Below are 55,237 nucleotides of genomic sequence, written 5' to 3'. Positions count from 1 at the left end.
CGCGCGTCACGGGCCGCATACACAAAGTCCGCATGCAGCAGTAAGGTCACGCCAATACCGACTGCATGGCCTTCTACCGCCACGATCAAGGGGATGTCGGCTTTGACCAGACTGCGCAGGAACTTGATCGGCGGGGGCATGTCGTTGTTGCGCACATTGGACAGCTCGGAGATATCGTTGCCGGCACAGAAATGCTCGCCCGCGCCGGTCAGAATCAGGGCACGATATTTCTGGTTCTGATCGGCCTGGTCGATGATGTCGGCCAGCTCTTCGTACATGGGGCTGGTCAAGGCATTGCGTCGTTCCGGCCGATCCAGAATGACTTCCAGCCAATGACCTGCGTCATGAGTCCGTATCATGGGAGGCTCCTCGTTCAGGCAAAAGGGGAGGCCAGCAGCGCTGCTTTGGCTTCCTGGTATTCGCGATGCAATCGAGCAACGATGTCGGCAGTTGGCTCTATGGAATCAATGCCACCAATGCCTTGGCCAGCGCCCCAGATATCGCGCCAAGCCTTGCTCAGACCAGAGCCAAAGGCGGTGTCGGCCGCTTTCTCGCTATCGAGCTTGTCCGGGTCCAGACCAGCAGCGCGGATACTGTCCTTCAGATAATTGCCGGGGATACCGGTAAACAATGGGGTGTAGACAATATCGGCAGCACGGCCCTTGACGATCATGTTCTTGTAATCGTCCGAGGCATTGGCTTCGGTACTGGCAATGAAGCGCGTGCCAATGTAGGCCATGTCGGCCCCCATGGCCTGGGCGGCCAGAATGTCGCGGCCACGGCTCATGGCACCCGACAGGGCAATTGGACCATCAAAAATCTGACGGATTTCGTTGACCAGCACAAAGGGGCTCAAGGTACCGGCATGGCCGCCGGCACCCGCAGCCACCACGATCAGGCCGTCGACACCGGCTTCCAGGGCTTTTTCGGCGTGACGCAAGGTGGTGACATCGTGGAAAACCTTGCCGCCCCAGGCGTGCACATGCGGCACAATATCCTGTGGGGCGCGCAGGCTGGTAATCACCAGCGGCACCTTGTGGTCAGCGCACACCCGCAGGTCCTGTTCCAGGCGGTCGTTGGACTGATGAATGATGTGATTGATGGCGTAGGGGGCAATACGGCGCTCGGGATGGCGTTCGCGCAGTTCGGCCAGGGTGTCGTCGATCTGGTCCAGCCAGTCCTTGAGCTTTTCCTGGGGGCGGGCGTTCAAGGCGGGGACAGAACCGATAATGCCGCTGGCGCATTGCGCAATCACCAGGGCCGGGTTCGAGACAATGAACATGGGTGCTGCCATCACAGGCAGGGTCATAGATTGATAAAGCTGCTGCGTTAATGCCGATGGCATAAGGTCGGTCTCCTATTATCGAAAGATGTGCCCCGCCTCTTGAAGGGGTGGGGTCCTGCAAGGAAGATCTGCCGCTGATAATCTATCGTCACCTATTCTAGGACGGTTTATCGTCGCCCGGCCTGGTGCGTTGCACAAATTCCTCCGGGCCCGAAAATGACCATGGTTTGAGCACTTTTTCTGTCCATAGGCCGGACTAAGAAGACGTAGTGCACAATACGCGACTTGAAGGATTTTTGTTTGCTATGACCACGACTGAACGAAAAGCACCCTTGGCGGGATTACGTGTTCTGGACTTGACGCGCGTGCTGGCAGGACCCTGGTGTACCCAAAACCTGGCTGATTTGGGGGCGGAGGTCATCAAGGTGGAACGCCCCGGGGCCGGAGACGATACCCGTGGTTGGGGGCCACCGTATCTACAGGATGGTCACAGAGCGGACACGGAAGATGCGGCCTATTTTGGGGCTGCCAACCGTAATAAAGAGTCCATCACCCTGGATATAGGCACTGCACAAGGCGCAGAAGTGGTGCGGCAACTGGTCAGGCGCTGCGATATTCTGGTGGAAAATTTCAAGGTCGGTGGCTTGAAAAAGTACGGGCTGGACTATGAAAGTCTGCAAGCCATCAACCCAGCCCTGATTTACTGTTCGATTACCGGATTTGGCCAGACGGGCCCCTATGCAAGTCGGCCAGGATATGACTTCATGATCCAGGGGCTTGGGGGCTTGATGTCCCTGACAGGTGAGCCCGGTGGCGAACCGCAAAAAGCGGGTGTGGCCGTGGCCGATGTCATGACAGGCATGTACGCCACGGTGGCTGTACTGGCCGCGGTGGTGGAGCGCCATCGCAGTGGTCTGGGGCAGCATCTGGATATTGCTCTGCTGGATTGTCAGGTGGCCATGATGGCTAACCAGAACATGAATTATTTGTGCACCGGGCAGGCTCCGCAGCGGCCCGGTAATGCGCATCAAAATCTGGTGCCCTATCAGGTCTTTGAGGCCAGTGACGGGCATTTGATTGTGGCGGTGGGCAACGATGCCCAGTTTCGCAGTTTTGCGCAGGAGCTGGGCCATCCCGAGTGGGCGGATGACCCCCGTTTTGCGCGCAATGCCGGACGTGTCATGCACCGGGACGAGCTGGTGCCCATGCTGGCGCAGGTCATGCAGAGCCGGACCCGCGATAGCTGGTTGCAGGCGCTGGAAGCCGTGGGTATACCCGCCGGCCCCATCAATACGATGGAACAGGTTTATCAGGACCCACAGGTGCTGGCGCGCGGCTTGCGACTGCACTTGCCGACCGGGCAGGGGGGGAGCGTACCTTCGGTAGCCAGTCCTTTACGTTTGTCGGCCACGCCGGTGCAGTATCGCAGTGCGCCCCCGCGTCTGGGAGAGCACACCCGCGAGGTCCTGGCGCGAGTGCTGGAGCTGTCGCCCGACAAGGTAGAGGCCCTGGTGTCCGGCTCCGTGGAACAGGCTTAATTTTTATTGCTTTTCGATCAGGTTGTGAATCATGAAACAGATACAAACCATCGCTATTGTTGGCGCAGGCGCTATGGGGCGGGGCATTGCCCAGATTGCCGCCCAGGCTGGCAAGCAGGTCTTGCTCTATGACCTGAATGCAGACTCGGTCAAGGCGGCCTTGACGGATGTACACGCCGTCTGGAGCCGTTTGCAGGAAAAAGGCCGCATGACGGCTGAACAGGTGGATGCGGCCAAAGCATGCTTGCAGACCGCCAGCGATCTGCAAGCCTTGGCCCCTGCTGATCTGGTCGTGGAAGCCATTGTGGAACGTCTGGACGTCAAGCAAGGCTTGCTGCAGCAGTTGGAAGAGATCGTGTCGGCCGATTGCGTGTTGGCCTCCAATACGTCCTCGCTGTCCATTACCGCCATTGCCCAAGCCTGCCGCCACCCTGAACGCGTGGCTGGCTATCACTTCTTCAACCCCGTGCCCCTGATGAAAGTGGTTGAGGTTATTGATGGCTTGCGCACATCGCCCGAAGTGGGGGATGCCCTGATGCAAGTGTCGCGTGATATGGGCCACACGCCTGTGCGCGCCAAGGACATGCCCGGTTTTATCGTGAATCACGCCGGTCGTGGCATGAATATCGAGGGTCTGAAAATCGCACAGGAATGTGTGGCACCTTTCTACCAGATCGACGCCATCATGCGCGAACAAGCTGGTTTCCGCATGGGCCCCTTTGAGCTGCTGGATCTGACCGCGCTGGATGTGTCTCACCCGGTGATGGAGTCCATTTACCGCCAGTTCTATGATGAGCCTCGCTTCCGTCCTTCGCCCATCACGGCAGTGCGTCACGCGGGCAAGCTGTTTGGTCGCAAGAATGGTGAAGGCTTTTATAAGTATGAAGATGGTAAGAAGCAGGTTCCTCAAGAGCCTGTCGTTCCTGCTGTGGTCTCCTTTGCGCCCGTGTGGGTCTCGCCTTACCACGAGCAAGGCCAGGCTCGCGCTTTGCAATTGCTAAGTGAGCTGGGTGTGAACGTGGTGGAAGGCGATCAGCCACCTGCTGATGCTCTGATTCTATTGACGCCTTACGGTGAAGACGTGGCAACTTTGGTGTCCCTGCACGGCCTGGACCCTGCACGCACCGTGGCGCTGGATACCTTGTTTGGTCTGGAAAAAGGCCGTCGCCGTGTGCTGATGTGCTCGGCGGCGACCACACCAGAATGGCGCGATCAAGCCTGGGCCATGTTGGCCAGCGATGGTACGGCTGTCAGCGTGATCGAGGACTCCGCCGGTTTTGTGGCCCAGCGTTTGGTGGCCACCATCGTGAACATCGCCAGCGATATCGCTCAGCAGCAGATTGCGACACCGTCGGATATCGACGCTGCCGTGCGCCTGGGTCTGGGTTACCCGCACAATGGTCCGCTGTCCATGGGCGATGCCGTTGGTTCGCGTGATTTGCTGGATGTGCTCAATACCTTGCAGGCCGTGACAGGCGACATGCGCTACCGCGCCAGTCCTTGGCTGCAACGCCGTGTCCAACTGGGTATGTCCTTGACAGCCTTGGCGCAGTGCAAGGCGCAGTAAGGCGTCTCAGATTGCTTTTCTGGACGCTTTATGGGGCTTTATAAAGCGTTCTAGAGGCAGAGCCGTCAACAAGGCGATGAGTAAGCCTGAGTTCGGGATGACACCGGACCCAGGCTTTTTTATTGGCGGAAGGGGCTGTTTCTGTATCGCTTCTTTGTCGACAGGTTCAGGCAAAGAAAAAGCCCGATGAGTATTCATCGGGCTTTTTGTATTTGCAGGCCCTGTGCCAGGACAGAGCCTTGATGCAATGCTTACTTGGCGGCGTTAACCATGTGTTGGATAGCAGCGCGAAGTTCGTCGTCAGAGGCTTGCGAACCGCCGCGTGGAGGCATGGCGCCGACACCGTGGATCGCTTTCTGAAGCATGGTATCCATACCGGATTCGATATAGGGCTTCCAGGCAGCTTGATCACCAAACTTGGGTGCACCGGCGACACCGGCAGCATGACAGGCAAAGCAAATGGTGTCGTACAGTTTGATACCTGCCGGGTCGACTTTGCTGTCGTCAGCGGCAGCCGTTTGTGTTGCGGCAGGGGCATCCGTGGCAGGGGCCTCGGCGGGTTGGGTATCTGCAGCAGCAGCGGCTTCAGGTTTGGCGTCGGCTTGCTCACCTTCCGGGGCAGGCGCTTCGGGCTCTTTGAAGTCAGCGCCAGCTGCGTTGGCCATGTAAACAACGGCACGGGCCACTTCGATATCGTCCAGTGACGGGTTGCCGCCCTTGGCTGGCATGCCTCGAATGCCGTGAATGGCGTTCTTGATCAGCTCGTCCTGGCCCAGTTTGAGTAGCTCGCCCCAGGCTGCTTGATCGCCAAACTTGGGCGCACCGGCCACACCGGTGCCGTGACAGGCGGTACAGGTGGTTTCGTATACTTGCTGACCCGTCTTCAGCTCTTTGACGGCATTGGCGTCAACCAGTTTGAAACCGGCAACAGGCTGAATGCGGGCTGCAATAGCTTCAGGGGAAAGGGCGGCGGAGCCAGCACCTGCACCCATGGTGGAGGTAACCAGGCTGACCAGCATGACAATAATCGCGATGGGCACCAAGAAAGCCAGAGCCACGGTCACAAGCAATTGTTTAGGGGTTTTGATCATGGCTGAGTGACCCTCGTTGTGTTCTTCGGGTTTTTGTTCCGTGTTGCTCATTATCGGATCCTGCGAGTTCGTACAAGAAATGACGGGAGGGCCTTTGACGGCCACCAATAAAGGCTTGCGCCTACCTAATGGGTGTGCGCAAGGACGTGTCTACCAAGCCACCGACCCGGATCGCGCAACCATGGATTATAGCGGAGTGTATCGCTCTTGTATCTGACTCTTGATTTGGCACACTCATAATTGCCCAATAGATGCTGAAAAAAACTCCAAACTCGCGCTACAATAGTGAGCTTGGCGTCCGTAGTTCAATGGATAGAATTAGGGTTTCCGAAGCCCTCGATACAGGTTCGATTCCTGTCGGACGCGCCAGATTTCCTTGTTTATACGGCCCTTTAAGGCCGTTCTTCAAGGTCTGGTGTGAATTTCCAGTTATAACGCGTCGTAATGCAAGCAGCTGTGGCTGCTTTTTTTGTGTCTGCTGTTTGCCAAAATACGGTTCCAAGAAAGATCCGGATGAAGTCGGCTAACTATTGATCTCGATCATTTGACCTAGGGCAAAACGGGTAATATTCATTTGTATGTTTGTGTTCAGCCTTTGCCTGGAGGCGGGGCAAGGTGTTCTCAGGTCAACCAGCTAGGGATGATGTCTGAAACAAGCAGGGCAGTGCCTGATAAAAATACGGAACCAGGCGGTGCTTCGGGGGCCTTGCTGCGACACGGTGTGGAGCAGTGGTGTATTGAAAAAGATAAAGGGGCCTTGTCAGCCCCTTTATCTTTTTCCTGTGTCGCTTTCTGGTTTTAAATAGCTTCGGCACAAATCACATAGTCATGACCATGACGCAGACCTCCCAAGGTCTGGTTTAAGGCCAGAGCTTGCTTGCGCAAGGCTTGAACATGCTCGGACAAAGCCATGGCCAAGTTGCGGTCTTTCAGACGGCGCAAACGCCCGTCACACATATCCAGTTGACCGTGGATAAAGCTGTCGCCGTAACGAATGCCAAAGCGTTGTGCATCCACACAACGGTAGCCGGATTGCCGCAAATGACGCAGTACCCAGTCCATCGGGTACTCGCGATACGGGCGCTCGCCGGCCAGCAGCAAGCAGGCATCGCGCAAGCGGCCTATTTCCACAATCAGTTTGCCCGCCGGGTCCGCGCTGCTATAGGGCACGTAGGGCTCCAGACCAATAATGTAGAGACGCTGGCCGGTCAGCGGTCGCAAGCGGCTGAATAACTGGTCCTGGGTGTAAGGCGCAAAACCATCGATAGCACCCAGCAAGTAGTCGGCCAGGACCGTATCAAAACGCTCACCTTGCAGAAATTCCGGGTCGCTCCAATTGCCCACCAGCAGGCGGTCTTCGGGGCGCTTTTGCTCCCCCAGCTCGCGGGTGACTTGTTCGGCCATGCCGGGGGAGGCCGTAATGGCCGTCCAGCGTTCTGTCTCCAGCGTTAGTAACCAGCGCAGTGACCCTTTGCCGGTGCCTGCATCCAGAAAGTTGCCCCAGGGACGGTCGCCCTGCATGTCGGCCACGATCTGGTAGAGACGGCTACCGGTGTGTAGGGCGGTCTTGCTCAAAATTCCACCTGTATCCCAGCCAGAATGTTGCGTCCCATCAAGGGGGCCTGACGGGCAATAAAGGAGGTATGGCGGTAGGCCAACTTGTTCAGCAAGTTATTTCCTCTCAGGTACAGGGTGTAGGTGTTCTGATCCATATGCAGGCGGTAGCTTAAACCCATGCTGAGCAAACCGTAGGAGGGCGAGCCTTCTTCATGTTCAGCGACGCGGTTTTGGGCGAAGGTATGGGTGTAACCCACAAAACCGGACCAGTTCTGCCAGTTCACATCTGTACGAATACCCAGGCGGGCGGCAGGCATACGTGGCAGGTTGCGGCCGGGATCTTGAAGTTTACCGCGTACCAGATCGCCATACACGCTGACCGAGGCCCAGGAAGTGACAGGGTAGGAGGCTTCTGCTTCCAGGCCCCAGAACTGGGCCTTGTCCTGGCTGTATTGAATGAGCTGGAAGTCTTCGTGACGGTCCAGGCTGCGGCCATAAATGTAGTTTGAGCTGCGGGTGTAGAAGGTACGCAGATCAAAGCGCAGATCGCCCAGGTGTTTTTGCAGGCCCAGATCAACCGTATGGCTGGTCTCACGATCCAGGTTCGGATCACCGCGCTCATAGCTGAGCGTGGCAAAGTGTACGCCTTTGGCGAACAGTTCCTGAGCAGTGGGCAGACGTTGCGAGCGGGAGATGGACAGGCTGGCGGCGTATTCAGGGGCAAAGTCCCAGACGGTACCTAGGGAGAAGGAGGTAGCCGTGCCTTTGCGGCGTTCCAGCTTTTGCGAGTCAGGAGAGACGGTTTGCCACTCCTGGCGCGCGCCCAGCTCCAGGCGCCAATCGTCCCAGTTCACGCTTTCCAGGAGGAACAAGCCCTGGCTGCGAGTCCGGGTGGGCGGGATGAAGTTTTCCGTGCCGTCGCGGGAAGCAAAATCAGACTGGCTGGTTTGCAGGCCGATAACGCCTTCAAAGGGGCCCCAAGGATTGTGTTCCAGCTCCAGGCGGGTGTCGTAGCCGCGATTGGTAAAGCGGGTGCCCGCTATATCCCCATCTTTTTCGACGTGCTGATAGTCGGTGGCCCCGGCGCGCAGGCGAGCACGCTTGAAGCCGGGTAAAGGATCACGCAGTTCGCCGCGTATATCAAAACGCTCGGTGCGCAGGTGAGCCGTGGCTGAATGATCATGGTCATGATCGTGTCCGTGTCCGTGTCCCTGTCCGTGTCCGTGATCGTGATCATGGCCGTGGTCATGACCATGGCCGCCACAATGCAGGGTGGCACCGTGTGGGTGGCAGTCCTCATATTCATGGCTGTGACCGGGCAAGCCGTAGCTGCCCTCGCGGTAAGAGTACGCCGCGCCTATGTAGCCACGGTCGCCAATAAAGGACAGGCCGATGCTGCCAGTATCTGTGCTGGAGTCCGAGTCCTTGACACGGCTGTCGGTCCAGTTGGGGACACGATAGTCGCGGCTGCGGTGTGAGGCACCTTCGACGTGCAAGGCGATATTGCCTTCGCCTGCTGTCATTTCCACTGCGCCGATCCTGCCACGGTCAGCGGTGGAACCCTGAGCGCGCACCGAACCTTCAAACCCCTTTTCGGGGATGGCCGTGGGGATTTTGCGGTCCAATACGTTGACGACACCGCCAATGGCACCACCGCCGTACAGCAGGGCTGATGGGCCGCGTAGCACCTCAATGCGGTCTGCCTGCCAGGTGTCGACCGTGATGGTGTGGTCGGGCGAGATGGCCGATGCGTCCATGACCTCTGCGCCATCGCTCAGGACTTTGACGCGGGGCGCGGTCTGACCACGAATGACGGGGCGGCTGGCACCGCTACCGAAGCTGTCTACATGAATGCCGACCTCACCGTCCAGCAGTTCACCCAAGGTGCTGCTGCGGCGCAAATCCAGTTTGGGGCCTTGCAGGACCGTGCTGGCGGTGGCCAGCTCGGTTTGTCGCAAGGCCAGGGGGCTGGCGGAAATTCGGATAGGGGCCAGCTCAGGGACAGGTTCTTCAAGTTCATTGGCTTGGGCAGAGGCACACAAAAGCAGCGCCAGAGCAAGTGGCAAGGGACGGGGTTGGAAACGCATCTCATCTTCCGGTTTGTTAATTTTCGGATGTTATAACATAACAATAGTTTTTCAAAATAGAGGGAAAAACTTTTTGAGGGAAGGGGAAAAGAGAGCTTGCCGGGTGTGTGGCTCAATGTGGACCCGGTCTCCCATTCGTGTGCAGGAGACGGTCAAGAAAAGCCCCCACGCGGCGCCTTCGGCTTGTTGCCGACCGAGGGGGGGTGCCGCCGAGCCGTGGGGCGGCCCGGCGGCAAAAAAAAACCGCCCTTGCGGGCGGCATTGCATCACGATGGGGTTTAACTGTTTTCCACTGCAGGAGGAATCAGGTTGCGTTCGTAGCGATGGACGTAGTCCTCAAAAGACTCCTGATCTTGCGCTTCGATATCAATCTGGGCTTGCACAGACTCTTTAGCCTGTTGCTCGAAGGCGGCTTGCTTGGCGGCAGACAAAGGGTGGGCCAGCAAGGTTTCGTGATGCTCGCGGCTGCGTCGTAATGCGTAGTCGTGAAAGCTCAGGCCTGTGTCACGCAAACGGCTCAGTACCTGGGCCGAAGGCGTTAGTGTTGGGTCTTCCAGTTTGCGAATTTGGGCTTGTACCGCTTCGGTGTGACCTTGGGTATTCAGGGCCTGATCCAGCATTTGTGCGTAGGGCAGCAGAGATTCCAGAATCTCGTGGCCCCAGTCTTGCAGGCTGACGCTTTCCTTTTGCTGATTGGTCAGCATCAGGCCGGGGCGACGGCCTTCGCGCACGACAGTTGCAAAGTTGTTCTTGCTGTCCTGGCAGTAACCGCCGTCCGGGAAGAAGGGACTGTCTTGTACGGTACAGAACAGCAGGAAGGTATCCAGGAAGCGGCAGGTTTGCTCGGAAATACCGGTAGGCGATTCCGGGTCGATATCCAGGCAGCGTACTTCAATATATTCCACACCGCGTTGGGCCAGGGCGGTCGCCGGGCGCTCGCTGCGCTGGGTCGTGCGCTTGGGGCGAATGCTGGAGTAGTACTCGTTTTCAATCTGCAGAATATGGGTGTTGAGCTGAATCCACTCGCCATCGCGGTGGATGCCCAGCTTTTCGTAATCCGGCCAAGGGGTGACGGCAGCGTGATACATGCGCATCACAAAGGTGTCCAGGTCGTTATAGCAAAGCTGGAGTTCGGCCTGGGCTTCCTTGTTGTGATAGCCCAGATCGCTCATGCGCAGGCTGGTCGCCCAGGGCATGGTCAGTGTGTCGTCGTCGATCTTGTCCAGATTGTTGCTGCGTCCTTGCAGGAAGTTCGCATCCAGTACGGGTGAGGCGCCAAACAAGTACATCAGTAGCCAGGAGTAGCGCGTGAAGTTGCGGATCAGCGCCAGATACCCATTGGAGCGTTGATCTTGCAAATTGTCGCCACAGACATTTAACAAGGGCCAGATGTCATCAGGCAGGGAGAAGTTGTAATGCACCCCGGCGATACATTGCATGGGCTTGCCGTAGCGCTCGGCCAGACCACGGCGGTACACATGCTTGAGCATGCCCGTGTTGGACGTGCCGTACCAGGCAATGGCAATATCCTTTTCGGCGGGCAGCAGCGCAGGCATGGACTGGTTCCAGATCATTTCCTGATCCAGCTTGCCAGCCACAAACGTGTGAATGTCAGTCAGTTCCTGGAGCACGTCCTCGACTCGGGCTTGCGGCTCGGTAATCAGCTCCAGCAGGGCCTCGGCGTAGTCGGTTGTGATGTGACCGTTGGTCAGGGCAGACCCAATGGCTTTGGGGTGGGGGGTCGCTGCCAATTGGCCCAGCGCATCGACGCGCAGTCCTTCTTTTTCGATGCCGCGCAAGATTCCCTGCAAAATCTCGGGATTCTGTTGCAAGGCAAGGCGGCGTTCGTGGCTGGTGTTCATGGTGGTGTTTCCCACTTTCGAAATCGGGTGCAAGATACGGGACTGTTCAAAGGGGCCTGGCCCCGTCTATAAATAGTAGTCCGACCACACTTGCTTTGTTAAGTTGCGCCAAAAGGCGTATCGGGCAGGGCGAGTATAAGGCGGCTGTTCAGCCAGCCGATGAAAAGCATGAAACGGGATACGGGATTAGCACCATGATGATCAGGCGCATTATTGCGATACTGGCGGCCTTCTTGACTTTGGCCGCCTGCAGTCCGGAGTTTAACTGGCGCAAGGTTCAGCTTGAACACACTGGCCTGTCGGCCATGTTGCCCGGTAAGCCCACCACCAGCCACCGATTGCTGGATTTCGAGCAGTATCAACTGGATTTTTACCTGACTACCGCCACGGCGGGTGGACAAAGCTACACAGTGGGTCATGTGATTTTGCCCAAGGAGCTGCAACAGGACGATACCGCCCGCCAACGCTTGTACGAGGCGCTGCATGACTCTTTGCGCGGAAAATTCATACCGGATGGGCAGGTCAGCGAGAAAAGCCAGATACAACTGCCACCACCAGGCCAGGTGTTTTTCATGACGCGCGATGTGGGGGGCGTCGCCTTGCGGCTGGAGGCCATGATCCGTATGGAGCCAGGCTGGATAGTGCAGGGCTTTGTTATGACGGATTCCGGTAAGGCTCCGGATGCGGCTCAGGCAAAGGTTTTCTTTGACGGCTTAGCTCGCTAGCTGGATCGCCGCTGATCAGGCGCTGTTGCAAGGCCAGGGTAATGGCCGCTTGGCGGCTGTAGACCCCAAGCTTGGCGTAGGCGTTCTGGAAGTGAAAGTTGATCGTGCGCTCAGTAATGCCCAAGATGATGCTGATTTCCCAGCTGGTCTTGCCATGGGCAGCCCAGTTCAGGCAGGACTGTTCGCGTGAAGTTAAATGCGTCACGGTAAAGCCATTCCTCATGCATTCGTGGTAAACGTCGGGCCAATGTACTCAAATTTAGCTTAGCTGGCAGACAAATGTGCATGAAAATAATGATGTAAATCAAAGCATTGTCTTTTCTCTGACGCTACCGTTGCCCAGAGTTCTGAATCGATCCCGGCTGGTCGATTTGGACGCCGCGCCGCAGCGATGCTAGAATTTTATCTTATACGTTTTGCGCCGATTTGCCTGATCCGCTTGCGGGCGCTCCATAAATCCAGCTAAAGAGGTCCTGATGGCCACTGATTCCGTCCCTAGCGCCGACACTGGCGCCCTTAGCCCATCCTGCGGTTTGATCCCCGAAGGTTCGGTGGGCCCCGTACAAGCCGAACTCATCGCCTTTGATGAACCCCTGCATCTGCGCAGCGGGCAAGTGCTGCCCAGCTACGAGCTGGCAGTCGAAACCTACGGCACCCTTAACGATGAACGCAGCAATGCGGTATTGGTGTGCCATGCACTCAATGCCTCGCACCACGTGGCCGGGTATTACGACGACGATCCCAAAAGCATAGGCTGGTGGGACAATATGGTCGGCCCCGGCAAAGCAGTGGATACCGATCGTTTCTTTGTCATCGGCGTCAACAATATCGGCTCCTGCTTTGGCTCGACCGGCCCGTCCAGCATCAATCCTGCTACTGGCAAACCTTGGGGCTCTGAGTTTCCCGTTCTGACGGTAGAAGACTGGGTTCGTGCCCAGGCCCGCTTGGCCGACTACTTTGGCATCCGCAAGTTTGCTGCCGTCATGGGGGGCTCATTGGGTGGCATGCAGGCCCTGAGCTGGGCCATCAGTTGTCCCGAGCGTGTGGAGAACTGTGTGGTTATTGCCAGCACCTCGCGCCTGTCGGCCCAGAACATTGCCTTTAACGAAGTGGCCCGCAGCGCCATTTTGTCCGACCCGCAGTTTCACGGTGGTAATTACTACGAGCATGGTGTGGTGCCTAAAGCGGGTCTGGGTGTTGCCCGCATGGTGGGTCATATCACCTATTTGTCTGACACCGTGATGGCCGAAAAATTTGGCCGCAATCAGCGTGCGCCGGCCCAAGGCGGCGAATACCACTACAACTACGGCGTGGAATTCGAGGTCGAATCCTATTTGCGCTATCAAGGCGAGAAGTTCTCGCGTTACTTTGACGCCAATACCTACCTGATTATCACCCGTGCGCTGGATTACTTTGATCCTTCGCGCCAGTCTCAGGGGGACCTGGTCAAGGCACTGGAACATGTGTTGGCCAAGTTCTTGCTGGTGTCCTTCACCACGGACTGGCGTTTCTCGCCCGAGTGCTCGCGCGAAATCGTGCAGGCCCTGCTGCGCAATCAGCGCCAGGTAACGTATGCTGAAATCGATGCCCCGCACGGGCACGACGCTTTTTTGCTGGAAGACCCTCGTTATCATGCCGTTGTGCAGGGATACTATGACCAGATCGCCGCTAATTTGGGCTTGCCTGCGCGCACGCGCACGACAGGGGTGCTGGCAGAATGACTAAGCCGCAAACACAGGTGGATGATGTCATGTTAAGACCGGATTTGCTGCGCATTGCGCAGTGGATTGAGCCAGGCTCGCGTGTGCTGGATCTGGGCTGTAACGATGGCACTTTGCTGGCGCATCTGCGCGATACGCGCCAGGTCGTTGGCACAGGCGTAGAGCTGAACGACCAGTTCGTGATCGCTTCGGTGCGTCGTGGCGTCAATGTCATTCAGCAGGACTTGGAAGAGGGTCTGGCGCTATTTAGCGATCAGCAGTTTGACACCGTTGTGCTGTCCAAAACCTTACAGTCCATGCACCATACCGAGCACATCCTGCGCGAGATGGCGCGGGTGGCGCGGTATGGTATCGTCTCGTTTCCTAACTTCGGTTATTGGCCGCATGGCTGGAGCATTTTGCGCGGACGCATGCCGGTCACCGGCGAAATGCCTTACCAGTGGTACAACACGCCCAACATCCATTTGTGCACCATGAAAGACTTTCAAGATCTGGCCCAGGCGGTGGGGGTACGTATTCTTGATCGTGCCGCATTCAATGGTCGCGACACGGTGCGCTTTTTGCCGGGCTGGCGCAGTACTTTGGCCATGTATCGTTTCGAGTCTCCCCACTTTCTTGCTGCTTAGCGCTAATAAGGCCTGACGTGTCACGTGTCTATACCAGTCCCCGAGTCTTGCCTTTGCTGATTCTGGGGTTTGCCAGCGGCCTGCCTCTGGCCCTGGTTTCAGGCACCTTGCAGGCCTGGGCGACGGTTGAAAATGTTTCGCTGACCGAGATCGGTTTTCTGACGCTGGTCGGCTCGGCCTATACGCTGAAGTTTCTGTGGGCCCCCCTGATTGACCGCTATGCACCACCGTTCATGGGGCGCAGGCGTGGCTGGATATTGTTGACCCAATTGCTGCTGGCCGCCTCGATTGCGGCCATGGGTTTGTTTTCTCCTTCCGTAAACCTGACTGCGTTGGCCTTGCTGGCCGTATGGGTGGCCTTTTTGTCAGCGACGCAGGACATTGCGTTCGATGCCTATTGCACCGATGTGCTGCAAGCGCAGGAGCGGGCGGCGGGGGCGGCGGTCAAGGTCATGGGTTACCGCATCGCCATGATCGTCTCCGGTGGTCTGGCCTTGATTCTGGCGGATCGCTGGTTGGGCTGGTCCAATACCTATTTTCTGATGGGTGGTTTCATGGCACTGTGTGCGCTGGTGACCTTGATTTCACCAGAACCACAGGAACAGAGCCGTCCGCCCCGTAGCTTGTCTGAGGCGGTCGTGGCACCGTTGGCAGATTTTTTCTCGCGCCCTGGTGCCTGGAGTATTCTGGCGCTGATTGTGCTCTACAAGCTGGGCGATGCCTTTGCCGGTGCCTTGTCCACCACCTTTTTGATTCGTGCGGCCGGTTTTACGCTGTCCGAGGTTGGCACGATCAACAAGGTGTTTGGTCTGGCGGCGACGGTGGTTGGGGCCTTGATGGGCGGGGCAATCATGGCTCGTCTGGGTCTGTACCGGGCCTTGATGATCTTTGGTGTGTTGCAGGCTGTCTCCAACCTGGGTTATTGGTGGATTGCGATTGAAACCGCGCCATCCATGTGGCTGATGGGCATGGTGGTCGGTCTGGAAAATCTGTGCGGCGGTCTAGGCACAGCAGCCTTTGTCGCTTTGCTGATGGCCCTGTGCAATCGGACTTATTCCGCCACTCAATTTGCACTTCTGTCGGCCTTGTCGGCAGTGGGGCGTACGTATCTGGCTGGGCCTTTGACACCTGTACTGGTCGAATCCCTGGGCTGGCCGGGCTTTTTTATTTGTACCGTCTTTATTGCTGTGCCTGGCTTGCTGATGCTGCGTTGCTATCGGGGGCTTCTTCAACAGCTTGATGCTTAAAAAATATCATGCTCTTACTTGTTCTCTACATTATTGCCATCACCGCCGAAGCCATGACTGCGGCGCTGGCCGCAGGCCGTCGCGACATGGATTGGGTGGGTGTGTGCACCATCGCTTGTGTCACCGCTTTGGGTGGCGGCTCGGTGCGGGACGTGCTGTTGGGGCATTACCCGCTGACCTGGGTGCAGCATCCTGAATATCTGTGGATTACGGCAGGTGCGGCTATCCTTACGGCTTTGATCGCCCCTATCATGCGGCGCTTACACAGCCTGTTCCTGCTGCTCGACGCCATGGGGCTGGTGGTCTTTACCGTGATTGGCTGCCAGATTGCGCTGGAGATGAAGCTGCCGATTACGGTGGTGCTGCTCAGCGGCATGATTACCGGTTGTGCAGGTGGTGTCTTGCGTGACATCTTGTGCAATGACATCCCCTTGCTGCTACGCAAGGAGATGTATGCCAGTGTATCCATGCTGACTGGCGCTTTGTATTTGGGTGCCCAGCATCTGGATTGGAACCCGTATGTCACCCTGTTGGGCCCCATGATTATCGGTCTGGGTTTCCGTATGCTGGCTTTGCACCGCAATTGGCAGATGCCCCGTTTCGTCTATCGAGACGAGTGGCGCTAGAGCCAGGCTGTCCCGCCTGGCTCAGGCCACACCTAACCAGCGCAAGATAATAGGAACAAAGGGCACCAACACGGCGGTCATGATCCCGTTCAGACTCAGGCCAATGGCAGAGAACGCCCCAATCGTTTCATGAACCTGCAAGGCGCGGGCGGTGCCGATGGCGTGTGCCGTCACGCCCACAGCAAAGCCACGGGCTTCGGGGCGATCAATTCGCAGCACGTTCAGCAGCGGGCGCGCCATAATGGTGCCCGCGATCCCAGTAATGGCAACAGCGACAGCCGCCAAGGAAGGTTGCCCGTCAAATTGTTCTGCCAAAGCCATGGCAATTGGCATGGTGGCCGAGCGCGGTGCCACCGACATGATGGTTTCAAACGAGCCACCCAAGGCCCAGGCAATCAGCACCGTACTGAAAATAGCGGTCACCGAGCCAATCAGCAGGGCAATGGTTAGCGGCTTCCAGATCTTGCGCAACTGACGCAGCTGGTTGTAGAGCGGCACAGCCAGGGCAACCGTGGCAGGGCCAATCAGAAAGTGAATGAACTTGGCCCCTTCAAAATAGACGGGGTAGGGCGTGCGGGTCAGCAAGAGCAGGGACACAATCACCAGAACCGAGACCAGAATCGGCAGCAAGAACGGGCTACTGCCTGATTTGCGGTACATCCAGACCGAGCCTGCGTAGACCGAGCAGGTCAAGGTCAGCCACAGCAGGGGCGAACTGGACAGAAAGACCCAGATTTGAAAAAGTCCGTCCGTCATTACTCTTTTTCCTGGTGGTTTTTAAGCAGACGATTGAGCACCAAGGCTGTGACCACCATGGTGATGACGGTGCCGCCCAAGGTGGCGATCAAAAAGGGCTGCCACTCCTGGGCCACTCGATCAAAATACAACATCACGCCGGTCACGGCGGGGATAAATAGCAGCATCAGGTTCTGTAGCATGACACTGGCTGTGCTCTCCAACGAGGCCGGTACGCCGCCACGAATCAGCAAGGCTGCAGCTAGAAGCAGCATGCCTGCCAAAGGCCCTGGCAGCGGCAAAGATAGTGTCTGCACCAGAATTTCGCCGATTAACTGAAAGGCGAAAAGGGCAGTAATCGCGTAGATCATGAGAGAGTCCGTAAAGGCAACGAAAACGCCAGGCGGTAAGCCTGGCGCGGGTAAAAGGTCTGGCTAAGGGTGCTAGTGTGCCATACAAGACAGTCAGGCAGTAAGCGTGCCGCTTATAAGGGATCGGCTATGGCAAGGGGCCGGTATCAATGTTTGGCTGGCCTGGTTTTAGTGCCTGTCCATGCCTGAACGTCGATTTCTACGTCCACACCACCCACCAGTTTGGCCTGTACTAACGAGCGTGCCGGAAAGTTGCTGCCCAGGCGTTCTTTATAAGTTTTGTTGAACTGATCGTACAAGGCCATATCAGATAGATACACCGTCACTTTGACGACATGGCTAAGGTCTGCACCGGCCAATTTCAGCGTCTCTTCAATTCGGTCCAGCGTGGCATTGGTCTGATCTTCAATACTGCTGCGCACGATCTCGCCTTTCGCGTTCAGCGGGATTTGTCCTGACAGGAACAGAAAGTCCCCGGCTTGCACGGCGCGGGAAAAAGGCAGGTCCGAATCGCCCAGAAAGCGTTTGATCGCAGTCGGTTCTGCGGCTTGGTCAGTCGTGGCTGCGTAGGTGGTGATGCTGGTGCCCAGACCTAAGACAGAACAAGCCAGTAAAGTGTGACGGGCCGAAGCAAAAAAACGCATCAGAATTCTCCTTGGACTAGAGGAATTCAGTGTGCCATATCCAAGGCCTGGTAGCGTGAATTTGTGTGACGACCCGTCGGTCTGAAAGCGGCTTAGCCGCGATCGCCCAGCCAGGCTTGAACTTCAATTTCTACGTCCACGCTTTTGGCCAGTTTGGCTTCAACCAGCGAGCGGGTAGGCAAGGTGTCGCCAAAGCGCTCGGCATAGACTTTATTGAAGTCGGCAAACAAGGCCATATCGGACAGCCAGACGGTGGCTTTGACCACATCAGCCAAGGTGGCGTCAGCCAGAGCCAGACCTTCGATCAGGCGGTCAAACACAGCGTGGGTCTGGTCCTGGATGGAGCCACGTACCACTTCACCTTGGGCGTCATAGGGGATCTGGCCGGACAAGAACAAAAAACCGCCAGCCATGGTGGCACGCGAGAAGGGCAGTGGCAGTGGGCTGGCAATACGGCGGATACCGGACATGGAGTACTCCTGATAGAGGTGGTGGAAAATTTGCGTTAGGCAGCATGCGCGTTTATTCGCGTCTCTTGCCTACAATAAGGCGTCACTATACAACTTCAAATGAGGAGCGAGACGACGTGAGCAAGGAAATTTTGCAACGCCTGGACCAACTAAGTCGGGCCGCGTTGGCCAGTGGTGATTTGTTGCCCGTGCAAGCTCAAGAGCAACTGATGCGGGATCAAGGGCTGACATTTTTTGTGCGTTGGGTATCTACTCTGGCGGCCAAGGATGCTGCCAGCGTCTCGATTCCAGGTGGACCGCGCGACCCCAACTTCAATCCTTTCTTGCCGCCAACCCCCGCTTTGACGGTGGTTGATGCCAGCAGCACACACAATATTGTGCTGAACAAGTTTGCTGTCTGTGATCTGCATTTGGTGCTGGCCGACAAGGTGTTTTCCGAACAGCTCAGCCCGCTACGCGATATTGATTTCCGAATTCTGGCGGACTTTCTGGCCTTGCAGAATGGTTTGGGCTTTTACAACGGCGGTGGCCCGGCAGGTGCCAGCCAGCGTCACAAACATACACAATGGATTCCGCAGGCGGACAGCAATGGTTCGCTGGCTCTCTATCTTGACAAACTCCCCACCCAGGCTGCTGCAGGCAGCGCGCATCAACACCCCGCCTTGGCTTTTGAGCATTGTTTTGTGCGCTTGTCCGATAGTCGAGATCCGGTCGCCTTGAGTGACAGTCTTTTGAATTCTTACCGCCTGGCGTGCAATGAGTTGGGTTTGGTGCCAGGGCAGGACGGACAGTTACCGCCACATAATATGTTGGCTGGCCAGGGATGGATGCTGGTGGTGCCGCGCAGCATGGAGTTGGTTGACGGTATTTCAGTCAATGCTCTGTCTTATGCCGGCTGCATTTATGTGCGTACTCCCGAACAAATTGATGTGGTACGCCAGATCGGCCCGTTGGGCGTTCTGGCGCGGGCAGGCTTTGCCAGCAACGCATAATCGTTGATTTGAGGTTTGCCCTGCTTTACTGATGAGCCCCGCTACGGCGGGGTTTTTATTTGTCTGTTTGTGTGTTTGAGTATTGTTTTGAATCTTAATTTACTCATTTGAAACAAAAGAAAAATATTTGAACGTAATGGCGCTTTGTTTTCGGATCTTTGCATTCAAAAGCGCAGTTTACTAGGTTTTAGAGAAATGAAACGAAATAATGTAACTGTTTTTATGGAAATAAATAGAAATATAAAGGCCAGGGAAATAAGCGAATTATTTGGAAGTGTTTTTAATTATTAGAATTAGCGTCGGATTGGAACAAAACAAACTTATTTGTCCCCATAGGTGGATTGCTTATGCATGTCTCGTCTGAAGCTCATATTTTGCTTATTGCTCCAGAACCTGCCGGCATAGCCGATTTACTGGCTTTGTTACGCACTAGTTTTGCTCGGATTAGTTTTGCGCTGGATGCACAGCAGGGCTTGGCGCGTTGCCAATCCTTGCAGCCTGATTGTGTGTTGAGTGAATACCACTTGCCTGGTTTGCGGGGCGACACTTTTATGCGGATGTTGCGTGCCAATCCCCAAACCGCTTCTATTCCGGTGGTGTTCCTGTCAGCGGTTTTATGCGCGGATAGTCAGCTCATGGCTTTACGTAGCGGCGCTCGCGATTTCATTGCGTACCAAACCCATGTGCAATTAGTGATCGAGCGTATTCGCCTGCATCTGGGCCTGAGGGAGATGGAAGGAAGTAGGGAAGAAAGCAGCGCTAACAAGGGGTGGAAGGGTCTTTCTAGTTCATCCGCTCAGCATTGTCTGGTCGATGCAGTACAGCAGCACGTGCGGGACAATCTGTCGGATTATTTGACGGTCGATAGTCTGGCGGAGAGGTTCGGGACGACCGCTCGCCGCTTGAACGAGCTCTTTAAAGAGAGTGGTGGTTTAACGGTGCGCGATTTTGTGTATTCCAGCCGCATGCGTTATGCCATGCATTTGCTCAGGCAAACCGATATGGCCATCACTAACGTGGCGGCCGAGTCTGGCTATCTAAATCCGGCCAATTTTTCCACCGCATTTCGTCGATACAGCGGCCTGTCTCCCTCGGTTTACCGACAGCACAAAAATCCTAATATTTAAAACAAAAATGAAATAAACGGTTTATTAAGGTGTTTTTTTGCAGTGATTCAAACAGGTTCTGTAAGAATTCAAAAGCCATTATAAAAAAATGGTAAGAAAATAAAAAAAACCGAATAGGGATGAAATTTCGGTAAAGGGTTCTTGAGAAAACATTCAAATTATCGTCGTGACGAGGCGAGGGGGTATTGCACCCGAAAACTTGGTTATGTCAGTGCAATACAAGAGGGTCAGAAAAAATTTTGGCTACTTTTTTTGTAAGCGAACAGATTGTGAACAGCATCTATAAGTTGGTTTGAAACGAGAAAACGACAACATTGATGGCAGTTACGGAAAACCCCAAGACGCGTGCTACATACCGCTGCGGCGGCGTTGGCGACAGCCAGGCTTGTGCTGGAATGGGTGCAGGGCGTGCCTTTGCGGCACCGCACCTCCTTTTTCATCTGATTTCTGGCGAGACTGTTTCTTTGGCTGCGGTCCGCAAGACTACTCTAAAACAAATGGGCGGGACGGTTCCTGAGACTCTGAGTCCTGATCCCAACATGGATTCCTTGATAGCCGCGTTCCTGGTCAAGGCAGCCAGTGGCGAATTTGCCGGCCAGTCCAGGGGTAAAAAACATCAATTGCCTAGTGTGGACCCATAAGGGTAAGGACTATGACGGTAGAACGAATGTTTCTGTTACATAACGACAAGGCCAGTCTGCAGCAGATCGCCTTGGAGTCGGAGCAGTGGGGCGTCAAGGTAAAGACGGTAGAGACGATAGAGCAATGCCTGTCCTTAGCGCATTCAATCGGGGCGGAGATGGTATTTGCTCTCGTGTGTCAGGCAGAGAAGATTTTTTGGCATATCAATCGTTTACGCATGGAATTTCCTGCTGCAGGTGTCCTTGTTGTGCGGCGCGACAAGATGGCTGGCCTGGAACGAGGACATTTGTTGCTTGCTGGGGCTGATGCCTGCTTTGACCAGGATGCTTTGCCGGTGGAAGTGGTGGCTTGCGTGCAGGCCTTGCGGCGTCGCGGCTATGCCTTGCAGCAAAGTTTGCGAACTGATTTGGCAGAACCCGTCAGTGCGGGGCTGTTGCCTCAGAGAACTGAGTTGGAGCCGGATCTGCAACGATGGGACTTGATGGAGAACGGTTGGACTTTGCTCACGCCACGCGGTCACTCGGTCCTGTTGACGCGCGGTGAGCGACGTATTGTGCAGGTTCTCTTTGCGGTCAGTCCGCAAACCGTAGAGCGTGATCGTTTGTTTCCTCCGGAAGAAGGGCGGGAGTCGACTGCCCGTTCTGTGGACGTTTTGATCAGTCGCTTGAAACGTAAAATAACGGCGATCGGAGAGGAACTGCCCATACGCTCGGTGCGAGGGGAGGGCTACGCTTTTGTAGGCAAAGTGCCTGCTGCCTGCCAAGAACTGGCACGTGCCAGTTTGAGTACTGATGAGGTCTACGAGTGTATTGAAAAGGCCTGAAATCCTCTTTTTCGATGCTGAAACAGCATGATATAGACCCTAAAATTTTAAATATGTATAATTGGTCGCTCTGGTTCATTGAATCAGCTTCTCGAACAGGCCGTTCAGGTGCGACAAAATTGCATAAAAAAATGGCGGTCCGTTCTTCAACAGGTTGTTGCACAACAACCCGGCTTTAGCCCGAAACACCTTGCCCGACCCTTGGGTCGCGGAACAACCAGCCGACGGTCTCACACGACTTCGGCCTGCAACAGAGCGGCTTGTCTCTGGCCATGTTTATTTGCTGTAAGGCCCGCAGACTTGCCGTAATGTGAGGCACTTTGCGCTGTGTCTTGCTTTTTTCGCTTTGGCTCTGGTCAAGGGCGAAGGCGCGTGTGCGCGCGTTCGGTTCAGGTGTTTCGGTTCTGATCTTGGGATCGGTGCCGCCCAGCGCGTTACTGCGGAATCGGCACGCATGCGAGTGAGAGCTGTTTTGCAAGCAGCCATCGCGCAGAAGAGAAAGGGAAAGACATGCAAGAGGCGGAGTTTTTTACGCTTTCAACCACAACGGCCATATTGTTGCTGGTTGGCTTTTATGGTGCGACATTTCTGATGTCGCTCGTGATTGGCCAAAAGAAAGAAAACGTGGATGGATACATGGTATCCAACAGTGCAGTGGGTTTTGGCCTTGCAGCGGCCAGCATGATTGCCACCTGGATATGGGCCGCGTCCTTTTATGCCAGCGCGACCTCGGGTTTTAAATATGGGCTATCAGGCCCTCTACATTACGGGCTATGGGGTGCTTTGATGATTCTGTTCATCTACCCCTTTGGGCGACGTTTTCGCCAACTGGCCCCGCAGGCACATACGCTGGCCGAGGTGCTGCACGCACGGCACGGCTCGTCCAGTCAGATGATTATGGCGATTTCCAACGTGGTGGGCAGTAGCATCAGCCTGATGGTGAACTTCACCGCCGCAGGTGCGTTGGTCTCGGTCCTTAGCCCTCTGACATTTATTCAAGGTGTGCTGATTGCGGGTCTGGGAGTGCTGTCCTACACCTTGTGGTCAGGTTTTCGCGCCTCGGTGATGACGGACTTTGCTCAACTGGTTGCCATGATTTTGTCAGCCGTCGTCATTATTCCGCTGATCTTCTTTAACGCTGGTGGCACAGAGATGATTCAGGCCAATTGGTGGCGTCTGGATTCCGAACAAGCCAACTTCTATTCGACCAAGGCCATTTTGGAGCAAGGTGCGCCGTACTTTGTGGCGGTACTGGCTTACGCGATTGGTAACCAGACGATTGCCCAACGCCTGTTTGCAGTGCGAGAGGATCTGATCAAGCCCACTTTCCTGACGGCCACCATTGGTTACGGTGCCGTTGTCATTGGTTTGGGCATGTTGGGTCTGCTGGCTTTGTTCACCGGCTTGCAGCCCGTGAATGGCAATATGAACAACATCATCCCGCAGATGGCGTCTACGTATCTGCCACCCGTTGGTATTGCCTTGTTTTTCGTGCTGGTGGTGGGCTCCTTGTCTTCCACTGCGGACTCGGACTTGGCCGCCTTGTCAGCGATCGTGATGACGGATATTTACGCCAAGAACATTGCTCGTGGCCGCCCACAACCTGCTCGTATGCTGTGGTGGGGCCGTGTCACGATGGTCGTTGCCACGATGGTGGGGGTGATCTTCGCCAGTTTGCGTCTGGATATTCTGGTGATGCTGGTGTTTGTCGGTGCCTTGTGGGGCGCGATTGTGTTCCCGGTCATCGTCAGTTTTTACTGGGATCGTGTTACCAACAAAGCGTTTACTTGGTCGGTGTTGTGCGCTGTTGTGCTGTTTACGATCGTCCGCTTTGAGCTGATTCCCATCGAGGGTGTGGTGGCCTTGTTCTACGAAGTGACTGCATCGATTGGCGGTGGTGTTGTTGCTGGTTTGATGACCTTTGCGTTTTTCCGCAGCCGTATTGCCATTGCGATTGGTGTGATTGCGACCGCTATCTTGCTTCCCAACTTCATTGGTTTTCTGCGTGAGTACATTGTTTTGTTGGGGTCCTTGACGGCTTACGGCGTTAGCGCTGTGGTTTGTGTAGCCATCAGTTTGCGTAGTCAGGAACGTTTTGATTTTTCCGTCCTGGCCGAGCGCGTGCAGTCTTTTCACTATGACGAGACTCCCGTACCGGGCAAGAAACAGCGTGAAGTGAAAGGTGAGCCGGTTTCGGCCCGCGCTTGAACTCACGATAGAAAAAAGCAAAGGAGAATCTTATGTTGATGACGATTTACTTTATGATCTGGCCTGTCATGTCGGCCATCATTTTAGTCTTGCTGGTTGGCAACCTGATCCGGGATTGGCGCAGAGCCCGTAAGACGGGCCAATCCATGGTCTAATGAAAAATCGCCCCGCCTTTTCACAAGGCGGGGCGATTTTTTTATGGCGCTAGAGCAATCATGCTTGCTGCTATTTATCGCTTATGCAGGCCAGAGTGCAAAGGTGAGCTGCGATCTTTGACACTGTTCGGCTTTTGTCTGCTCAGATCAAAAGACGCTGCCCGGCATGCACCAGCAGGCGCAGTGAAAAACCAAGTAGCAAGACGCCTGTTATCCGTTCAAACCAGGTTCCCATGCGTAAGAAACGCTGGCGCACGCGAGGATTGGTGAAGATCAGACTAACGACAATAAACCAGCCCGCATTGACCAGGCACATCCAGACGCCGTAGAGCATTTGGGTGCTGAGCGGGGTGCTGGCACTGACTATTGATGTAAATACTGCCAGAAAGAACAGGGTGGCTTTGGGGTTGGTGGCATTGGTCATAAAGCCCAGCGCCAGAGACTGACGCACGCTGACGGCAGCGGGTTCGCCATTGCTGGACTCGGTTAGGCTTACCTCCATGGGAGAATTGGCCTGTCGTAAAAATCCCCAGCCTATGTACAGCAGGTAAGCGCCGCCCAAGATTTCGGCCACGCTCATCAGCCAGGGGGTGGAGTGCAGTAAAGCGCCTACGCCCAACAAGGTGTAGATCACATGCACGGAGATTCCCGCCCCGATGCCAATAGCGGTGGCAATGCCGGCCTGGCGGCCCAGCCGCACACTTTGGCGGATGGTGACCGCAAAGTCAGGCCCAGGGGCAATAACGGCCAAAAAATGAATCAACGCCAGAGTAGTGAACTCTGGCCAATAGGTTTGCAACACTATTCACTCCAAAAAATCAGCGGCATGGCAGGTCTGCGATATCCCACAAGGCAAGACGGGCTCAGGCGCAAGTTGCCCTTGCTTGGGGTGACGAGATGCTCTGCAGCTCTCCCTTCCGGCTTGGCCATTGTTACGTTGCCCTTGCGGGCTGCTGGGCGGGTAGTGATCGAGGGCGTTTTGACCGAGGATAGCGTCGCCCAGCTTTTGTGAGGTGGACGCATCAATGCAGCGGGAACGTCGGGTAGCCAGACGTTCGCTATTTGCAGGGACTGCATATGTCCAATCTGTAATCGTTCAGCCTCTCAATACATCCCTCATGTTCTTGGTGTTTTTAAAAGGCTCTTGTCTTTTCCCATTGATAGACGGTGCTAATCAACTATCCTGGTTTTTATTGTTTATTCGGTCATCATTTCATAGTGAACGCTAAGTTCATCCTTTTTGTTTTTGATGCGAATTATTTTCAATCCAGCCAATTCAGATGTGTTTTCAACATGGGTGCCGCCACATGGGTATTGACCCAGATTGCCAATTGCAACTTGGCGTCGGCCAGCCTGGAAACTGATGAAAATAGCTTGGGCCAGTTGGATTTGTTCGGCACAGTGGTTCGATAAATCGTCCAGAAGTGGGGGCAGGGCATTTGCGGAGCTGCGAAACACGACACGCGACTCACCCGGCCAATGATGCGCCTTTACCGCTTGCCAACCAATGCGCTCCAGCAGATGACCGATCATGTGGCCTGCGGTGTGTAAGCGAGCGTTTTCCCGTCTATGGTTGCCGTCGATACGTAGTTCCACTGGGCCCAAAGGCAGGTACTTGTGCAGGTAGTGCAGGACATGGCCATCGTGGTTTTGTGCCACGTGCAGAACCTCGTTCCCATTTATCGTGCCTTTGTCACAGGGCTGACCACCACCTTGAGGGTGAAATAAGGTTTTATCCAGCCTGACAGCGTAGCGTTCATTCTCGGAGTGATAACCCTCCAGGATTTCCGCTGTGCAGGTAAGGCTGTGGCTGGTCAAATATAATTTATCTTGCATTTTATTATCGGTCGATTGGCTTTAAAGCATTGTAGGCATTGCCAGCAGTCCTGGTAATTGCAATTCATTGAAATGATTTATTCCCTATGAGCACAAGTAATCTCACTTCCCTGATGAGTGACATGGTGGTTTTTGTCAAAGTGGTGGAGACAGGCAGTTTTTCCGAAGCCTCTCGCCAGCTTGGCTATACCCCGTCGGCGGTCAGCCGTTCCATTGCGCGTTTGGAGAAAGGCCTGGGAACGCGCGTTCTGCAGCGCACGACACGCAAATTGCGCTTAAGTGATAGTGGGCAGGCAATTTATGAGCATGCGCGTGACATGCTGTCTTGCGCCCAGGCCGCGATGGAAATTTCGGGACAGTTCCAGACCGAGCCAGAGGGGCAGATTCGCTTGAGTGTTCCCAAAGCAGTGGGGCATTTTCTGATCCATCCTCATATGCCGGACTTCTTGGCGGCGCATCCCAAGGTGAATGTCCTGATGAATCTGGATGATCGCTACGCCGATCTGATCGACGATCAACTGGATCTGGCGATACGAATCACCGATCAGCCGCCACCGGGTTTGATGGGCCGTCATCTGACCGATATTCGACATGGCTTGTATGCCAGCCCCGCTTATCTGGCCGAGCACAGCCTGCCCGTGCATCCACAGCAATTGCGCGAACATAGCTGCATTTATCTGGGCGAGGCGCCCAGCGATTCACGCTGGCGCTTCAATAAAGGAGGGCGGGTGCTGAATGTGTCGGTTAGTGGGCGTTACGCGGCTAATCATACGGGTGTGCGTCTGGATGCGGTCGAGCGTGGCTTGGGGATAGGCAGTTTGCCCTGTTTTGTGGCCAGGGAGCCCGAGCAGGAAGGGCGCATTGTGCGTGTGCTGGACGATTGGGAGTTCCGCACTCAATATTGTGGTGCCTTGTGGGCTTTGTATCCGCCCACCCGCCATCTGCCTCCCAAACTGCGTTTGTTTGTGGAGTTTCTGGCGGGGCGCTTGGGAGGCAGCAGGACGAATGTACTTAGGGTGCCGGTTTAACGCGAGTCGTCTGAGTGGATGTGCAAGGCTTCCAGAAAGCGCGACACCATATTGTAGGTAGCAATGGTAGCGGTCAGCTCGACAGTCAGGCGCTCATCGAAATATTGACGTACATCCTGAAAAACGGCGGGTTCCACTTGCACCTTCAAGGTCATGGCATCGGTGTAGGCCAGTACCGCACACTGGATGGGCGTGAACGCATCCGAATCCTGCCAGTCGGGCAGGGCATCGAGTTGAGCCTGGCTCAGGCCTTCAGCCAGAGCGATAGGGGCATGTTGATCGGCCTCGTAAGGGGCACGATTCAACAAGGCTACACGCATGATGACCAGCTCGCGTAGATCACCCGGCAGGCTGCTGTTGTGACGTATGCCCGTCAGGTGATTCAGCCAGCCTTTTGCAATGGGCGGGCTGTGCAGCAGCATCTGGTACAGGTGCAAGACACTGCCACGCTCTGCAATGATTTGTTCTACCAATGGGGCGGCTTCGGGGGCGTTCAGGTCAGCATAAGGTAGGCGGGCCATGGTTCTCCTTTATGTATGGCGGTGCTTCTTGCGGCTGGTTTGCCGCAGGACGATCAGCAGGGTATTCCTGAGGAGGACAGCCCATGCTGGCTGTCCGCTCATTGCTCGGCAAGATGGGATTTAACGGGGCAGGATGTGCTCTATGGTGTGCGTCAAACGTTTCACGATTTCCTGAATGTCGGACTCGGTACAGATAAAGGGCGGCGCCAGCAAAATATGATCGCCATGCACCCCATCTATCGTGCCACCCATAGGATAGAGCATCAGACCTTGGGAAAATGCATGTTGTTTGATCTTGGCGTGGGTTTTCAGACTTGGGTCCAGGGCTTGCTTGCTGGTCTTGTCTTGTACCAGCTCGACGCCAACAAACAGTCCTCGACCGCGTATATCGCCTACATTGGGGTGGCTGTCCAATGCCTGATGCAGTTCCTGGCGTAATTGTTCGCCACGCTGGCGGACGTTTTCCAGCAACTGGTCCTGCTCAATGGCTTGCTGCACGGCAAGCGCACCGGCGCAGGCCGTGGCGTGGCCCATATAGGTGTGGCCGTGCTGGAAAAAGCCCGAGCCATTCAGGATGGCTTGATAAATCCGGTCACTGGCCAGCATGGCCCCAATCGGCTGATAGCCCGCACCCAGACCCTTGGCAATAGCCATGATGTCCGGCACCACGCCGTCCTCTTCGCAGGCAAACAGATAGCCGGTGCGCCCCATGCCGGACATGACTTCGTCCAGAATCAGGAGCACACCATGCTTGTCGCAGACCTGGCGGATTTTCTTCCAGTAGTCGCCTACCGGGGCTAAGGCACCGGCGGTGGCTCCCACCACAGTCTCGCCGACAAAGGCAGCAACATGTTGGGGGCCCAGGTTTTGAATCGTGTCATCCAGCTCCTGAGCCAGACGGTCCGCGTATTGCTCGGCGCTTTCATCGCTGCGCTGATCGCGGTAGGGATAGCAAGGGGAAACGTGCTGGGCTGGCGCCAGCAGCGGTAAAAAGGGTTTGCGGCGCCATTCATTGCCACCAATGGCCAAGGCACCCAGCGTATTGCCGTGATAGCTCTGACGGCGGGCGATGAAGATATGGCGCTCAGGCTGGCCAATTTCTACAAAGTATTGTCGAGCCAGTTTCAGGCTGGCCTCTACTGCTTCAGAGCCGCCGGATAGAAAGTAAGCGTGATTCAGATCTCCAGGGGATCGGCTGGTCAGAAAATCCGCCAGATCTTCGGCAGCCTGGCTGCTGAAAAAAGAGGTATGGGCGTAGGCAATCTGGTCCAGTTGCTGCTTGATGGCGGCAATGATGGCAGGGTGGCTATGGCCCAGGCAGGACACGGCCGCCCCGCCACTGGCGTCTATATACGATTTGCCTTCCTTGTCCACAATGCGGATGCCATCCCCTTTAACGGCATAGGGCAGCATGTGCTTGGGGTTGCGATGAAAAACATGTGTCATGGCGCAGATCCAGAAAGTAGTCCCAAAATATTTTCAACGTATGTTGAATATATAATAATACTTTCAACAAATAAATCATCATTGGGTGGTCGGTACAGATGGATAAAGATCGCACTGTTGCGTCTTGGCAGCATTTGCGGCCGATATATACTTGGTGTCCCCTTTAAAAGCGCGTTGGCCCATGAACTCCTTGAGTAACCTGACGGAGCGTATTCAAGCGGCGTTTGCCGCCATGTCGCCCCAGTTCCAGCAAAGCGCACGTTATGTGCTTGATCACGCTGATCAGGTGCCCTTGCTGTCCATGCGTCAGTTGGCCGCCCAGGCACAGGTACAGCCTGCCACTTTGCTGCGTTTTGCACAGTCTTTGGGCTTTGGCGGTTGGGCAGAATTCAAGGCCGTCTTCACCCAGGCCCTGCATGGCCAGGGTGCCCGCCGCTATGCCGATCAGGCTCGGGCGGTGGTTCGTAACCGAAACAAAGAAGATCGCCAGGCACAGGTTCTGGCAGCGCAAATGGATAATCTGGCACTGTTGCGCGAGGTGAACGAAGCCCGTCTTCCGCAGGCTGTCAGCCTGCTTGCCAAGGCAAAGCGGGTTTTTGTGGCCGGGTTTCGAGCCTCTTTTGCGCCTGCCTTTTCTTTTCATTATCAGTACCGTTTGTTTCGACCCTCCATTGTCTTGCTGCGTGGTGAGTCAGGGACCCTGGATATGGATGTGCGGGCGTTGCAAAAGGGCGATGTATTGGTTTTGTTCGGTTTTGCGCCGTATTCGCAAGAAGCCGTACTGGTGCATCAGGCTGCTCGGCGGGCAGATGCACACATTCTGGCGATTTGCGACAGCTTGCTTGCCCCTATTGCGCAGCAGGCAGATGCCACATTATTGTTTGGAACCGACAGTCCGTCTTTTTTCCCTTCGTTAGTTGCTGCACAGGCGCTGGTGGAGGTGTTGCTGGAGCAGGTTCTGGCCAAGGCAGGCAGTCGTGCGGTAAGCGGTATCGAGTTGCTTGAAAATCAATTGCACCAGTCCGGTGCCTACTGGAAATAGACGCAATGGCTAAGTTGTCCTATCTGGAGTTAAGTGGTGGTCCCAAAGAAATTGGCCATTCTTTGGGACGTTTCGGAGCCTCTGCAGTGCATGCCTATTTGCTGAACTCAACAGCATGGCAGGGCATCATGCAATCAAAAGGAACGGCTGTAGCCAGTCAGCTGGCCCAGTACACCGAGCGTTATTTTCCCCGAATATGGACCGAGCTCCAGGGCCTGGCATTAGGCCTGGAGCTCCCATTTGAGGATGTGTTCTTGTGGAATTGCCGTGGCGACTTATGGGCCATGGCGCCTGATGGTTGCACAACCGTGCAAATGCCTGATCAAGGGGAACCCCGCCTGGTGCATAACGAGGACGGCGATCCAGGCTTGGCCGGGTACTGCGGGGTGGCTAAATTCATCCCCGATAGTGGCATGTCCTTTGTCTCCTTTCTGTATCCCGCCTCTTTACCGGGCCACAGCTTTGCGGTGACACAGGCAGGCCTGGCCATGACGGTCAATAACGTGCGAGCGCGCCACGTGGCCCCAGGCGTGCCGCGCATGGTTCTGACCCGTGCCATGCTCGATCAGCCCGATCTGGATCAGGCGGTGAGCATTTTGCAGGATCACCCCCGTTCTGGTGCATTTCATCTGAGTTTGGCCCAGCGAGGTGATCCGCGTTTGCTGAGCGTGGAGTTCAGTGCCCAGGCCGTGTCCGTGCAAACGATTGAGCAAAACCGTTTGCATGCCAACCATGCTGTGCATGAGGCCATGCAAGGCTTTGAACAGCGTCTGACTCGTTCGTCCGAGCTGCGGCAGGAGCGGGGCGATGAGTTGTTGGCGCAAGCCGGTGCCAAGCTTGATCCTTTAAAAGTCCTGGCGGATCAGCACCATGCAAGGTTCCCGATCTGGCGTTGTGACCCGGACGACAGTGACAGGGAAAACACCTTGGCGACCGTGGATATCCAGGTAGGCAGCTTGTCCTTGAAATGGCAGGTGTACGAAGATCCTACGGATCAGCCTGTGTTCAGGTTTGCGGACACAACCCGCATTGACCTTGTTTGAAAAAATAGGGCCCTGCCAAGCAGGGCCTTGTTCTTGTCGCGGTCATGGCAGGCGTGATGTGGGTAATCAGCCTTTGTGCTGGGCGTTGCGCTTGGGCTCCCAAAGCACATCAGAGCGGTCTGCGTAACGGTTCAAGGTACGCGCCAATACAAACAACAAATCCGACAGGCGATTCAGGTACAAGCGCGGACCGTCCTGCGGCAGTGTCTCTGCGGGCACCGCAACAACACTGCGCTCTGCTCGACGCGCGACACAACGCAGCACATGCGCTTGCGCCGCTGCCGGGCTGCCGCCAGGCAAAATAAACTCTTGGAGTATGCCCAAAGGTTCGTTGTAATGACTAATCGCCTGGTCCAGACGTTCCACATGCGTGCTGTCTATGACCTGATGACCAGGAATGCACAATTCGGCCCCCATATCGAACAAGTCGTGCTGGATGTCGGACAGCAAGGTATCGACATCCTCTGGTAGCGTCATGCTGCGCAAGACACCGATATGGCTGTTCAGTTCATCCACATCTCCCAGAGCGTGGATCAGGGGAGCGGTTTTGGGCAGGCGGCTGCCATCACCCAGACCCGTGGTGCCGTCGTCGCCGGTGCGGGTGCTGATAATGGAAAGTCGTGTGGACATGATGGGTTTTATATCTCAGCAGGAACAGGAGTGCCTTGGGCCATGTTGAGCAAGGCCTCGCCCGTGACGCGCACCACGCGCCAGTCATCCAGTACCTGCGCGCCTTGATGTTTGTAGAAGTCGATGGCGTTCTGGTTCCAGTCCAGCACCACCCACTCCAGGCGGCCACAGCCCTGGGCGACAGCCAACTGAGCCAGATGACGCAGGGCAGCAGCGCCCAGACCGTGTTTGCGGTGGGCGGGGTCGATATACAAATCCTCCAGATAGATGCCACGGCGATCTAGAAAGCTGGAGTAGTTGTAAAACCACATAATGTAAGAGATTGCTGTGTTGGGCTGGTCTTGTGGCGTGATCACCAGGCAGTAGGCGCTGGGGGTGTCGGAGAAAAAACTGTTGCGCAGCGACTCGGCGCTGGCCTTGAAAATATGCTCCAGTTTCTCAAAGGCGGCCATGTCGCGCATCAGACCCAAAATGGTCGGAATATCGGCGGGGGTGGCTGGACGCAGCACATACCCTTTAATAAATTCACTCATGCTTTTGCAAAGGTTTAGCGTTATGCTTGATCGGAAACAGACGCATCAGGCGTCCGAAAGTAGGCATTATGAGCTAATTGTCTGGCTCTGCACAATTTGCAGGAGTGAAAAATGACGTGGACGAAACGAGGCACGGCCTTGGCGTTGGGGACCTTGGGTATGGTGGCTGGCTCGGCATATGTCGTGGTTGCCCAGGCTCAGGAAGCCAGTGCGTCCGGTGAAGTGCGTCGACTGGACGCCGAGGCCGGCAAAATTACCATCAAGCATGGTGAGATCAGCGACCTGGAGCTACCCGCCATGACATTGGTGTACAAAATTGATCCTGCCTTGCTGGCCGATATCAAACCGGGTGACAAGGTGAAATTTACTGCCAAGCGCGATGGGGGTGATTACGTGGTCACCAAGATCAGCAAATAAGGCGGATTCAGCAAGTGGAGAAAAACCGGGTTCGCCCGGTTTTTTTATGTCTTATACAGGGGAGCTATCAGTATGCTCTGGTCGGCGGAATTGTTTGGTGATCTGGCGATCAGTAAGCCTGATTCGTTTTGCCAAGCCAGAGTTTGTTGAAAACTTGGTACAGTCGTCTGCTTGGTACGGTGTTGGTTCTTATCCGAACAAGAATGGAAAAAGGGGCAGATTTTTCTGCCCCTTTTTCGTGTCCGACAACAAGCGGAATAAGCCTTGAGTCTAGTGCTGAACTTACAGCACGTAGCGTGCCAGATCCTGGCTGGCCGCTGTTTCCTGCAACTGTTTGTTCACGTAGTCTGCATCAATGACCACGCTTTGTTCACCGTGGCTGCCAGCACTGTAGGAAAGCTCTTCCAGCAGTTTTTCCATGACCGTGTACAAGCGGCGAGCACCAATGTTTTCGGTGCGCTCGTTGACATCGAAAGCCAGTTCGGCCAGACGCTGAATGCCGTCGGGACGGAAATCCAGTTTGACGTCTTCGGTGCCCAGCAAAGCCGCGTATTGCTTGGTCAGGGAGGCATCGGTGGTCGACAGAATCTGTACGAAATCCTGGGCGCTCAACGATTCCAGTTCCACGCGGATAGGGAAACGACCTTGCAGTTCAGGGATCAGATCGGATGGGCGCGACAAGTGAAAGGCACCCGACGCAATAAACAGGATGTGGTCAGTACGCACCACACCGTATTTGGTGGTGACGCTGGTGCCTTCCACCAAAGGCAGAAGATCGCGTTGCACACCTTGGCGGGACACGTCGCCACCGCTGCCTTGGCTCTCGCCACGGGCAGTGATTTTATCGATTTCGTCCAGGAACACAATGCCGTTCTGTTCGGCGTTGGCCACTGCAGCGGTGCGCAAATCGTCTTCATTGACGCGACGGGCCGCTTCTTCTTCGGTCAGTTGCTTGAAGGCTTCTTTGACGGTCAGCTTGCGAGCCTTGGTTTTTTCCTGTCCCAGACCAGAGAACATGCCACGCAGTTGCTCGGTCATCTCTTCCATGCCGGGAGGGGCCATGATTTCCATGCGAGGCATGGCCTGGGCCATTTCGATTTCAATCTCGGTATCGTCCAGCTTGCCTTCACGCAGGCGCTTGCGAAATACCTGGCGTGCGGAGTTATCCTCACGTTGGGGCTGGCCGTGGGCATCGCGCGAAGGGGGCACCAGCACGTCCAGAATGCGGTCTTCAGCGGCTTCCTCGGCCTGGGTGCGTACACGGCGCATTTCGATCTCGCGGGTCTGCTTGACCGAAATATCCACCAGATCGCGGATGATGGTTTCAACGTCGCGGCCTACATAGCCCACTTCTGTGAACTTGGTGGCTTCGACCTTGATGAAAGGCGCATTGGCCAGTTTGGCCAGACGGCGGGCGATTTCGGTTTTGCCCACGCCGGTGGGGCCGATCATCAGAATGTTCTTGGGTACGATTTCGCTGCGCAAAGGCTCGGCAACCTGCTGGCGGCGCCAGCGATTGCGCAGGGCCACGGCGACAGAACGCTTGGCCTTGCCCTGGCCAACGATATGCTTGTCCAGTTCGGAGACGATTTCTCCGGGAGTCATATTAGGTGTAGACATGGTGGGGTATCCGGCTGTCAGAGTGTTTCGACGATATGGTTCTGGTTGGTGTAGATACACAGGTCGCCTGCGATCTCCAGGGACTTTTTAACGATCTCGGCAGGAGCCATATCGGTGTTTTGCAGCAACGCTAGCGCTGCAGATTGTGCGTAGGAGCCGCCCGAGCCAATGGCAGCCAAGCCATGCTCGGGTTCGAGCACATCGCCATTGCCGGTCAGCACCAGCGTGTGTTCCTTGTCCGCCACCAGCAGCATGGCTTCCAGACGGCGCAGAACGCGGTCGGTGCGCCAATCGCGCGTCAGCTCGACGGCAGCGCGCAGCAAGTTGCCCTGGTACTTCTCCAGCTTCGCTTCAAAGCGCTCTTGCAAAGTGAATGCGTCGGCCGTCGCACCGGCAAAGCCGGCCAGGATGCTGTCGTTGTACAAACGGCGAATCTTGCGGGCTGTGCCCTTGATGACAACATTGCCCAGGGTGACCTGACCATCGCCGCCAATGGCGACCTGATCTCCGCGGCGTACACAGACAATAGTAGTGGCGTGAAATTGTTCCATGATTTCCTTCCTTTAAGGTTCCCATTTGGGGGCCCAGCAGGAAATTTCAAGGATCAATATGCAAGCCTGTAAATTTGTTGATGCAGTTGGTGTAGCCGAACAGTTTTTTGTTTGAGGGCAATGTTTTTAGCTGGCTGGAGTGAGGGCTGATTGGGTGAAAGAAAGCTTAGGTCAGTTTTTGTTCAGCTCGAATTTCAGGGACGGGGTTTGCATCGATTTATTGCTCTCCAGTTGCTGGTTGAGCAGTGTCTCGGAGGTTGGTGTTTGCAAGTGAAGAACTTTTTGCTCTTCATTGCTGGTCGCCTTGGGAGGCTGATTTGTTTTGCCGCACGTCGCGATAAAAATGCCAAAGAATAGGATGGTTGCCAATGTTTTCCACCAGAAGCCATTACTCGTGTAGCTGACGTAGCTGACATCTTTACTGGCGCACTCAGGGCATCGTACAGATAGCTCTTTGCCGCGTGGGTACCAAGTATGGGAGCACTGGGCGCATTTGTTCAATGATCGTTTGGTGGACATGGCTGAAGGTGGCGTTGGCTACCGGCTAGGCTAATAAACACATAGTTTCAAGACATGTTCTTTGTATCATTTTTTACCTGGTTCTGGCGCTTGGGCTCTCTTTCTTCCATCGAGATGACTGGCGACGCAGGCCAGGCGATAACGCGCATTGTTATCAAGCGACTCGTGGTCCAGGAAGTAAAAAACCCTCCCATTGCCTATTTGCTTATGGGAGGGTTTTACGTACTTCAAACGCGGGTGTCAGAGGTTTAATCCCCAAACATTTTTTGGCGCTTCTCGCGACGTTCCTGGGCTTCCAGAGACAGGTTGGCCGTGGGACGTGCCAGTAAACGGGGCAGGCCGATGGGCTCGCCGGTTTCCTCACACCAGCCGTATTCGCCCGAATCGATCAGGGCGATGGACTGTTGCACTTTCTTGAGCAGCTTGCGCTCACGATCGCGGGTGCGCAGCTCCAGAGCGTGTTCTTCTTCGATCGTGGCACGGTCAGCCGGGTCAGGAACGAACTGGGTTTCACGCAGGTTTTCCGTTGTGGCGCCCGCATTGGCCAGAATGTCTTGCTCTAGCTGGCGCAAGCGATGCTTGAAAAACTCCAGCTGGGCGGCGTTCATGTAGTCTGACTCAGGCATCGCCAAAAGCTCCTGCTCGGTCAGCAGGGTTGTAGTACTGTCATGTGACTTAGTTGCCATGATGCTTACCTCTTGTTGACGTCTGGGAGCCTGTAACTGTCGTCACGCGCAATCGCTCCGCATTTACTGAATAATTATTAATTCAAACCAGGCAATTCTCCAGGCCCTGGGTGAATATGTCTTGTGGCAATTTGCGGCCAATAAAGACCAGCTTGGTGCCTTTTTTATCTTTGGCCAGCCAGGCATTGCCAGGCTCGGCGCTCATCATCATGTGTACGCCTTGAAAGAGCATACGGCGATTGATGCCCTTCAGATACAAAATGCCCTTATAGCGCATCAGATCTGGTCCAAATACCTGGACAATGCCCGATAGGAAGTCTTCGAGTCGCTCGGGGTCGAAAGGACGGTCCGAGCGGAACACGAAAGCCCCGATTTCGTCATTGTGAGCGGCGTGCTCGTGGTGATGATGGTGGTGATCGTGTCCGCAGCTCGGACCACACTCGCCGTCATCGCCATGGTCGTGGTGGTGATCATGGCCGTCCGCCGCATCGGGGTGTTGCTCTGCCAGAAATTGCGGATCAATGTCCAGAATGGAGTTCAGGTTGAAACCGCTGACTTCCAGCAAATCCTTGATGTCCGTTTCACCAAAGTGAACCGGTGTAATGGTGGCTCGCGGGTTGATGCGGATCAGGCGGGCACGCAGGGCCTCGTAATCTACATCGTTGACCAGATCTTTTTTGGAGATCAGCAAGCGGTCAGCAAAGCCAACCTGTTTTTGGGCTTCTTCTTGTTGGTCCAGCGTGGCCATGCCGTGTTTGGCATCCACGACGGTAATGACCGCGTCCAGCCGATAGTAGTCGGCAATATCATCGTCCATGAAAAAGGTCTGGCAGACCGGGCCGGGGTTAGCCATGCCGGTGGTCTCGATGATGACACGCTCAAACTTCAGCTCGCCCGCTTGGCGGCGAACGCGCAAATCGTTCAGGGTGCGCATCAGGTCGCCGCGCACGGTGCAGCACACACAACCGTTGCTCAGCTCGACGATTTCTTCCTGGGAGTCTTGCACCAACAATTCGTTGTCGATGCCTTCAGGCCCGAACTCGTTTTCGATGACGGCAATGCGTCGACCGTGATATTCGCTCAGGATGCGCTTGAGCAGCGTGGTTTTACCAGCGCCCAGAAAACCAGTCAGCACAGTGACTGGAACCATGTTGTTCAGATCTGATGCCGCGTTCATAAACATGCCTCGCAGTGGCGGGCGAAAGGTACAAGGCACGGCACCAACCGCGGCTTCCTGCACCCATCTGCTCCGCACGAAAACAACGTGCGATTACATCACAGCCTTGCCTGTTGGGCAAACGGTGATCTGTAAAAATTCACAGAGGTTTGCCAATAGATCGGGGAATATATACCGATTGGCGGCAAAATACCACGTTTTAGGGGGCAGATAAGGGTTTTCGCTCGTTTTTAGCGGCAACGCAACGTTGGCACAGGCCGCGCAACTCGGTCTCGTGACCGGACAGGGCAAAGCCTGCTCCGCGCACACAGTCAGCCAGCCTTTGGCTCAAGTCCGGAGCGCACAGTTCCACCACGGTGCCGCATTGAGTGCAGACAATCAGCAAGTCGTGGGGGTGGCCCCCGGCATCGACACAGGCGGTCCAGGCATTGACGGCATCCAGGCGGTGGATCAGCCCTTCTTCAGTCAGAAAGTCCAGGGCGCGGTAAACGGTAGGGGGTTTGGCGCCGGGTTGAAATTCGCGAACCAGATCCAGCAGTTCGTAGGCGCGCAAGCTGCGCTGAGCCTGAATCAGGATTTCCAGTACCTGACGGCGAATGGAGGTCAGCCGTTTACCGCGTTCCAGACAAAGCTGTTCAGCGATAGCGAGCTGATCTTCAATAGCGTTGGGCGTAAGAATATGTACAGGCATGGCGCTTGATAGGCTGTTTGTTATGTTATAACATCTTTGGAAAAAATTAAATTCCCAATCTAGCCGCATTATCCCTGTTTCATGTCCTGTTCTCAATTTTCCTCGACTTCCCGTAGTCCGGTGCCGCGCCGTTCGCTTTTGCTGGCCTCGGCCGGGCAGCGCGTACTGGGCGCCTTGTGCGTGGCAGCAGCCCTGTGGCTGCTAACTGCCTGGGCATTGGGCGCGTGGTAAGGGTATGACCTCCACTCAAACCTTGATCGAGCTGGATCATGTGGCGCTGGGTTGGAAAGACAAAATCGCCCTGCGTGATATCAGCGGCTGTTTTACCCGAGGCTCCTTGACCGCCATTGTCGGGCCTAACGGAGCCGGTAAATCCACCTTGCTCAAAGGGCTGACCGGACAGATCAATCCCCTGAAAGGGCGCATTGCTGTCGATAGTGGCTTTCTGGATCAGTTGGCCTTGCTGCCGCAAATGGGCGATCTGGATAAAAGCTTTCCGGTGACGGTGCATGATCTGGTGGCCATGGGGGCCTGGAAGCGCGTGGGCGCCTGGGGCGGCTTTCCCAAAGCAGAGCATGAACGCCTTGGCCATGCGCTGGAGCAGGTGGGGCTGGCTGATTTTGCGCGTCGCTCCATTGGTACCTTGTCGGGTGGGCAATTACAGCGCGCCTTGTTTGCTCGCATGATCATGCAGGATGCCCAAATCCTCTTGCTGGACGAGCCTTTTGCTGCGGTGGACCGCGCAACCTCGGATGAGTTGATGAACCTGATTCTGGACTGGCACAAGCAGGGCCGTACCGTGATGGCCGTGCTGCATGATCTGGATATGGTGCGTAGCTGTTTTCCGCAAACCGTGCTGCTTGCCGGACAAGTAGTGGGTTGGGGGCAAACCGAAGCAGTGCTGACGCCGGAGAACCTGCATCTGGCTCGCCATTTGTGTGCGGGTGACTACCTATGATGGCGCTGATGGATGTGCTGTTTGGCCCCTTCATCGATTTCGGTTTCATGAAGCGCGCGCTGGCCGGGTCTTTTGCTTTGGCCGCAGCGGCAGGGCCCTTGGGTGTATTTCTGGTACTGCGCCGCATGAGCCTGATGGGTGATGCGATGGCCCATGCCATCCTGCCTGGTGTGGCAGTCGGTTTTTTGACGGCGGGCTTGTCCTTAAGTGCGATGGCCATAGGCGGCATGATTACCGGCCTGGTCGTCGCTTTGCTGGCCGGGCTGGTTGCTCGTTTGACACCACAACGCGAGGACGCCAGTTTTGCGGCCTTCTATCTGGTGTCGCTGGGACTGGGAGTGCTGCTGGTTTCGTTGCGTGGCTCCAATATGGATTTGATCCATGTGCTGTTTGGCACGGTGCTGGGGCTGGATGATGCGTCTTTGCTGCTGGTTACCGGCAGCACAACGATTACGTTGCTTATTCTGGCTCTGGTGTTCCGACCGTTGGTGTTGGAGTGCATGGACCCCATTTTTTTGCGTACCCAGGGTGGGCGCGGCTCCGTGGTTCACATGCTGTTTTTGTTCATGCTGGTCATCACGCTGGTGGCTGGCTTCCAGGTTTTGGGGACTTTGATGGTAGTGGGGATCATGATGCTGCCCGCCGCCTCGGCCCGGTTCTGGGTGTATTCCGTAGGTCGACAAATGTTGGTGGCGGCTTTGTTGGGCATGATCAGCGCCTATCTGGGGCTGCTGTTCTCGTATTACTACAACGTTCCGGCTTCGCCCGCGATTATCCTGGCGGCGGGCGCGTTTTATTTTCTTTCTATCACTTTTGGCCCCCAAGGCGGTTTGCTGCGTGCTTATTCCCAATGGCGTGCACGGCGTCGGCGCATGGCCTCTCTCTTGGAGCACGATTGATGAAAATGCGAGGCATGTATTCAGGCCGCATGGTGTTGGCCCTGGGTTTGTTGGCGGCCAGCCTGTCGGTACAGGCTGAACCCTTGCGAGTGGTCAGCAGCTTTTCGATCCTGAACGATATGGTCAAGGAGATTGGGGGCGACAAGGTCATGGCCAGCACGATTGTGCCTGCCAATGGGGATGCGCACTCGTTTGAGCCGCGTCCCAGCGATGCGAAGACCTTGGCCAAGGCGCAGTTGCTGGTGGTCAATGGCCTGGAGTTTGAATCCTGGCTGCCGCGCTTGCAGCAGGCGGCGGGCTATAAGGGTCCGCAGGTCGTGGCGACGGAAGGCATTACGCCTTTGGCGTTTGAAGGCGGGGCTGACGATCATGCTGACCACGACCACGACCACGACCACGACCACGACCACGACCACGACCACGACCACGACCACGACCACGACCACGACCATGACCATGAGCCTGCGCATGACCACGCCCAGGATCATGAACACGCGCCCGAGAAAGACCACAGCGGCCATGAGCACAGCCATCAGCATGGCAGTCAGGATCCGCATGCCTGGCAAAGTCTGGATCTGGCGCAGATCTATGTTCGCAATATCAGCAAAGGTCTTGAGCAAGCTGATCCGGCCAATGCCCAGTACTACCAGGGCCGTGCCAAGGATTATGCCCAGCGCATTCAGGAACTGGACGACTCCATTAAAACCCGCCTGCAAGCGGTGCCAGTAGACAAGCGCAAGGTCATTACCTCGCACGATGCCTTCTCCTACATGGGCAAGGCCTACAACATCCGCTTTATTCCTTTGGTGGGTGTGTCCAGTCAGGCGGAGCCTTCGGCACGCGATATTGCACAGATCATCCAGCAAGCGCGCAGCGAGCAGATTCAGGCCATTTTTGTCGAAAACACGGTCAGCGCAAAACTGGTTGAGCAAGTCGCTCGGGAAACCGGTGCGAAAGTGGGCGGCACCTTGTATTCCGACGCCTTGGGTGTGCCCGGATCCGGCGTGGATACCTATTTGGGTATGATGCGCTCGAATACCGATCAACTGATCAAGGCTTTACAGCCCTGATTCATTCATCCGGCTTGTCACTGGCCCGGTTCTTGCGTTGTGCCCGAGGATGGGCCTGATCGTAAGCCTGGGCCAGATGCTGGAAATCCAGACGGGTATAAATCTGGGTCGTGGAAATATTGGTGTGGCCCAATAGTTCCTGCACCGCCCGTAAATCTTGTGCCGATTGCAGCAAATGGCTGGCAAAGCTGTGGCGCAGGCTGTGCGGGTGTACATGCACAGGTAGGCCACTGGCTCGGGCGTAGTTTTCCAGCTCTTGCTGCACAACACGCGGGTGAATACGGGCTCCACGGGCTCCCAGAAACAGTGCTGCACTGGCATCGGCGCTGGTCGTCAATGAGGCCAGGGCCGGGCGTTTTTGCAGCCACTGTTGCAAGGCATGCAAGGCTTTCTCGCCTACCGGCAGGCGGCGTGTTTTGCCGCCTTTGCCGCTCACCACCAGTTCACGATCATCCAGCAGTAACCAGCTTTTAGACTGGTATTGCGGATCCTGGTGATAGTGTGTGTCCAGGCTGACCAGCTCAGCCAAACGCAGCCCGCTGGAATAAAACAATTCAAACATGGCCTGATTGCGCCAACTGACCGGATCGTCCTGAATCGGGGCCGTAGAGCGGTCCAGTAGCTGCTGGGTCTGGTCCACAGACAAGGCCTTGGGCAGCGGGCGGCCTATCCGGGGTGCTTTCAGACTGGCAGCCGGGTTCAAGGGCCAGCCTAGTTCTTTGGTGCGCGATTGATAGTAGCCACGCCAGGCCGCCAGAATGCGGGCCAGGCTGCGTGGGGCCAGGCCTTGGGCATGTAAACGGGCGGCGGCTTGTCGCAACTGACTTTGATTGAGTGTGTCGGGGTCGGTGCCTGGGTACTGCGCCAGCAAATGGCGCAGGTCATTGCGGTACGCACTCAGTGTGTGTTCCGAATAGCGTTTTTCGTGGCTTAGTTGATGCAGCCAGCGTTGCATGGCCGGGCTGAGGGCCGGGGAGACGGCTGGCTGCTTTTTGGGCTTTTCCCCGGCGGGGGGGCGGTCTTGTTTCTTCAGGCCGGACATTCGCTTTGATTAACGCTGCTGGGTTTGTGTAAGCGCTGCAGGGCGGCGCTGCACAACTCACCAACGCCTTCCAGGAAATCCGTACCCATATCGGCAGTAAAACGCGTGGCTTCGGGCGAGCCCAAAACCAGCAGACCAAACAAGATGTTTGACTCGGGGGATTTCAAAGGCACGATGGCTACCGATTGCGCGTCTTGTTGCAAATCGGCCAGAAATTCCTGTTCGCGTCGGGCCCCGCAATAGGGGGTGATCAAGGTGTGAGCCCAACTGGCCAGTGCGTCATCGGCCAGGACTTCGTCCGGGTTCCAGCAGTGCAGGCGCACCACGGGCATTTCAAAAATGCGCTCCAGGCTGCTGCAAATCAGGGCGGGAAGGGCGTCGGGATCGGACTCGGCCAGCATCTGGCAGTTCCATTGATGCAGTTGGCGGGAAATCTTTTCATTGCCACGGGCATTGGCGACCAGCGTAGCCAGTTGACGCTCGGTTTTTTTGCCGCGCTCGCGCAGCAACATGATCTGGCGCTCGCCCAGGGAAATGGCGCGGCTTTGGTGTGGATGAGGCACCATCAGTTTGGCAAAAACGTCGGCGTGTGCGTCGAAAAAATCAGGGTTGGCTTTCAAAAACTGGGCCACTTCCACGGCGCTAAGGCTGTTGGGGGTATCCATGTCTAGAAGATTTCCTTTCTGGCTAAGGATGCACACAGTGCATCGATATCGACTTGTCCGGTAAAGACAGTTTGGGCCGGGCCGCTCATGTGTAGCGCCTGCCCGTCCCATTCAATGCGCAAACTGCCTCCACGAGTATCAACGATAACCGGGCTTTGGAGCAATCCCCGCCGTATGCCCGCTACCACAGCCGCACACGCGCCTGTACCGCAGGCCAAGGTTTCACCGGCCCCGCGCTCGTAGACGCGCAGCTTGATGTGGTGGGGATCAATCACCTGCATGAAACCCGCGTTCACTTTGTGGGCAAAACGAGGGTGGGATTCGATGAAGGGGCCTACCGTAGCAACCGGCGCCTGCTTTACATCGTCCACGACCTGCACGGCATGCGGGTTGGAAATCGAGACCAGCGACAAGGCCACGGGGGCCGCTTGACCGGGCACAGGCAAGAGCCACAAGGTGTCGTCGCCTTGGTCGCGCGTTTCCAGCCCGGTATGGTCAAAACCCACATCGGCTGGCGCAAAGCGGGTGGTGCCCATCATGACGTCCACGCCGCGTTGTGGGTCGTTATACAGGCTGATGATGCCGGTACGGATCTGCGCCCGTAAAGGGTTGGCTGATGACAGACCTTGTTCGTGTACAAAGCGGACAAAACAACGAGCACCGTTACCGCAATGTTCAACCTCGCTGCCGTCTGCATTGAAGATGCGATAGCGGAAGTCGGCCTCTGTGTCGGTGGCGGCCTCGACCAGCAAGATCTGGTCGGCACCAATTCCGAAGTGGCGATCTGCCAGGGCGCGGGCGCGTTCCGGTGTCAGTTCAATAGGCTGCGTCACACCGTCGAGCATGACAAAGTCATTGCCCGCTCCGTGCATTTTGCTGAAACGCCAAAGGGAGGAAACGGGTTGGGGGGCGGTGGGACTGTGCATGATGGGTCTAGTAGATGCCAGGTTGACCTTCAGGGCGGGTTTTGAAGCGTCGATGTACCCAATAATACTGCGGCGGGTCCTCGCGCACATATTTTTCGATCAGGGCATTCATGCGCTCGGTGGCCTCTTCCAGAGTGCCTTCGCCGGGAAAGTCGGTCATGGGTTCGAGCACCTGAATATGGTAGTGGCCCGTCTGGGCATCCAAGCGGGAAATCACGGGAATGACCAGCGCATCCTGATTGCGGGCAATCTGGGCAGTGGACAGCAGGGTGGCGGCCGGGACATTGAAAAAGGGCACAAAGGCCGAGCCCTTGGCGCCGAAGTCCATATCAGGGAGGTAATAAATTGGCTGGCCCTTTTGCAGCGCGCGCATCAGGCCACGGATCCCGTCTTTGCGGGAAATCAGCGGGACCGAGGAAAAGCGGCTGCGGCCTTCATACATCAGGCGATCTACATGAGGATCGCGCTGCGGTGTGTAAAAAGCGACCAAAGGCGAGATGGACATGGACAGCCGTGTGCCAGCGGCATCCATACCCAGGAAATGAGGCACCAGTAGCATGACCTTGCGGCCCTGTTCCAGCGCCTGGGTAATGTGTTCTTCGCCCGTCAGGTGCAGCGTGTTCAGAATGGTGCTGGGCAGACCAAACCAGAGCAGGCCCCGATCCAGATAGGATTGAGCCAGCAGGCGAAAGTGCTGCTTTTCCCATTCGCGCCGGGTGCTTTCGGGTGTGTCGGGAAAGCACAAATCCAGGTTAGTACGAACAATGTGACGGCGGCGGGAGGCAAAGCGATGCACCAGTGCGCCCAACACGGCACCCCAACGCTGGCGCGAGCGCACCGAGGCACGGCCAAAGTAGGTAAAAACGGATTTGAGCAGCGGGTAAGAATTAAAACTCATGGTGTGGCATCGCCAGGCAAAGGGGGCGCGTCATGCGGAATCTTGTAGCGGTTATAGGCCCAGAGATACTGGGTTGGAAAGCGCCGAATCATGATTTCCATGGATGCGTTAATCAGGGTGGCAAGCTCTGTGGGGTCCTCGGGCAAAGGCTCGGGCAGGCGCAGGGTGTGAATGTGAAAACCACGACCTTTGGGCAAACGCTCGGTGGCCGTCACGATGATGGGCACATTGGACTGACGGGCCAGTTTGCCGGCCAACGTCATGGTCAACGCGGGGCGGCCAAAAAAAGGTGCCCATACACCATCGCCACCACTAGGGACTTGATCGGGCAGCATGCCAACTGACTCGCCTCGGCGAAAAGCACGGACCAGTTCGCGCACGCCTTTGATATTGGCCGGTACGGCATGCAGGCCTGGTAGCTCACGGGACTCGACCATCAAGGGTTCGAGAAACGCTTGGCGAGGCGGGCGGAACATGACAGTCATCGGATCCACGCCGGAAAAATAGCGCGCGATCATTTCAAAACAGCCCAGGTGCGGGGTCAGATAAAGTATGCCGCGACCTTCGGCCAGCGTTTCCTGGACCAGGGGCAGGTTGTCGATCGTGCAGCGATCCAGACAGGCTTGTGGATACAGCCAGACGCGCGGGGTTTCCATAATCATGGCGCCAGTCTCTGCGGCAGCTTGCCGAAAGAAAGCGGGCGAATCGTAGCCCGCTTGGCGACAGTGGCTTTGCAGACGACGGCGATAGCGTCCGGGAAAGGCGTAAATCAGTCGGCCTACGGCTCTACCCAGGCCATGCAGGACGGGTAAGGGCAGGCGAGCCATCAAGCGCAAAAGAGCCACTAGCATGGGCCAGGCAATCCTTTAGTGTGAAGTTTTGCTGAAACAAATATGTATTTTCGCTTAAAATAGATTGTATCGCTGAGTTAAACGACAACTTGCGGAGCGATCAGGCAGCGAGCTGCCCACTATAAACCGCTAAAGCGTCGCGCCCCGTCTATCGTATCCACATCGCTGGCTTCGAGGTGCAACGCAGTTTGTTCAACCTCGTGCTGATTATCAGCCCTTATTCAAGGAAGCTACGCTGTGAGCAACAACGACTTTCTCTTTACTTCCGAATCTGTCTCTGAAGGCCATCCCGACAAGGTTGCCGACCAGATTTCCGACGCCATCCTGGACGCTATTTTCGAGCAGGACCCTCAGGCGCGTGTTGCTGCCGAGACCTTGTGCAATACCGGGCTGGTGGTGCTGGCTGGCGAGATCACCACGCACGCCAATGTGGATTACATCCAGGTGGCCCGTGACACCATCAAGCGCATTGGCTATGACAATGGCGATTACGGCATCGACTACAAGTCTTGCGCTGTGCTGGTGGCCTACGACAAGCAATCACCCGATATCGCCCAAGGCGTGGATCGCAGCCCTGAAGAGCTGCTGAACCAAGGCGCTGGCGACCAGGGTCTGATGTTTGGCTACGCCTGCGACGAAACGCCTGATCTGATGCCGGCTCCTATCTGGTACGCCCACCGTCTGGTGCAGCGTCAGAGCGAACTGCGCAAAGATGGCCGTCTGCCCTGGTTGCGTCCTGACGCCAAGTCTCAAGTCACCTTCCGCTACGTGGATGGCCGTCCTACCGAAGTGGATACCGTGGTTCTGTCCACGCAGCATGCTCCTGAAATGTCCCAGAAAGACATTCACGAAGCCGTGATCGAACACATCATTCGTCCATGCTTCCCATCGGACCTGCTGACCGAAAAAACCCGCTTCCTGGTGAACCCCACTGGCAAGTTCGTGATTGGTGGCCCTCAAGGCGATTGTGGTCTGACTGGCCGCAAGATCATTGTGGACACCTACGGTGGCGCATGCCCTCACGGCGGTGGTGCGTTCTCCGGCAAGGATCCCTCCAAAGTGGATCGTTCCGCTGCTTATGCGGCGCGTTACGTGGCCAAGAACATTGTGGCAGCCGGTCTGGCCCGTCAGTGTCAGGTTCAGTTGAGCTACGCCATTGGTGTGGCTGAGCCAATCAATATCACCATCTACACCGAAGGCACCGGCGTGATTTCGGATACCGAGATCGCCAAGCTGGTGCGCCAACATTTCGATCTGCGCCCACGCGGCATCATCGAAATGCTGGATCTGCAGCGTCCCATCTACACCAAGACTGCTGCCTACGGTCACTTTGGCCGCAGCGAGCCCGAGTTCAGCTGGGAAGCCACGGACAAGGCCCAGGCTTTGCGTCAGGCTATCTAAGCAGTGTGCAAAGGCCGCTTGCGGGCGGCGCTTTGCAGCAGTGATATAGCGTTGTCGGGGCCGGAAAACCGGGCTGCCCGCAACGCTGAAAGAGGCGGGCCCCGGCCCGTCTCGCAAGAAGAAATTATGATTTTTACCCCGGGAGCCGTCTTCCCAAGACGATCCAAACGGGTACAATCACCCACATTAATTTGCCATCCTCGAGGGGCGTTGCGACAAGACACTCGTCTTGCCAGGCTCGGGGCATGGATAGGTGGTATCCACCTTGGAGAACGACGCTCACCACGACCTGCATGGCGGGCTGCTGGTGAGAATTCATTTGCTCTCCGTGCAGTCTGCGTGCCGTATAACGGAGCCCGACTGTGACTTTTACCGATTACAAAATTGCCGATATTTCCTTGGCTGAATGGGGCCGCCGCGAGCTGACCATTGCCGAGACCGAAATGCCTGGCCTGATGGCCACTCGCGAGGAATTTGCTGCCTCCCAGCCCTTGAAGGGCGCGCGCATTGCCGGCAGTTTGCACATGACGATTCAAACCGGGGTTCTGATTGAAACTCTGACGGCCCTGGGCGCTGAAGTGCGCTGGGCATCGTGCAACATCTTCTCCACTCAAGACCACGCTGCTGCGGCCATTGCTGCCTCTGGCGTGCCTGTGTTCGCCGTCAAGGGCGAAACCCTGGAAGAGTACTGGCAGTACGCTCACGACATTTTTGACTGGCCCGGTGAGCAGGCCAACATGATTCTGGACGATGGGGGCGACGCAACCTTGTTGCTGCACCTGGGTGCCCGTGCTGAAAAAGATCTGTCCGTTCTGGACAAACCCGGCAGCGAAGAAGAGCGCGTCATGTTCGCCTCCATCCGCGCCCGTTTGCAAAATGACAAAACCTGGTACTCCACCCGTCTGGCCCAAATCAAGGGCGTGACCGAAGAGACCACCACCGGCGTGCACCGTCTGTACCAGATGGCCAATAAAGGTGAGCTGGCTTTCCCTGCCATCAACGTCAACGATTCGGTGACCAAGTCCAAGTTCGATAACCTGTATGGCTGCCGCGAGTCCCTGGTCGATGGTATCAAGCGCGCGACCGACGTGATGGTCGCTGGCAAGATTGCCGTGGTGTGCGGTTTTGGCGACGTGGGTAAAGGTTGTGCCCAGGCACTGGCTGCCTTGCGTGCCCAGGTTTGGGTGACTGAAATTGACCCTATCTGCGCCCTGCAAGCCTCGATGGAAGGCTACCGCGTGGTGACCATGGAAGAAGCCGCTGACAAAGCCGATATCTTCGTGACCGCTACCGGCAACTACCACGTGATTGACCGCTCGCACATGGAGCGTATGAAAGACCAGGCGATCGTGTGCAACATCGGTCACTTCGATAACGAAATCGACGTGGCCTCCATTGAGGATCTGGAGTGGGAAGAGATCAAACCTCAGGTTGATCACGTTATTTTCCCTGACGGCAAGCGCATCATCTTGCTGGCTCAAGGTCGTCTGGTGAACCTGGGCTGCGCCACTGGCCACCCTTCGTTTGTGATGTCGGCTTCGTTCACGAACCAGACCATTGCACAAATTGAACTGTTCACTCGTGGTGATCACTATGAAACGGGTAAAGTATATGTACTGCCCAAGCACCTGGACGAAAAAGTCGCTCGTTTGCACTTGAAGAAATTGGGTGTGAATTTGTCGACCTTGTCCCAGGCGCAGGCGGATTACATCAACGTGCCTGTGCAAGGACCATTCAAGGCCGAGCACTACCGCTACTAAAACGCACTGGCGTCTTCGGACGCCACTTCTTGGAGCCCTATTATGACTTTGCTACTCGTCTGGATCCTGAATGCTGTTGCCTTGCTGGTTGTTGCCTACATTCTGCCCGGCATTGTCGTGGCGTCGTTTGGCTCGGCCCTGATAGCTGCGCTGGTACTGGGCTTGCTCAATACCCTGGTCAAACCCTTGTTGATTGTGCTGACCTTGCCCATCACCATTGTGACTTTGGGTTTGTTCCTGTTGGTGCTCAATGCTTTAGTGTTCTGGTTTGCCGGCTCTATCCTCAAAGGTTTCCAGGTTGAGGGATTCTGGTGGGCCGTGATTGGGGCTATCGTCTACAGTCTGGTCTCCGGGCTGCTGTCGGGACTATTAATTAAATGAGTAACAAGCAAACCTTGAGCCTGGAGTTTTTCCCGCCGCGAGACATCGCGGCGCAGGAAAAACTGGTGCGCACCGCCAAGACCTTAATGGGCTTGAACCCCGCCTATGTCAGCATGACGTTTGGAGCCGGTGGCTCCACGCGGGCTGGCACAGTCGATGCGGTGGCATTGCTGCAAAAACTGGGTTTTGATGTGGCGCCGCACCTGTCATGCATTGGTACGGCACCCGCACAGCTTAGCGAGATGCTGGACAATTACCGCGACCAGGGCATACGACGTATCGTGGCCCTGCGTGGTGATTTGCCCTCGGGGATGGGGGGGGATGCAGGCGAGCTGCGCTACGCCAGCGATCTGGTGGCCTTCATTCGTGAAAACTACGGCGAGCACTTCCATATCGAAGTGGCCGCTTACCCTGAAATGCACCCCCAGGCCACAGGTTTTGGGGATGATCTGGCTCACTTTGTGAACAAGGTCAATGCGGGGGCGCACGGGGCGATCACGCAGTATTTCTTTAACCCGGACTCCTACTTCAGCTTTGTTGAACGGGCCCAGGCCCAAGGCGTTACGATTCCGATCACTCCGGGCATCATGCCCATTACCAATTCGTCCCAGTTGCTGCGTTTCTCGACCATGTGCGGTGCAGAAGTACCACGCTGGATTCGTCTGCGTCTGGCTGACTTTGGTGATGATCGCGCGTCGATTCGTGCTTTTGGGATCGATGTGGTGGCACGCTTGTGCCAGGATCTGCTCGATGGCGGGGCGCCGGGTATTCACATGTACACCCTGAATGGGGCAGACGCGAGCATGGCTATCTTGCCAAATCTGACCTGGCGTTAGTCACCGCTGGTGTTCAGCAAAAACCCGCCAATACCTTGGCGGGTTTTTTACTGGGACGTGATAAAGCTGATCGTTTATTCGAAGGCCAGCGCATGCCGATTGTCCGGTATCTGCGGGCCAGAGCCGCTCGGGCGGAACAGCACGGTGCCCCAACGCTGGGCTGCCAGGAAAGAAGATTTACAGTTCCGGCGCGGGCACTGCCCAGCCTTTATCGGTCAGAATACTGTCCAGGCGTTGGTCGTGCGGGGCGGGCTGGTAGGACTGGCCCGACAAGTCGCCCACGGCCCAGGCAATCCCAATGCTGGTAAACGTGTGGTTCTGTTCTTTCAGCGCCGCCAAAGTCCGGTCGTAGTATCCTTTGCCGTAGCCCAGGCGATCGCCCTGGCGGGTATAGCCCAGGGTGGGGACCAGGACAATGTCCGGTTGCAGGGTCTTGTTGGAAATCGGGATTTCGATGCCGTAGCGTCCCTTCTCCATGTTGGTCTCGGGTGTCCATTCGACAAAGCTCAATGGGGCATCGGCCTCTTTAACTACAGGCAGACAGACATTGATGCCTTCTTCTTCCACCCATTGAAGCAGCAAGGGGCGCAGGTCCGGTTCTTCGGCCATAGGCCAGAAAGCGGCAATGGTGGTCGGTTCGGTACGGCCTTGTTCACGCAGGCGGCTGCGATTGGTGGCCAGCCAGGTGAACAGACGGCCCCGGATCAGCAAAGCGCCCCGGTTGGTGTCGATGGCAGGCTGTCCTGCACGCAGGTCTTTTAGTCGCGTGCGCAGCGCGGCTGCGTTATGCTCTACGTTCTGAATCATGGGTGATTTTCTAAAGGCCGTCACTATGGGTATCAACCAGCTAAAGTACCAGAAAACACCAGCTTGGGGCATGGTGCCCGCGCTGCCTCGTCCGTCCTTGAGCGCCTTGATGGTGTTTGCACTGGGTTTGGTCGGCTGTGCGGGGTCTCAATCTCCTCAAGCCCAGACTCATTCCCCGGATCCCGTCGTCGCCAAGCAAGCCCTTGTCTTGCAGCCAGCCAAAGAGGCCGTACGTCGCTGGGACCGCGTCCCGCCTGTGCCGCCAACTGCTCGTCAGGCTTTGATTGACGCTCGTGATGCCATGCAGGCCAAGCGCTGGTCGACGCTGGATGCCTTGGCTCCGATTGCGGCCAATGACCCTGTCCTGGGCTCTTATGCCCAATACTGGCGCTTGCGACGGATTTTGCAAGATACGACCACCCCCGTGCCCGATGAGCAAGTTCGTTTGTTCCTGAGCAGCAATCAAGACGAATACCTGGAAAACCGTTTGAAGTCCGACTGGATTGTGGCGGCCGCGCGTAGCGGCAACTATGCGCTGGTGCGTGAGCTGGCTCCGGTTTACGCCCCCTCTTCGGCCGTGAAATGTGCAGTGGCTTCGGCGCAGAATGCGGCAGGGCAAGCTGTGGATGTGCAGGACTTGTTGGCGTCTTTCTCACCCAGCCAGGCTTGCTGGTCGGCATTAGATCAGTTGTATGACCGTAAAGTGGTCAGCAAGAATCAAGTCCGCGACCTGATGCGTGATGCCTTGGAAAGTAACCGTACAGCCCAGGCGCGTCGTCTGGCTGCGATTATCTTCACGGCGTCGCAAATGAAGGATTACACCGCTTTGATGGCCTCGCCGCAGAAGTGGCTGGATCGCAACGCAAACAACAGCTCGGTCAATCCGGAGCTGGTGTCCTTGGCCTTGTCCCGTCTGGGCCGTGGTCAGCGTGATGTCGCAGCGGCGTATATTGACCGTACCTGGGCTGGCAAAATCCCTCAGGAAAACTTGAACTGGGTCTGGGGCCAGTTCGGTCTGATCAGTGCCTTGCGGGTAGAGGACGATGCGGCTAAATGGTATCGACGTTCTGGCCGCACTCCCATGACGGACTACAACAATGCCTGGCAAGTGCGCGCCGAATTGCGCCAGGCCACCATTGACTGGAAGCATGTCTCTGCCGCTATCGACAAGATGAACGATGCGCAAAAGGCTGAACCAGTCTGGGTGTATTGGTCGGGGCGTGCGCATCAGGCATTGGGTCACACAGATCAGGCTCGTGCCAAGTTCCAGTCCATTGTGGGTGATTTGAACTTCTATGGTCAGTTGGCAACAGAAGAATTGGGTCTGACCCCGTCCTTGCCTCCTCAGCCACAGCCTTTGACGCCTTTGGATATGCAGGATGCGCGTACCAATGCGGGCTTGCTGCGCGCGGTGGAACTGTTCAAGCTGGGCTGGCGTCCAGAGGCCGTACCGGAGTGGAACTTTGCCTTGCGCGGCATGAACGACCGGCAGTTGCGGGCCGCCGCCGAGTTCGCCCGTGAGCAGCATATTTACGACCGGGTGGTGAATACCTCCTTGTTGACCAAGAACGAGATTGATTTCAGCCAGCGCTTTATCGCTCCTTTTGAAGGTCGTGTGACCGAGCAGGCCCAGTCCATCAATCTGGATCCGGCTTGGGTCTATGGCCTGATCCGCCAGGAGTCGCGCTTTATTACCGATGCGCGTTCGGGTGTCGGAGCGTCGGGCTTGATGCAACTGATGCCTGCAACGGCCAAATGGGTCGCCAAAAAGATTGATATGCACGATTTCTCGCCGTCTCGTGTGAACGAATTCGAGGTCAATACGGTGCTGGGTACCAACTACCTGAACATCGTGCTGGGACAGTTGGATGGCTCCCAGGTGCTGGCGTCGGCAGGTTATAACGCCGGTCCAGGTCGCCCCCGGCAGTGGCGCTCGCGTTTGAATGGATCGGTTGAAGGGGCCATTTTTGCCGAAACCATCCCTTTTACCGAAACACGCTTGTATGTAAAGAATGTGCTCTCTAACGCGACTTACTACTCCATGATGTTCAGTGGTCGGCCGCAGTCCTTGAAAGGGCGTTTGGGTACGATTTCGCCTTGATGAATTCGTCCATGCTTGATGACAGACAGCAAACAGCCTTGGCGGCCCTGATGGGGCCGCCAGATCCTGTTTTGGAAGGTTTGCAGGTCTATGTGGTGGGTGGCGCGGTGCGCGATGCCTTGCTGGGTTTGCCTGCGGGCGACAAGGACTGGGTTGTTGTGGGAGCCAGGCCCGAAGCATTGGCCGCCCGAGGTTTTGTGCCTGTGGGTGGTGACTTCCCGGTCTTTCTGAATCCTCATAGCAAAGAAGAGTTTGCGCTGGCCCGCACCGAGCGCAAGTCTGGCCGTGGCTACAAGGGCTTTACCTTTTACACCGGTACAGACGTGAGCTTGGCGGATGATTTACGCCGCCGTGATCTGACCATTAATGCGATGGCCGTGGATGCGGCGGGGAATTTGCACGACCCCTTGAATGGCCTGGCGGATTTGCAGGCTCGGCTGTTCCGTCATGTGGGCGTGGCGTTTAGCGAAGACCCGGTGCGCTTGCTGCGGCTGGCGCGGTTTGCGGCCCGCTTTACCGAGTTCACTGTGGCCAACGAGACCTGGGCCCTGGCGCGTGAACTGGTCGAGCAGGGTGAAGTGGACGAACTGGTGCCCGAGCGCATCTATCTGGAAGTAAGCAAAGGCTTGTCTGCCAAGCAGCCCGCTCGCATGTTCGACGTGCTGCGGGAAGTGGGCGCGCTGGAGCGTGTCATGCCTAGCTTGAATTACAACGATCAGGTAGGTCAGCAAGTACAGATCGCCAAAGACAGACGCTTGGATCTGGCAAGCTGCTTTGCTGTTCTGTGCCATCTCTCGGAAGCACCTGCGCAGGTGGCGGAGCAGATTCGCGCTCCTTCGGAATGGCGGGATCAGGCTCGCTTATTGCCTGTGCTGTTGGCCAGCCCTGCTTTGCTGCAGCCTCGTGCCGACGTGGAGTCTGCCTTGCAAGTCATGGAGTCGCTGGATGCCTTGCGCAAGCCTGAGCGTTTCATGCAGTTGATCAGTGCGGCCGCCTGTCTGAGGGCGGTTCCGGAGCGTGAGTGGGATCAATTGCGGGCAGTCATGGCCAGTGTGGATGCCGGTGCCGTTGCCGCGCAGTTCAAGGCTGAACCCGGCAGAATTCGGGAAGCAGTGCGTGCGGCTAGATTGGCTGCCCTGGAGCAGTCGGTTTAGTTTTGTGTGCTACCGATAGCTCAAAAGTAGATAAGCGGCCTATTGGCCGCTTATCTTTTGCCCCTTCGTTTGAGGCCGTGTGCGGGTTCCTGCTTTAGGTTATGAAGTGGATAGGCCATTTAGCTTGCTGTCTTGCCTTCCAGGCAAGGTGAAGGGTGATCGGCACAATTCCCTTTGTAGCGTGGCCGTCGCCCGAAACAGGCAATGTACTTACAGACGTTCGCGTCGGTCTCCGCTCATCGTGCCCAGCATAGGGGCAGAAACATCACGTCCAATGATCATTACCTTGAACAGTTCCCCCATTTCTGCTTCAGACAGCAGTTTGTTGGCGGCACTCATGGTCTGCGCCCATTGCTGCTGGACGGCGGGTGATGGGTCTTCTGGGGGCGAGGCCAGGAAATTGGTAATGCCACAGTTCATCAGAAAGCGTGCCTGACTGGTGTAGCCCAGCACATCCAATCCGGCTTCCAACGCGGCATCTGCCATGGCCGTGAAATCCACGTGGGCGGTAATGTCCTGCAAGCCAGCCAGAACCAGCGGTTCGGCATGGGCAAAATGGCGGAAGTGGCACATCAAGGTGCCTTTGTCACGCTGCGGGTGATAGTACTCGCGCTGCGGAAAACCGTAGTCAATCAAAATTGCTGCACCTCGTTTCAGCCAAGAGCCTATGCCGCGCACCCAGGCTTCGGCCTGCAGATTGATTTCCGACAGGTAAAAAGGCTGGGCTTGAACACGCTCGGCCACCAGCGTGGCCAGATGCTCGGGTGCCGGGCGAGTGGCCAGATAAAAAGGCGCCGGTAGGCCTTGGGCTGTGCTGTCGTCCGCCGCAATAACACCCACTTCCAGCACCTTGCCTTCCACATCAAAAGTGAATAGGCTGGTTGGCATGGCATCCAGAACCTCATTGGCCACCACGCAGCCCTTGAAGCTGTGTGGTGTGCTGTCCAGCCATTGCACTTGCGCTTGCAGGGGCGCCAGACGCTCTTGCTGACGCACACGCAGGTCAGGCGATACTTCCAGAATCGAGTATTGCGGCTCGATACCTTGCTGGCGCAGCTCGGTAATCAGCGCTTGGGCCAAAGCGCCACTGCCCGCGCCAAATTCCAGAATGTTCAGCGTTTGGCTGCCTTCCAGCACTTCCATCACCTGGCGGCTCAAGGTTTGGGCGAACAGGGGAGAGAGTTCAGGTGCCGTCGTAAAGTCACCAGTAGGAAGGGTGCTGCCAAACTTGGTGCTGCCGCCGCTGTAGTAGCCCAGATGCGGGGCGTACAGAGCATGGTGCATCCATTGATCGAAAGGCAAGAAACCGCCTTCATCCTCAATGCGATCCAGCAAATAATGGTTGACCTGCGCGACATGTTCTTTCAGCTCGTCTGACAGGGGAGGTAAACCGTGTGGCAAGGCAGGGGCAGACAGTACGTTCATGGCGTCAGTTGGGCTCGTCGTTAGGTGTCTCGGAAGAAGCCGGGGTGGCGCTCTTGGCGCTGGCTTTTTTGGCCTCAGTCACTTGATGCAGGGTGCGGATCATGCCCACCAGCATCCCGATCAGGATGGAGGTGACAGCGGCCAGGATGAAGTTGCCGTAGATAAACCATAAAGGCAGGCACAGAACGGCCATCAGCAATATGGGTTTTTGCAGCAGAACTTTC

The 55,237-nt window shown here is 56.3% G+C and carries 58 protein-coding genes, 1 tRNA gene and 2 riboswitches (2 of these 61 running past the window's edge); of the genes, 28 read left to right on the top strand and 31 right to left on the bottom strand.

The window, feature by feature from the left end; all coding sequences use genetic code 11:
- Together CA948_RS13175 and CA948_RS13170 are read right to left on the bottom strand one after the other, a co-directional pair.
- On the bottom strand, positions 1–359 hold the 5' portion of the coding sequence (locus CA948_RS13175) for an enoyl-CoA hydratase/isomerase family protein (protein ID WP_108728238.1). The gene continues 385 nt to the left of window position 1, outside the view; only the first 359 of its 744 coding nucleotides appear in the window; the start codon lies at positions 357–359; its stop codon lies off the left edge, out of view.
- A gap of 14 nt (positions 360–373) precedes the next feature.
- Complete coding sequence (locus CA948_RS13170) at positions 374–1,345, bottom strand: NAD(P)H-dependent flavin oxidoreductase (protein ID WP_108728237.1); 972 nt, start codon at positions 1,343–1,345, stop codon at positions 374–376.
- 245 nt (positions 1,346–1,590) lie between these two features.
- Between CA948_RS13170 and CA948_RS13165 the strand changes: the two genes are divergently transcribed.
- Entirely contained in the window at positions 1,591–2,823 is a 1,233-nt protein-coding gene (locus CA948_RS13165) for a CaiB/BaiF CoA transferase family protein (protein WP_108728236.1), read from the top strand.
- Positions 2,824–2,854: 31 nt separating this feature from the next.
- On the top strand, positions 2,855–4,390 hold the full coding sequence (locus CA948_RS13160) for a 3-hydroxyacyl-CoA dehydrogenase (protein WP_108728235.1): 1,536 nt from the start codon (positions 2,855–2,857) through the stop codon (positions 4,388–4,390).
- Positions 4,391–4,641: 251 nt separating this feature from the next.
- Here the strand turns inward: CA948_RS13160 and CA948_RS13155 are convergent, their stop codons facing one another.
- Positions 4,642–5,532: a c-type cytochrome gene (locus tag CA948_RS13155; protein WP_108728234.1), complete on the bottom strand. Its 891-nt coding sequence runs from the start codon at positions 5,530–5,532 to the stop codon at positions 4,642–4,644.
- Between the two features lie 243 nt (positions 5,533–5,775).
- Between CA948_RS13155 and CA948_RS13150 the strand changes: the two genes are divergently transcribed.
- Positions 5,776–5,850: transfer RNA gene (locus CA948_RS13150), tRNA-Arg, on the top strand.
- A gap of 429 nt (positions 5,851–6,279) precedes the next feature.
- Here the strand turns inward: CA948_RS13150 and CA948_RS13145 are convergent.
- From CA948_RS13145 to gshA, 3 genes are all read right to left on the bottom strand, one after another.
- Positions 6,280–7,056 (bottom strand): class I SAM-dependent methyltransferase, encoded by a 777-nt coding sequence (locus CA948_RS13145; protein WP_108728233.1) that lies wholly within the window; start codon positions 7,054–7,056, stop codon positions 6,280–6,282.
- Positions 7,053–9,125 (bottom strand): TonB-dependent receptor domain-containing protein, encoded by a 2,073-nt coding sequence (locus tag CA948_RS13140; RefSeq protein ID WP_108728232.1) that lies wholly within the window; start codon positions 9,123–9,125, stop codon positions 7,053–7,055. Before CA948_RS13140 ends, CA948_RS13145 begins: the two co-directional genes overlap by 4 nt.
- 278 nt (positions 9,126–9,403) lie before the next feature.
- A complete protein-coding gene (gshA, locus tag CA948_RS13135; protein WP_108728231.1) occupies positions 9,404–10,987 on the bottom strand; it encodes a glutamate--cysteine ligase in 1,584 nt (527 codons plus the stop codon).
- Positions 10,988–11,181: 194 nt separating this feature from the next.
- Between gshA and CA948_RS13130 the strand changes: the two genes are divergently transcribed.
- Positions 11,182–11,712 (top strand): hypothetical protein, encoded by a 531-nt coding sequence (locus tag CA948_RS13130; RefSeq protein WP_094195440.1) that lies wholly within the window; start codon positions 11,182–11,184, stop codon positions 11,710–11,712.
- Here the strand turns inward: CA948_RS13130 and CA948_RS17865 are convergent.
- Positions 11,642–11,917: a response regulator transcription factor gene (locus tag CA948_RS17865; RefSeq protein WP_108728768.1), complete on the bottom strand. Its 276-nt coding sequence runs from the start codon at positions 11,915–11,917 to the stop codon at positions 11,642–11,644. The genes CA948_RS13130 and CA948_RS17865 overlap by 71 nt on opposite strands.
- A gap of 203 nt (positions 11,918–12,120) precedes the next feature.
- Positions 12,121–12,199, top strand: a riboswitch (SAM riboswitch).
- On the opposite strand from CA948_RS17865, the gene metX reads away from it, so the two are divergent.
- From metX to CA948_RS13105, 4 genes are all read left to right on the top strand, one after another.
- The gene (metX, locus tag CA948_RS13120; protein ID WP_108728230.1) at positions 12,189–13,433 is read left to right on the top strand and encodes a homoserine O-succinyltransferase MetX; all 1,245 of its coding nucleotides are present in this window, start codon (positions 12,189–12,191) and stop codon (positions 13,431–13,433) included. It overlaps the preceding riboswitch by 11 nt.
- Positions 13,430–14,059, top strand: coding sequence for a methionine biosynthesis protein MetW (gene metW / locus CA948_RS13115; RefSeq protein WP_094195442.1), 630 nt, complete (start codon positions 13,430–13,432; stop codon positions 14,057–14,059). Before metX ends, metW begins: the two co-directional genes overlap by 4 nt.
- Positions 14,060–14,076: 17 nt before the next feature.
- Entirely contained in the window at positions 14,077–15,306 is a 1,230-nt protein-coding gene (locus CA948_RS13110; RefSeq protein ID WP_108728229.1) for a muropeptide transporter, read from the top strand.
- 8 nt (positions 15,307–15,314) lie between these two features.
- On the top strand, positions 15,315–15,932 hold the full coding sequence (locus CA948_RS13105) for a trimeric intracellular cation channel family protein (protein ID WP_094195444.1): 618 nt from the start codon (positions 15,315–15,317) through the stop codon (positions 15,930–15,932).
- Between the two features lie 21 nt (positions 15,933–15,953).
- Here CA948_RS13105 and CA948_RS13100 read toward each other — a convergent pair whose 3' ends face one another.
- From CA948_RS13100 to CA948_RS13085, 4 genes are all read right to left on the bottom strand, one after another.
- Complete coding sequence (locus CA948_RS13100; protein ID WP_108728228.1) at positions 15,954–16,688, bottom strand: LrgB family protein; 735 nt, start codon at positions 16,686–16,688, stop codon at positions 15,954–15,956.
- On the bottom strand, positions 16,688–17,038 hold the full coding sequence (locus tag CA948_RS13095) for a CidA/LrgA family protein (RefSeq protein ID WP_108728227.1): 351 nt from the start codon (positions 17,036–17,038) through the stop codon (positions 16,688–16,690). Before CA948_RS13095 ends, CA948_RS13100 begins: the two co-directional genes overlap by 1 nt.
- A 146-nt stretch (positions 17,039–17,184) precedes the next feature.
- A complete protein-coding gene (locus tag CA948_RS13090; RefSeq protein ID WP_108728226.1) occupies positions 17,185–17,682 on the bottom strand; it encodes a RidA family protein in 498 nt (165 codons plus the stop codon).
- A gap of 92 nt (positions 17,683–17,774) precedes the next feature.
- Positions 17,775–18,152, bottom strand: a complete 378-nt coding sequence (locus CA948_RS13085; RefSeq protein WP_108728225.1) for a RidA family protein — start codon at positions 18,150–18,152, stop codon at positions 17,775–17,777.
- 116 nt (positions 18,153–18,268) lie between these two features.
- Here CA948_RS13085 and CA948_RS13080 point away from each other — a divergent pair, with 116 nt between their 5' ends.
- The 6 genes from CA948_RS13080 to CA948_RS17785 all read left to right on the top strand — a co-directional run bounded on the left by CA948_RS13080 (position 18,269) and on the right by CA948_RS17785 (position 24,099).
- On the top strand, positions 18,269–19,144 hold the full coding sequence (locus CA948_RS13080; protein WP_108728224.1) for an ATP adenylyltransferase family protein: 876 nt from the start codon (positions 18,269–18,271) through the stop codon (positions 19,142–19,144).
- Between the two features lie 347 nt (positions 19,145–19,491).
- Positions 19,492–20,271: a response regulator transcription factor gene (locus tag CA948_RS13075; RefSeq protein ID WP_108728223.1), complete on the top strand. Its 780-nt coding sequence runs from the start codon at positions 19,492–19,494 to the stop codon at positions 20,269–20,271.
- Between the two features lie 317 nt (positions 20,272–20,588).
- The gene (locus CA948_RS13070; protein WP_159086137.1) at positions 20,589–20,912 is read left to right on the top strand and encodes a hypothetical protein; all 324 of its coding nucleotides are present in this window, start codon (positions 20,589–20,591) and stop codon (positions 20,910–20,912) included.
- A gap of 11 nt (positions 20,913–20,923) precedes the next feature.
- On the top strand, positions 20,924–21,736 hold the full coding sequence (locus CA948_RS13065; RefSeq protein WP_108728221.1) for a winged helix-turn-helix domain-containing protein: 813 nt from the start codon (positions 20,924–20,926) through the stop codon (positions 21,734–21,736).
- A gap of 510 nt (positions 21,737–22,246) precedes the next feature.
- On the top strand, positions 22,247–23,944 hold the full coding sequence (locus CA948_RS13060; RefSeq protein WP_108728220.1) for a sodium:solute symporter family protein: 1,698 nt from the start codon (positions 22,247–22,249) through the stop codon (positions 23,942–23,944).
- 32 nt (positions 23,945–23,976) lie between these two features.
- Positions 23,977–24,099 (top strand): putative transporter small subunit, encoded by a 123-nt coding sequence (locus tag CA948_RS17785; RefSeq protein WP_094195454.1) that lies wholly within the window; start codon positions 23,977–23,979, stop codon positions 24,097–24,099.
- 142 nt (positions 24,100–24,241) lie between these two features.
- Here the strand turns inward: CA948_RS17785 and CA948_RS13055 are convergent, their stop codons facing one another.
- Both CA948_RS13055 and CA948_RS13045 read right to left on the bottom strand, forming a co-directional pair.
- Positions 24,242–24,901: a LysE family translocator gene (locus CA948_RS13055; protein ID WP_321267539.1), complete on the bottom strand. Its 660-nt coding sequence runs from the start codon at positions 24,899–24,901 to the stop codon at positions 24,242–24,244.
- 395 nt (positions 24,902–25,296) lie between these two features.
- Positions 25,297–25,935, bottom strand: a complete 639-nt coding sequence (locus CA948_RS13045; RefSeq protein WP_108728218.1) for an alanyl-tRNA editing protein — start codon at positions 25,933–25,935, stop codon at positions 25,297–25,299.
- Positions 25,936–26,021: 86 nt separating this feature from the next.
- Between CA948_RS13045 and CA948_RS13040 the strand changes: the two genes are divergently transcribed.
- Positions 26,022–26,963: a LysR family transcriptional regulator gene (locus tag CA948_RS13040; RefSeq protein ID WP_094195456.1), complete on the top strand. Its 942-nt coding sequence runs from the start codon at positions 26,022–26,024 to the stop codon at positions 26,961–26,963.
- Here the strand turns inward: CA948_RS13040 and CA948_RS13035 are convergent.
- A complete protein-coding gene (locus tag CA948_RS13035) occupies positions 26,960–27,484 on the bottom strand; it encodes a carboxymuconolactone decarboxylase family protein (RefSeq protein WP_094195457.1) in 525 nt (174 codons plus the stop codon). The genes CA948_RS13040 and CA948_RS13035 overlap by 4 nt on opposite strands.
- A 120-nt stretch (positions 27,485–27,604) precedes the next feature.
- A complete protein-coding gene (locus tag CA948_RS13030; protein WP_108728217.1) occupies positions 27,605–28,930 on the bottom strand; it encodes an aspartate aminotransferase family protein in 1,326 nt (441 codons plus the stop codon).
- A 181-nt stretch (positions 28,931–29,111) separates the two neighbouring features.
- Between CA948_RS13030 and CA948_RS13025 the strand changes: the two genes are divergently transcribed.
- Positions 29,112–29,972: a MurR/RpiR family transcriptional regulator gene (locus tag CA948_RS13025; RefSeq protein ID WP_094198241.1), complete on the top strand. Its 861-nt coding sequence runs from the start codon at positions 29,112–29,114 to the stop codon at positions 29,970–29,972.
- 5 nt (positions 29,973–29,977) lie between these two features.
- Positions 29,978–31,015: a C45 family autoproteolytic acyltransferase/hydrolase gene (locus tag CA948_RS13020; protein ID WP_094195459.1), complete on the top strand. Its 1,038-nt coding sequence runs from the start codon at positions 29,978–29,980 to the stop codon at positions 31,013–31,015.
- 66 nt (positions 31,016–31,081) lie between these two features.
- On the opposite strand, the gene CA948_RS13015 is transcribed toward CA948_RS13020, so the two are convergent.
- Positions 31,082–31,645 (bottom strand): cob(I)yrinic acid a,c-diamide adenosyltransferase, encoded by a 564-nt coding sequence (locus CA948_RS13015; protein ID WP_108728216.1) that lies wholly within the window; start codon positions 31,643–31,645, stop codon positions 31,082–31,084.
- 8 nt (positions 31,646–31,653) lie between these two features.
- Positions 31,654–32,178 carry a GNAT family N-acetyltransferase gene (locus tag CA948_RS13010; protein ID WP_108728215.1) on the bottom strand — a complete coding sequence of 175 codons (525 nt, stop codon included), beginning with the start codon at positions 32,176–32,178 and terminating at the stop codon, positions 31,654–31,656.
- A 159-nt stretch (positions 32,179–32,337) separates the two neighbouring features.
- Between CA948_RS13010 and CA948_RS13005 the strand changes: the two genes are divergently transcribed.
- Positions 32,338–32,595 carry a copper-binding protein gene (locus CA948_RS13005; RefSeq protein ID WP_234354420.1) on the top strand — a complete coding sequence of 86 codons (258 nt, stop codon included), beginning with the start codon at positions 32,338–32,340 and terminating at the stop codon, positions 32,593–32,595.
- Positions 32,596–32,877: 282 nt separating this feature from the next.
- Here the strand turns inward: CA948_RS13005 and hslU are convergent, their stop codons facing one another.
- The 6 genes from hslU to CA948_RS12970 form a co-directional block, all read right to left on the bottom strand.
- Complete coding sequence (gene hslU / locus CA948_RS13000; protein ID WP_108728214.1) at positions 32,878–34,215, bottom strand: ATP-dependent protease ATPase subunit HslU; 1,338 nt, start codon at positions 34,213–34,215, stop codon at positions 32,878–32,880.
- A gap of 17 nt (positions 34,216–34,232) precedes the next feature.
- Entirely contained in the window at positions 34,233–34,766 is a 534-nt protein-coding gene (hslV, locus tag CA948_RS12995) for an ATP-dependent protease subunit HslV (protein WP_094195464.1), read from the bottom strand.
- A gap of 171 nt (positions 34,767–34,937) precedes the next feature.
- Positions 34,938–35,285 carry a hypothetical protein gene (locus CA948_RS17640; protein ID WP_159063889.1) on the bottom strand — a complete coding sequence of 116 codons (348 nt, stop codon included), beginning with the start codon at positions 35,283–35,285 and terminating at the stop codon, positions 34,938–34,940.
- A gap of 248 nt (positions 35,286–35,533) precedes the next feature.
- Positions 35,534–35,971, bottom strand: coding sequence for an RNA polymerase-binding protein DksA (dksA, locus tag CA948_RS12980; protein WP_026484112.1), 438 nt, complete (start codon positions 35,969–35,971; stop codon positions 35,534–35,536).
- 82 nt (positions 35,972–36,053) lie between these two features.
- Positions 36,054–37,148 (bottom strand): CobW family GTP-binding protein, encoded by a 1,095-nt coding sequence (locus tag CA948_RS12975; RefSeq protein ID WP_094198242.1) that lies wholly within the window; start codon positions 37,146–37,148, stop codon positions 36,054–36,056.
- A 199-nt stretch (positions 37,149–37,347) separates the two neighbouring features.
- Positions 37,348–37,839: a Fur family transcriptional regulator gene (locus tag CA948_RS12970; RefSeq protein WP_094195466.1), complete on the bottom strand. Its 492-nt coding sequence runs from the start codon at positions 37,837–37,839 to the stop codon at positions 37,348–37,350.
- An 81-nt stretch (positions 37,840–37,920) separates the two neighbouring features.
- Between CA948_RS12970 and CA948_RS17705 the strand changes: the two genes are divergently transcribed.
- Genes CA948_RS17705 through CA948_RS12955 form a run of 4 tightly spaced genes read left to right on the top strand, consistent with a single transcriptional unit; the run spans position 37,921 to position 40,766 of the window.
- Positions 37,921–38,070 carry a hypothetical protein gene (locus CA948_RS17705; protein WP_162988085.1) on the top strand — a complete coding sequence of 50 codons (150 nt, stop codon included), beginning with the start codon at positions 37,921–37,923 and terminating at the stop codon, positions 38,068–38,070.
- A gap of 4 nt (positions 38,071–38,074) precedes the next feature.
- Positions 38,075–38,797: a metal ABC transporter ATP-binding protein gene (locus CA948_RS12965; protein WP_094195467.1), complete on the top strand. Its 723-nt coding sequence runs from the start codon at positions 38,075–38,077 to the stop codon at positions 38,795–38,797.
- Positions 38,797–39,696: a metal ABC transporter permease gene (locus tag CA948_RS12960; RefSeq protein ID WP_094198243.1), complete on the top strand. Its 900-nt coding sequence runs from the start codon at positions 38,797–38,799 to the stop codon at positions 39,694–39,696. Before CA948_RS12965 ends, CA948_RS12960 begins: the two co-directional genes overlap by 1 nt.
- Positions 39,696–40,766 carry a metal ABC transporter substrate-binding protein gene (locus tag CA948_RS12955; RefSeq protein ID WP_108728212.1) on the top strand — a complete coding sequence of 357 codons (1,071 nt, stop codon included), beginning with the start codon at positions 39,696–39,698 and terminating at the stop codon, positions 40,764–40,766. Before CA948_RS12960 ends, CA948_RS12955 begins: the two co-directional genes overlap by 1 nt.
- Before the next feature lies 1 nt (position 40,767).
- On the opposite strand, the gene CA948_RS12950 is transcribed toward CA948_RS12955, so the two are convergent.
- The 5 genes from CA948_RS12950 to CA948_RS12930 are packed head-to-tail and all read right to left on the bottom strand — an operon-like array spanning position 40,768 to position 45,148.
- Positions 40,768–41,808 carry a tyrosine recombinase XerC gene (locus CA948_RS12950; RefSeq protein ID WP_108728211.1) on the bottom strand — a complete coding sequence of 347 codons (1,041 nt, stop codon included), beginning with the start codon at positions 41,806–41,808 and terminating at the stop codon, positions 40,768–40,770.
- Complete coding sequence (locus CA948_RS12945) at positions 41,796–42,473, bottom strand: DUF484 family protein (protein ID WP_094195470.1); 678 nt, start codon at positions 42,471–42,473, stop codon at positions 41,796–41,798. Before CA948_RS12945 ends, CA948_RS12950 begins: the two co-directional genes overlap by 13 nt.
- A 2-nt stretch (positions 42,474–42,475) precedes the next feature.
- Entirely contained in the window at positions 42,476–43,399 is a 924-nt protein-coding gene (gene dapF / locus CA948_RS12940; RefSeq protein WP_108728210.1) for a diaminopimelate epimerase, read from the bottom strand.
- A gap of 7 nt (positions 43,400–43,406) precedes the next feature.
- Positions 43,407–44,297, bottom strand: a complete 891-nt coding sequence (locus tag CA948_RS12935; RefSeq protein WP_094195472.1) for a lysophospholipid acyltransferase family protein — start codon at positions 44,295–44,297, stop codon at positions 43,407–43,409.
- Positions 44,294–45,148, bottom strand: a complete 855-nt coding sequence (locus tag CA948_RS12930) for a lysophospholipid acyltransferase family protein (protein WP_094195473.1) — start codon at positions 45,146–45,148, stop codon at positions 44,294–44,296. Before CA948_RS12930 ends, CA948_RS12935 begins: the two co-directional genes overlap by 4 nt.
- A 237-nt stretch (positions 45,149–45,385) precedes the next feature.
- Between CA948_RS12930 and metK the strand changes: the two genes are divergently transcribed.
- The 4 genes from metK (at position 45,386) to metF (ending at position 49,526) form a co-directional block, all read left to right on the top strand.
- Positions 45,386–46,549, top strand: a complete 1,164-nt coding sequence (gene metK, locus CA948_RS12925; protein WP_108728209.1) for a methionine adenosyltransferase — start codon at positions 45,386–45,388, stop codon at positions 46,547–46,549.
- A 196-nt stretch (positions 46,550–46,745) separates the two neighbouring features.
- Positions 46,746–46,837, top strand: a riboswitch (S-adenosyl-L-homocysteine riboswitch).
- A gap of 74 nt (positions 46,838–46,911) precedes the next feature.
- A complete protein-coding gene (gene ahcY / locus CA948_RS12920) occupies positions 46,912–48,309 on the top strand; it encodes an adenosylhomocysteinase (RefSeq protein ID WP_094195475.1) in 1,398 nt (465 codons plus the stop codon).
- Positions 48,310–48,351: 42 nt separating this feature from the next.
- Entirely contained in the window at positions 48,352–48,690 is a 339-nt protein-coding gene (locus CA948_RS12915; protein WP_094195476.1) for a phage holin family protein, read from the top strand.
- Positions 48,687–49,526, top strand: a complete 840-nt coding sequence (gene metF / locus CA948_RS12910) for a methylenetetrahydrofolate reductase [NAD(P)H] (protein WP_108728208.1) — start codon at positions 48,687–48,689, stop codon at positions 49,524–49,526. Before CA948_RS12915 ends, metF begins: the two co-directional genes overlap by 4 nt.
- A 177-nt stretch (positions 49,527–49,703) precedes the next feature.
- Here metF and CA948_RS12905 read toward each other — a convergent pair whose 3' ends face one another.
- Complete coding sequence (locus CA948_RS12905; RefSeq protein WP_094195478.1) at positions 49,704–50,333, bottom strand: 5-formyltetrahydrofolate cyclo-ligase; 630 nt, start codon at positions 50,331–50,333, stop codon at positions 49,704–49,706.
- Here CA948_RS12905 and CA948_RS12900 point away from each other — a divergent pair.
- Complete coding sequence (locus tag CA948_RS12900) at positions 50,332–52,434, top strand: lytic transglycosylase domain-containing protein (RefSeq protein ID WP_230018922.1); 2,103 nt, start codon at positions 50,332–50,334, stop codon at positions 52,432–52,434. The genes CA948_RS12905 and CA948_RS12900 overlap by 2 nt on opposite strands.
- A gap of 11 nt (positions 52,435–52,445) precedes the next feature.
- Positions 52,446–53,588 carry a tRNA nucleotidyltransferase/poly(A) polymerase-related protein gene (locus CA948_RS12895; protein WP_238988592.1) on the top strand — a complete coding sequence of 381 codons (1,143 nt, stop codon included), beginning with the start codon at positions 52,446–52,448 and terminating at the stop codon, positions 53,586–53,588.
- A gap of 210 nt (positions 53,589–53,798) precedes the next feature.
- Here the strand turns inward: CA948_RS12895 and CA948_RS12890 are convergent, their stop codons facing one another.
- On the bottom strand, positions 53,799–55,013 hold the full coding sequence (locus CA948_RS12890) for a class I SAM-dependent methyltransferase (RefSeq protein ID WP_108728207.1): 1,215 nt from the start codon (positions 55,011–55,013) through the stop codon (positions 53,799–53,801).
- 4 nt (positions 55,014–55,017) lie between these two features.
- On the bottom strand, positions 55,018–55,237 hold the 3' portion of the coding sequence (locus CA948_RS12885) for a hypothetical protein (protein ID WP_108728206.1). 2 nt of this gene lie beyond the right edge of the window; only the last 220 of its 222 coding nucleotides appear in the window; its start codon straddles the right edge of the window (only 1 of its three bases is visible, at position 55,237); it ends in the stop codon at positions 55,018–55,020.

Source organism: Alcaligenes aquatilis, assembly GCF_003076515.1.
GTDB classification, from domain to species: domain Bacteria; phylum Pseudomonadota; class Gammaproteobacteria; order Burkholderiales; family Burkholderiaceae_B; genus Alcaligenes; species Alcaligenes aquatilis.
Note: the sequence above shows the minus strand (reverse complement) of the source record. Positions and strands in the feature narration are given on the sequence as shown.

Excerpts from the sequence above, each read along its gene's own strand:
- CA948_RS13095 (WP_108728227.1), bottom strand. The coding sequence starts at position 17,038 with ATGATCTACGCGATTACTGCCCTTTTCGCCTTTCAGTTAATCGGCGAA.
- CA948_RS13010 (WP_108728215.1), bottom strand. The coding sequence starts at position 32,178 with ATGAGTGAATTTATTAAAGGGTATGTGCTGCGTCCAGCCACCCCCGCC.
- CA948_RS12975 (WP_094198242.1), bottom strand. The coding sequence starts at position 37,148 with ATGAACGCGGCATCAGATCTGAACAACATGGTTCCAGTCACTGTGCTG.
- dksA (WP_026484112.1), bottom strand. The coding sequence starts at position 35,971 with ATGGCAACTAAGTCACATGACAGTACTACAACCCTGCTGACCGAGCAG.
- CA948_RS13060 (WP_108728220.1), top strand. The coding sequence starts at position 22,247 with ATGCAAGAGGCGGAGTTTTTTACGCTTTCAACCACAACGGCCATATTG.
- CA948_RS13165 (WP_108728236.1), top strand. The coding sequence starts at position 1,591 with ATGACCACGACTGAACGAAAAGCACCCTTGGCGGGATTACGTGTTCTG.
- gshA (WP_108728231.1), bottom strand. The coding sequence starts at position 10,987 with ATGAACACCAGCCACGAACGCCGCCTTGCCTTGCAACAGAATCCCGAG.
- CA948_RS12895 (WP_238988592.1), top strand. The coding sequence starts at position 52,446 with ATGCTTGATGACAGACAGCAAACAGCCTTGGCGGCCCTGATGGGGCCG.
- CA948_RS13100 (WP_108728228.1), bottom strand. The coding sequence starts at position 16,688 with ATGACGGACGGACTTTTTCAAATCTGGGTCTTTCTGTCCAGTTCGCCC.
- CA948_RS12965 (WP_094195467.1), top strand. The coding sequence starts at position 38,075 with ATGACCTCCACTCAAACCTTGATCGAGCTGGATCATGTGGCGCTGGGT.
- CA948_RS12970 (WP_094195466.1), bottom strand. The coding sequence starts at position 37,839 with ATGCCTGTACATATTCTTACGCCCAACGCTATTGAAGATCAGCTCGCT.
- metX (WP_108728230.1), top strand. The coding sequence starts at position 12,189 with ATGGCCACTGATTCCGTCCCTAGCGCCGACACTGGCGCCCTTAGCCCA.
- CA948_RS12935 (WP_094195472.1), bottom strand. The coding sequence starts at position 44,297 with ATGAGTTTTAATTCTTACCCGCTGCTCAAATCCGTTTTTACCTACTTT.
- CA948_RS13155 (WP_108728234.1), bottom strand. The coding sequence starts at position 5,532 with ATGAGCAACACGGAACAAAAACCCGAAGAACACAACGAGGGTCACTCA.
- CA948_RS12955 (WP_108728212.1), top strand. The coding sequence starts at position 39,696 with ATGAAAATGCGAGGCATGTATTCAGGCCGCATGGTGTTGGCCCTGGGT.
- CA948_RS13020 (WP_094195459.1), top strand. The coding sequence starts at position 29,978 with ATGGCTAAGTTGTCCTATCTGGAGTTAAGTGGTGGTCCCAAAGAAATT.
- CA948_RS12900 (WP_230018922.1), top strand. The coding sequence starts at position 50,332 with ATGGGTGATTTTCTAAAGGCCGTCACTATGGGTATCAACCAGCTAAAG.
- CA948_RS12890 (WP_108728207.1), bottom strand. The coding sequence starts at position 55,013 with ATGAACGTACTGTCTGCCCCTGCCTTGCCACACGGTTTACCTCCCCTG.
- CA948_RS17785 (WP_094195454.1), top strand. The coding sequence starts at position 23,977 with ATGTTGATGACGATTTACTTTATGATCTGGCCTGTCATGTCGGCCATC.
- CA948_RS12960 (WP_094198243.1), top strand. The coding sequence starts at position 38,797 with ATGGCGCTGATGGATGTGCTGTTTGGCCCCTTCATCGATTTCGGTTTC.
- dapF (WP_108728210.1), bottom strand. The coding sequence starts at position 43,399 with ATGCACAGTCCCACCGCCCCCCAACCCGTTTCCTCCCTTTGGCGTTTC.
- CA948_RS13015 (WP_108728216.1), bottom strand. The coding sequence starts at position 31,645 with ATGTCCACACGACTTTCCATTATCAGCACCCGCACCGGCGACGACGGC.
- CA948_RS13105 (WP_094195444.1), top strand. The coding sequence starts at position 15,315 with ATGCTCTTACTTGTTCTCTACATTATTGCCATCACCGCCGAAGCCATG.
- CA948_RS12915 (WP_094195476.1), top strand. The coding sequence starts at position 48,352 with ATGACTTTGCTACTCGTCTGGATCCTGAATGCTGTTGCCTTGCTGGTT.
- CA948_RS12945 (WP_094195470.1), bottom strand. The coding sequence starts at position 42,473 with ATGGATACCCCCAACAGCCTTAGCGCCGTGGAAGTGGCCCAGTTTTTG.
- CA948_RS12905 (WP_094195478.1), bottom strand. The coding sequence starts at position 50,333 with ATGATTCAGAACGTAGAGCATAACGCAGCCGCGCTGCGCACGCGACTA.
- CA948_RS13065 (WP_108728221.1), top strand. The coding sequence starts at position 20,924 with ATGACGGTAGAACGAATGTTTCTGTTACATAACGACAAGGCCAGTCTG.
- CA948_RS13025 (WP_094198241.1), top strand. The coding sequence starts at position 29,112 with ATGAACTCCTTGAGTAACCTGACGGAGCGTATTCAAGCGGCGTTTGCC.
- CA948_RS13035 (WP_094195457.1), bottom strand. The coding sequence starts at position 27,484 with ATGGCCCGCCTACCTTATGCTGACCTGAACGCCCCCGAAGCCGCCCCA.
- metF (WP_108728208.1), top strand. The coding sequence starts at position 48,687 with ATGAGTAACAAGCAAACCTTGAGCCTGGAGTTTTTCCCGCCGCGAGAC.
- hslU (WP_108728214.1), bottom strand. The coding sequence starts at position 34,215 with ATGTCTACACCTAATATGACTCCCGGAGAAATCGTCTCCGAACTGGAC.
- CA948_RS12930 (WP_094195473.1), bottom strand. The coding sequence starts at position 45,148 with ATGCTAGTGGCTCTTTTGCGCTTGATGGCTCGCCTGCCCTTACCCGTC.
- CA948_RS13075 (WP_108728223.1), top strand. The coding sequence starts at position 19,492 with ATGCATGTCTCGTCTGAAGCTCATATTTTGCTTATTGCTCCAGAACCT.
- CA948_RS17705 (WP_162988085.1), top strand. The coding sequence starts at position 37,921 with ATGTCCTGTTCTCAATTTTCCTCGACTTCCCGTAGTCCGGTGCCGCGC.
- CA948_RS13090 (WP_108728226.1), bottom strand. The coding sequence starts at position 17,682 with ATGCGTTTTTTTGCTTCGGCCCGTCACACTTTACTGGCTTGTTCTGTC.
- CA948_RS13070 (WP_159086137.1), top strand. The coding sequence starts at position 20,589 with ATGGCAGTTACGGAAAACCCCAAGACGCGTGCTACATACCGCTGCGGC.
- metW (WP_094195442.1), top strand. The coding sequence starts at position 13,430 with ATGACTAAGCCGCAAACACAGGTGGATGATGTCATGTTAAGACCGGAT.
- CA948_RS13160 (WP_108728235.1), top strand. The coding sequence starts at position 2,855 with ATGAAACAGATACAAACCATCGCTATTGTTGGCGCAGGCGCTATGGGG.
- CA948_RS13005 (WP_234354420.1), top strand. The coding sequence starts at position 32,338 with ATGGTGGCTGGCTCGGCATATGTCGTGGTTGCCCAGGCTCAGGAAGCC.
- CA948_RS12950 (WP_108728211.1), bottom strand. The coding sequence starts at position 41,808 with ATGTCCGGCCTGAAGAAACAAGACCGCCCCCCCGCCGGGGAAAAGCCC.
- CA948_RS13045 (WP_108728218.1), bottom strand. The coding sequence starts at position 25,935 with ATGCAAGATAAATTATATTTGACCAGCCACAGCCTTACCTGCACAGCG.
- CA948_RS13170 (WP_108728237.1), bottom strand. The coding sequence starts at position 1,345 with ATGCCATCGGCATTAACGCAGCAGCTTTATCAATCTATGACCCTGCCT.
- CA948_RS17640 (WP_159063889.1), bottom strand. The coding sequence starts at position 35,285 with ATGTCCACCAAACGATCATTGAACAAATGCGCCCAGTGCTCCCATACT.
- CA948_RS13130 (WP_094195440.1), top strand. The coding sequence starts at position 11,182 with ATGATGATCAGGCGCATTATTGCGATACTGGCGGCCTTCTTGACTTTG.
- CA948_RS13085 (WP_108728225.1), bottom strand. The coding sequence starts at position 18,152 with ATGTCCGGTATCCGCCGTATTGCCAGCCCACTGCCACTGCCCTTCTCG.
- CA948_RS13040 (WP_094195456.1), top strand. The coding sequence starts at position 26,022 with ATGAGCACAAGTAATCTCACTTCCCTGATGAGTGACATGGTGGTTTTT.
- CA948_RS13030 (WP_108728217.1), bottom strand. The coding sequence starts at position 28,930 with ATGACACATGTTTTTCATCGCAACCCCAAGCACATGCTGCCCTATGCC.
- CA948_RS13140 (WP_108728232.1), bottom strand. The coding sequence starts at position 9,125 with ATGCGTTTCCAACCCCGTCCCTTGCCACTTGCTCTGGCGCTGCTTTTG.
- hslV (WP_094195464.1), bottom strand. The coding sequence starts at position 34,766 with ATGGAACAATTTCACGCCACTACTATTGTCTGTGTACGCCGCGGAGAT.